General features: G+C 46.3%; 35 protein-coding genes and 1 CRISPR repeat array. Of the genes, 14 read left to right on the forward strand and 21 right to left on the reverse strand.

Going from position 1 to position 40,957, the window contains the following annotated elements; all coding sequences use genetic code 11:
• Window positions 1–1,302, forward strand: a 1,302-nt coding sequence (locus CR164_RS12450; protein ID WP_146204175.1) for a calcium-binding protein, incomplete at its 5' end; no start/stop codon positions are given.
• A gap of 192 nt (window positions 1,303–1,494) precedes the next feature.
• Here the strand turns inward: CR164_RS12450 and CR164_RS12455 are convergent.
• From CR164_RS12455 to CR164_RS12490, 8 genes are all read right to left on the reverse strand, one after another.
• A complete protein-coding gene (locus CR164_RS12455; RefSeq protein ID WP_239994561.1) occupies window positions 1,495–2,619 on the reverse strand; it encodes a YibE/F family protein in 1,125 nt (374 codons plus the stop codon).
• 99 nt (window positions 2,620–2,718) lie between these two features.
• Window positions 2,719–4,224, reverse strand: a complete 1,506-nt coding sequence (locus CR164_RS12460) for an alkaline phosphatase (protein WP_110024327.1) — start codon at window positions 4,222–4,224, stop codon at window positions 2,719–2,721.
• Between the two features lie 649 nt (window positions 4,225–4,873).
• Window positions 4,874–5,716, reverse strand: coding sequence for an outer membrane beta-barrel protein (locus CR164_RS12465; protein WP_110024328.1), 843 nt, complete (start codon window positions 5,714–5,716; stop codon window positions 4,874–4,876).
• 281 nt (window positions 5,717–5,997) lie between these two features.
• Window positions 5,998–6,654, reverse strand: a complete 657-nt coding sequence (locus tag CR164_RS12470; RefSeq protein ID WP_110024329.1) for a hypothetical protein — start codon at window positions 6,652–6,654, stop codon at window positions 5,998–6,000.
• 73 nt (window positions 6,655–6,727) lie between these two features.
• Complete coding sequence (gene hcp / locus CR164_RS12475; RefSeq protein WP_161953535.1) at window positions 6,728–8,356, reverse strand: hydroxylamine reductase; 1,629 nt, start codon at window positions 8,354–8,356, stop codon at window positions 6,728–6,730.
• A gap of 20 nt (window positions 8,357–8,376) precedes the next feature.
• Window positions 8,377–8,787, reverse strand: coding sequence for a tetratricopeptide repeat protein (locus CR164_RS12480; protein WP_110024330.1), 411 nt, complete (start codon window positions 8,785–8,787; stop codon window positions 8,377–8,379).
• A gap of 89 nt (window positions 8,788–8,876) precedes the next feature.
• Complete coding sequence (locus CR164_RS12485) at window positions 8,877–9,731, reverse strand: ATP-binding protein (RefSeq protein ID WP_110024359.1); 855 nt, start codon at window positions 9,729–9,731, stop codon at window positions 8,877–8,879.
• A 50-nt stretch (window positions 9,732–9,781) separates the two neighbouring features.
• Window positions 9,782–10,255 carry an RrF2 family transcriptional regulator gene (locus tag CR164_RS12490; RefSeq protein WP_110024331.1) on the reverse strand — a complete coding sequence of 158 codons (474 nt, stop codon included), beginning with the start codon at window positions 10,253–10,255 and terminating at the stop codon, window positions 9,782–9,784.
• Window positions 10,256–10,387: 132 nt separating this feature from the next.
• Here CR164_RS12490 and CR164_RS12495 point away from each other — a divergent pair, with 132 nt between their 5' ends.
• The 11 genes from CR164_RS12495 (at window position 10,388) to CR164_RS12540 (ending at window position 22,272) form a co-directional block, all read left to right on the forward strand.
• Entirely contained in the window at window positions 10,388–11,290 is a 903-nt protein-coding gene (locus CR164_RS12495) for a methyltransferase domain-containing protein (protein WP_110024332.1), read from the forward strand.
• 62 nt (window positions 11,291–11,352) lie between these two features.
• Window positions 11,353–11,505, forward strand: coding sequence for a hypothetical protein (locus CR164_RS13045; RefSeq protein ID WP_153303697.1), 153 nt, complete (start codon window positions 11,353–11,355; stop codon window positions 11,503–11,505).
• 140 nt (window positions 11,506–11,645) lie between these two features.
• Entirely contained in the window at window positions 11,646–12,617 is a 972-nt protein-coding gene (locus CR164_RS12500; RefSeq protein ID WP_110024333.1) for a thermonuclease family protein, read from the forward strand.
• Window positions 12,618–12,739: 122 nt separating this feature from the next.
• The gene (locus CR164_RS12505) at window positions 12,740–13,768 is read left to right on the forward strand and encodes a site-2 protease family protein (RefSeq protein WP_110024334.1); all 1,029 of its coding nucleotides are present in this window, start codon (window positions 12,740–12,742) and stop codon (window positions 13,766–13,768) included.
• 447 nt (window positions 13,769–14,215) lie between these two features.
• A complete protein-coding gene (folP, locus tag CR164_RS12510; protein ID WP_110024335.1) occupies window positions 14,216–15,109 on the forward strand; it encodes a dihydropteroate synthase in 894 nt (297 codons plus the stop codon).
• A 112-nt stretch (window positions 15,110–15,221) separates the two neighbouring features.
• Complete coding sequence (gene smc, locus CR164_RS12515; protein ID WP_110024336.1) at window positions 15,222–18,830, forward strand: chromosome segregation protein SMC; 3,609 nt, start codon at window positions 15,222–15,224, stop codon at window positions 18,828–18,830.
• Window positions 18,769–19,461, forward strand: coding sequence for an HAD family hydrolase (locus CR164_RS12520; protein ID WP_110024337.1), 693 nt, complete (start codon window positions 18,769–18,771; stop codon window positions 19,459–19,461). Before smc ends, CR164_RS12520 begins: the two co-directional genes overlap by 62 nt.
• An 18-nt stretch (window positions 19,462–19,479) precedes the next feature.
• Window positions 19,480–19,986: a transcription antitermination factor NusB gene (gene nusB, locus CR164_RS12525; protein WP_110024338.1), complete on the forward strand. Its 507-nt coding sequence runs from the start codon at window positions 19,480–19,482 to the stop codon at window positions 19,984–19,986.
• Window positions 19,987–20,003: 17 nt separating this feature from the next.
• Window positions 20,004–20,699, forward strand: coding sequence for a metallophosphoesterase family protein (locus CR164_RS12530; RefSeq protein WP_110024339.1), 696 nt, complete (start codon window positions 20,004–20,006; stop codon window positions 20,697–20,699).
• Window positions 20,700–20,713: 14 nt separating this feature from the next.
• Entirely contained in the window at window positions 20,714–21,349 is a 636-nt protein-coding gene (gene nth / locus CR164_RS12535; protein ID WP_110024340.1) for an endonuclease III, read from the forward strand.
• 476 nt (window positions 21,350–21,825) lie between these two features.
• Complete coding sequence (locus CR164_RS12540) at window positions 21,826–22,272, forward strand: hypothetical protein (RefSeq protein WP_110024341.1); 447 nt, start codon at window positions 21,826–21,828, stop codon at window positions 22,270–22,272.
• An 83-nt stretch (window positions 22,273–22,355) separates the two neighbouring features.
• On the opposite strand, the gene pabB is transcribed toward CR164_RS12540, so the two are convergent.
• The 3 genes from pabB to CR164_RS12555 form a co-directional block, all read right to left on the reverse strand.
• Complete coding sequence (gene pabB / locus CR164_RS12545; RefSeq protein WP_110024342.1) at window positions 22,356–24,182, reverse strand: aminodeoxychorismate synthase component I; 1,827 nt, start codon at window positions 24,180–24,182, stop codon at window positions 22,356–22,358.
• The gene (locus CR164_RS12550; RefSeq protein WP_110024343.1) at window positions 24,166–25,734 is read right to left on the reverse strand and encodes a Ppx/GppA phosphatase family protein; all 1,569 of its coding nucleotides are present in this window, start codon (window positions 25,732–25,734) and stop codon (window positions 24,166–24,168) included. Before CR164_RS12550 ends, pabB begins: the two co-directional genes overlap by 17 nt.
• Window positions 25,735–25,898: 164 nt before the next feature.
• On the reverse strand, window positions 25,899–26,468 hold the full coding sequence (locus CR164_RS12555) for a hypothetical protein (protein WP_110024344.1): 570 nt from the start codon (window positions 26,466–26,468) through the stop codon (window positions 25,899–25,901).
• 325 nt (window positions 26,469–26,793) lie between these two features.
• On the opposite strand from CR164_RS12555, the gene CR164_RS12560 reads away from it, so the two are divergent.
• Entirely contained in the window at window positions 26,794–27,456 is a 663-nt protein-coding gene (locus CR164_RS12560) for a diacylglycerol/polyprenol kinase family protein (RefSeq protein ID WP_110024345.1), read from the forward strand.
• 15 nt (window positions 27,457–27,471) lie between these two features.
• Window positions 27,472–28,419, forward strand: a complete 948-nt coding sequence (locus CR164_RS12565) for an L-threonylcarbamoyladenylate synthase (RefSeq protein WP_110024346.1) — start codon at window positions 27,472–27,474, stop codon at window positions 28,417–28,419.
• A gap of 257 nt (window positions 28,420–28,676) precedes the next feature.
• Here the strand turns inward: CR164_RS12565 and CR164_RS12570 are convergent, their stop codons facing one another.
• The 10 genes from CR164_RS12570 to CR164_RS12615 all read right to left on the reverse strand — a co-directional run bounded on the left by CR164_RS12570 (window position 28,677) and on the right by CR164_RS12615 (window position 40,517).
• Window positions 28,677–29,027 (reverse strand): DUF3127 domain-containing protein, encoded by a 351-nt coding sequence (locus tag CR164_RS12570; protein ID WP_110024347.1) that lies wholly within the window; start codon window positions 29,025–29,027, stop codon window positions 28,677–28,679.
• 447 nt (window positions 29,028–29,474) lie between these two features.
• Window positions 29,475–30,973: a CRISPR direct-repeat array (repeat unit 30 nt; unit sequence GTTTCAATTCCACGTTGGTGCAATTACAAG).
• A gap of 232 nt (window positions 30,974–31,205) precedes the next feature.
• Window positions 31,206–31,706, reverse strand: a complete 501-nt coding sequence (cas4, locus tag CR164_RS12575) for a CRISPR-associated protein Cas4 (RefSeq protein WP_110024348.1) — start codon at window positions 31,704–31,706, stop codon at window positions 31,206–31,208.
• Window positions 31,707–31,712: 6 nt separating this feature from the next.
• Window positions 31,713–31,973, reverse strand: a complete 261-nt coding sequence (gene cas2 / locus CR164_RS12580; RefSeq protein ID WP_110024349.1) for a CRISPR-associated endonuclease Cas2 — start codon at window positions 31,971–31,973, stop codon at window positions 31,713–31,715.
• A 65-nt stretch (window positions 31,974–32,038) separates the two neighbouring features.
• Entirely contained in the window at window positions 32,039–33,193 is a 1,155-nt protein-coding gene (gene cas1b / locus CR164_RS12585) for a type I-B CRISPR-associated endonuclease Cas1b (protein WP_110024350.1), read from the reverse strand.
• A 44-nt stretch (window positions 33,194–33,237) separates the two neighbouring features.
• On the reverse strand, window positions 33,238–34,302 hold the full coding sequence (locus CR164_RS12590) for a CRISPR-associated protein Cas7 (protein ID WP_167392948.1): 1,065 nt from the start codon (window positions 34,300–34,302) through the stop codon (window positions 33,238–33,240).
• A gap of 17 nt (window positions 34,303–34,319) precedes the next feature.
• Window positions 34,320–35,720: a hypothetical protein gene (locus tag CR164_RS12595; protein WP_110024352.1), complete on the reverse strand. Its 1,401-nt coding sequence runs from the start codon at window positions 35,718–35,720 to the stop codon at window positions 34,320–34,322.
• Window positions 35,721–35,726: 6 nt separating this feature from the next.
• Window positions 35,727–37,898, reverse strand: a complete 2,172-nt coding sequence (cas3, locus tag CR164_RS12600) for a CRISPR-associated helicase Cas3' (RefSeq protein WP_110024353.1) — start codon at window positions 37,896–37,898, stop codon at window positions 35,727–35,729.
• Between the two features lies 1 nt (window position 37,899).
• Entirely contained in the window at window positions 37,900–38,496 is a 597-nt protein-coding gene (locus CR164_RS12605; RefSeq protein ID WP_110024354.1) for a hypothetical protein, read from the reverse strand.
• 182 nt (window positions 38,497–38,678) lie between these two features.
• Window positions 38,679–39,482 (reverse strand): CRISPR-associated endoribonuclease Cas6, encoded by an 804-nt coding sequence (gene cas6 / locus CR164_RS12610; RefSeq protein ID WP_110024355.1) that lies wholly within the window; start codon window positions 39,480–39,482, stop codon window positions 38,679–38,681.
• Between the two features lie 63 nt (window positions 39,483–39,545).
• A complete protein-coding gene (locus CR164_RS12615; RefSeq protein ID WP_110024356.1) occupies window positions 39,546–40,517 on the reverse strand; it encodes a helix-turn-helix transcriptional regulator in 972 nt (323 codons plus the stop codon).
• Between the last annotated feature and the right edge of the window lie 440 nt (window positions 40,518–40,957).

A 40,957-nucleotide genomic window follows, 5' to 3' on the forward strand; every position in this document is an offset into this window, starting at 1 on the left:
GAAGGAAACAACAGATTGTACGGTAAGGCTGGGAACGATACCATCACTGCCGGTGATGGTCACGACACCATGAGCGGTGACGACGGCATCGACACCATCACCGGAAATGGCGGTGATGACAAGCTCTACGGCGGAACCGGCAACGACCTTCTCTACGGGGGAACCGGCGACGACTACCTCTATGGGCAGGATGACGACGACACCATTCTCGGCGAAGAAGGGGATGACTACCTCAATGGCGGGAACGGCGATGATCGCCTCGATGCAGGGACCGGAAACAACAGGGTGTATGGCGGTGCCGGGAACGATATACTTGTTGCGTTCGGTGGCGATGACAGGATGAGCGGCGATGACGGCGATGATATCATTTCGTCAAATGCCGGAAATGACCGGCTGTACGGCGGCAAGGGTAACGATACCTTGATTGCAGGAGAAGGCGATGATTACCTGTATGGTAATGACGGAAATGACCAACTGTATGGAGAAAGCGGTAACGATTACCTCAATGCAGGAAACGGCGATGATATCTTAAGCGGAGGAACCGGTAACGACTACCTCTATGGACAGGATGGCGATGATACGGTGGCAGGCGAACATGGTGATGACAGTCTCTACGGCGGGAATAGCAACGATACCCTCTCCGGTGGCGAAGGAGACGATCGTCTTTACGGCCAGGATGGGACTGACCGCCTGTATGGTGATGCCGGAAACGATTACCTCAATGGTGGCAGCGGCAGCGACTATCTTTATGGCGGTGACGGTACCGACAAACTTTACGGCAATGACGGCGATGACCAGCTGTATGGAGAAAACGGTGATGACTACCTCAACGGCGGAAACGACAACGATATCCTGATCGGGGGTGACGGCAATGATTTACTATACGGCGGCAATGGCGACGACACGCTGCTCGGCGGTAACGGTACCGACATGCTTTATGGACAGAGCGGAAACGATCATCTTGTCTCTCTCGACGACGGCGGAAACGATATCATGAAAGGAGGAAGCGGAGCCGACAGGTTCTATTTCAAACCCCTGAACGGCAACGATCTGATTTATGACTTTTCAGCATCAGAAGAAGATTCGATCATGATTTTTGATGACGACAACGATCCTGACTCCTATTCCACCGGTCTCGATTTTCAGCATGTTGACTTGAATAACAACGGCAAAGCCGAATCAACAGTTATAACCATGACTTCTGCTGAAGGGACTGCTCTTGGAACGGTCACCGTCTATGGCGCCTTGATGACCGAAGCCAATATCGTTGAAGAAACCGGCAGTTATGCTCTGATCATGTAATGCATCACAAGAGACTGTCTCAAAAGCACTGCTTCACGGCTATCGGTCACCATGCAGACGTTCCGGTAGAAAGTCATGCCGCACTTGATGCGGCATCCATACTGGCCTTCTTTGGAAGATGGATCCCCGGGTCAAGCCCGAGGATGACTACAGAAAGACTCATTGTAGGACTCATGAGACTGCCTCTTTTTTTTACCTTCTTGCCGTGTAGATAAACCCTCCCAGCACAGCTGTCAAGGGCGCTACGAGCACAAGCCCAAAGCTGCCTACAAGGGTCAAGAGTATTTCTGCAGCCACATAGCTTACATTGAAAATATATTCCATAGGCGTCCCCTGTGCCATAAAAACCATCAGCACAAACGTAAAACTACCCGAATAAGCGAACAGCAGGGTCGTTGTCATGGTACCAATGACCGATTGCCCTACTCTGAAACCTGAAACCACCAGTTCCCTGCGGCTTACCCCTGGATGTTTTTCAACAATTTCAGCTTGTGATGCTGCAATATCCATAGCCATATCCATGACAGCCCCGGCTGCGGAAATAAAAATCCCCGAGAGAAATATCCCGGTAAGGTTCAAAGAATAGAAACCGCTGTAGAGAAGCATCTCTGCAAAATCCTTAACCGTCCCGGGTACCCTGAACCATGCGCCAAAAAGGATTGCAAGGACCGTCGTGACCCCTACCCCGCTTATAGCTCCTGAAAGTGCGACCGCACCTTTGCGCGTAAAACCGGTGATAAGCAACATGACCACACTGGTTGTAACCGAAACAATGAGAAAAGCAATCGGAAGCGGAGGAATACCTTTGAGAAAAAGCGGGATCAGTACTTTCCATATCGCAAGCGCTGTAAATACAAAGGAGAGCAAAGCACGGAATCCTGTCCACCGGGCATAGCCAATCAGAAACAACCCGAATAGTGCAAACAAGATAAGCTCAATATCGAGCCGGTAATGTTCAGCTGCCCTTGCATTGATGATTTCACCGGTTTTTCCATCAATTTTCAGAACTGCAAGTATATCGTCACCTTCCCGGAAAAGCTTGTCGACACTCATCTGCCCCATCAGAATATTGGAAGCAACCAGGCTGCGGCCCTTGAACTCACCTGAAAGGATTTCGATTTCCATTTTCTGTTCACCGGTCAAAACCAACCCGACCCTCTTTAGATCGCTGTCATCAACCGTTACGACCTTTCCCCGTTCGCGCAGAGTATTTTTTTGAAGTTCGGGCTTTTCGAAACCGGTTGGTAAAAACCAGAGAAAAACTGATGCTACAACAACGAATGCCACAAAATAGATATCGGCCTTCTTAAAAAACATTCGATCCATAATCATGAGGAATAAAAAACCTGAAAGAGCCGTTCAGGGCTCTTTCAGGCAAGGTTTGAAAAAGGATGTATCGATTTTTCTTTCAATCGGTTAGTTCAGCTCTCCCGCCTCGATGATTTTCTTGGCTACATCGGTATTGTCATAAGAGCCACTGAAACTGTTCCCACCTGCACCGATAGCATAAACAGGCACCGGAACACCGGTGTGGTAGTAGCTTGTCCAGCTGATACCTGCCTTCTGGTTGAGGATGTGTGTAACGGTAACGGTAAACGGATCGTAGTAAGGCCCGTATTTCAGAAAAACTTCCTCATCATTGCGGTCGAACCCACCGTTCATGCTATCGTCAAAAGCTTCTTCGAGCTGGTCTCTCTCATAGTCGGTCAGCGCAAGTGCCGGATCGAGGGTTTCGTCACCAAGACCGAAATGCTCTTTAACGTCTTCGAGAGCAGCGGCAAAGGTTTTACCGGTGCCTTTCCATGACCCGACTATTTCGGTATACTCCTGGTAGGAAATATCCTGATATTTCAGGAGGCTGAACGCAGTATCGTATCCGGTAGAAGCATAGCCGAGCGAAAGGCCACCGCATTCATGGTCACCGGTCACGACGATAAGCGTTTCGTCAGGATGCTGGTTGTAAAAATCAAGCGCTATACCGATAGCATCATCAAAAGCAACCATGTCATGCGTTGCACTGACAACATCGTTGGCGTGGCAAGCCCAGTCAACCTTACCGCCCTCGATCATCATGAAGAACCCGTTCGGATTGTCAAGCAGCCTGATACCTTGCTCAGTGAATTCAGCAAGAGAGATATGGTCAGTGCCCATGCGGTCGATTTCATAAAACAATGCCCCGGAACCGTCGTATTCGGTATAAGCCCAACATTTCTGCCCAGGCTGAACACCTTTCAAAGCCCCAAGGTTGTCGACAATTTCATACCCTGCATTCTGCATCTGAATCTCGACATCACCAGCCCCTTTGCCTGGAAAATTACCTTTCGCGTAACCACCGCCGAAATAGTCAAAACCGCTTTCATCCATCTGGCTGGCTATATTGTAATACTCGTTTCTGCTATCAGCATGCGCATAGAAACAAGCGGGGGTGGCATGGTCGATACTCACACTGGAAACAATACCGACCTTCATGCCTTTTTCTTTTGCCATCTCAGCCATTGTCTTCAAATCCTGGGTATGAGCGACATTTTTTGAAATGGTGCCGATTGAAGTTTTCTCACCCGTTGCAAGAGCTGTTGCAGCGGCGGCAGAACCGGTGATGTAACGGTCTTCGGCATAGGTTGTTGCCATACCTGCAGTAGGAAAATGCTGAAGATTCATAGCACCGAGAGTGATAGCACCGTTAACAAGCCTGAAATTCGGATCGGCAAGAGCGGCTTCGGTCATGTTCACCTGGGGACTCGCCATACCATCACCGATAAAGAAGAAAATGTACTTGGCGGTTTCGTCGGTGGATGAAGGTGCGTTTACAGACCCATCATCATCATCATCGTCACAACCTGATATCGACACAACAAGCATCGACATCATTAGCCCAAAAACAAGGCTCTGGAAAAAGCTTCTTGGTTTTCTGGTGTTCTGCATGATTGTAATTCCATGTTAGATTAAAAAAGCTGCTGAAAGAAAAAGGGAAACGTGACTATCATGAGATAGCTGAAGAAACATCGTTCTCATTCAAAAACGGCTTAAAATATATCGATTGAATGTTGAGGCGGTATTACAGGAATGCAAACAACACGTTACATCTTGAAAGCAGAAAAAACAGCCACAAAAACCGGTTTCGACTGTGGTTGAAATCATCCCCTCCAGCCTCAATGCTGAACAACAACAACACCAATGGATCCCCGGGTCGAGCCCGAGGATGACAGGGAAAGGAATGTCATGCCGCACTTGATGCGGCATCTATGCGACTTTCAGTAGAAGATGGATCCACGTGTCGAACCCGACGATGACGGGGAAAGGGATGTCATGGCAGACTTGATGCGGCATCCATGAGAGAAACAGGAAAGCCGATGGATCCCCGGATCGCGCTTGGCTTGCCCGAGGATGACTGGAAGAGAGGGACGTCATGCCGCACTTGATGCGGCATCCATGAAAACTTTCAGAAAAAGATGGGTCCCCGGATCAGGCCCGAGGATGACGGAAAAGAGGAAAGCACCTCGATTCCCGGGAGAGAGCCAAAGACAAAAGCCGCCTGGAAATCCTTTGAGCAAATAAAGAAAAGGCCCGCTTTTCAGAAAAAAAGCACGACTTTTACACCGTACTCGGTAGAACTGTTTGCAGGTTCATATCCTGTTCTTTGAACCACTTTGCCAAGGAAAGGGTTATACTCGTCAAAATCACCAAGTTCGGATTGCTCGATATCCCAATACCGCCAGAACGGCTCGACAGCAAGCAGGAATGTTTCATCGAGTTCCCTGGTTACCCTCAGTGATGCTCTCAGACCATATCCCTCATTCTGATCGTTAACCAGATCACTGTTCAAAGGGTGCAGTTCGCTGAAACAGCTTCTCTGTGTACCGTCCCAAAACAGATCATATTCGACCCTTCCCCCTATCGACCAACCTTTTTCAAGATCGGCTTCGAAGGCAATCCCGATAGGGCTGTAGGAATAGTTCGATTCCCTGTCATATCCCAAAGCACCGGTTGTGGAAACCATTCCACCAGCGCGGTCTTCTTTCCAGCGATAACCAAATCCGACATAGGGAGTCACAACACCATTTTGAAAATGTATATCGTGACCGAGGATACCTCGCACTTCAAAAAAAGAAACCTCGATATCATCGATATCTCCTGTCCTGCCGGAGGTATAGTCCTGTTCACCCCAGGCATAGGCACCCTCTACCCTCAACAGGTGAATCGGCCCCGGCATGAAGTCGTGAAATTCAACAGCACCTTGTAAACCGTACATGACCCCTTCCTCCTTCATCACACCAGGCTCCTCATAGGTCTGATGGAAAACTTCCGGACCGATCTCCCAGTTCTTTTGCTGCAACCTCGGACCCGCCTCCAGATTGAAAGAACCCAAGAAAACACAGCAGGTCAACACTGCTTTTTTCCAGTACCTATCGAGCATCTTCTCTCCTTTATTATGGGTAATGAATGTATGAACGCCTTTAGCAATTGCCGCGAAACGCCCTCTTTACATGGCATATACAGGACAAAAGCCATAACCCCGGCAAGCCGGGGCGTGTATTTCAGGTACAGCGCAAGAAAATCTCGCAAAAAGCGTGCAGCACAACCATAGAGATTCTCTTACGCATAGAGAAGAATGTAGTTTATCTGTCCGGCAGGGGAATACCGGTTAACAGGAACGTAACACGAACATTGTTTTGGCAGGAAAAAATGACCGAGTCTTCATGGAGTGGACATTCCCCTGAAAAACCTGTGATAGTAGTTCCCCCCCGGTGCTCCATCACGATCACCGTCGAGTTTGGCCCCCTCTTCGGATAGGAGCGTATCATAGACGGAAACATCGATCTGACAATAGCAATCGGTGCTGTTTGTACATTGAGTGGCCCATTGAGTCTGGTCGGATTTCCACCGGAGAATCGTCGACGGGGTTGTAGGAGGATTATCTGAATTCGCTTTCACGAATTTTCCCTTGAGTAGCTCCTGCCCCGTGAGCTTACCGTTCCTGAAGTATTTGAGATTGACACTGATCGACGCCGGATTGAGTGAAGACGGATCGAATTTCTCTGTCGTATGAAGGTTCAGCATAAAATAGTTACTCCCCGGAAAAGAGTAGGTCAGGAGTGATTCCCGGACTATCTGAAAAACGATCTCCGGTTTGACTTTCGAAACACTTATCGAGGGTCGAAAACGCTCATCGTCAACACCATGTAAAGTGCTGCCTTTACTTGAAGCCGGGCTTGCAACCTCAGAGAGCGAACCTGCTGACTGGCCGGTTGCATCCGATGCCCCGGCAACGCTTCGACCAGCAGCGAATGACGCCGAGAAACTGAACAAGGAAAGGACAGCGAAAACCATTATCACAACAAAAAAAGGCTTCATATAACGATCATTTTTTGAGTTATAAGAAGCCCCTATAATAGTATTTTACGGAATACTTTCCATGCCCGCAGGCTTATTTCCCGGCCATCATGGCGCTCACATCTTCTTCAACCATACCGATTGGTTTGATGTCGAACTTCTCGACCAGGACCGACTGAACAGCAGGGGTAAGAAAATCCGGCAGGGTCGGACCGAGCCGAATACCTTTCACACCGAGCGAGAGCAATGCAAGCAATACAGCTACAGCTTTCTGCTCATACCACGCAATATCATAGGATATCGGAAGATCGTTGATATCTTCAAGACCGAACACCTCCTTGAGTTTGAGCGCGATAACCGCAAGTGAATAGGAATCATTACATTGCCCGGCATCGAGCACTCTCGGTATGCCCCCGATGTCACCAAGCTGCAGTTTGTTGTAACGATACTTGGCACAACCTGCCGTCAGAATAATCGCATCTTCAGGCAACGCATCGGCAACGTCGGTGTAATACTCTCGTGTATTCTGACGACCGTCGCAGCCTGCCATGACAACAAAACGTTGTATAGCACCGGACTTTACCGCTTCGACAACCTTGTCAGCAAGAGCGATAACCTGATTGTGCGCAAATCCGCCGATAATTTCACCGTTCTCGATCTCTGTCGGTGGCTGGCAGGTTTTGGCCAGTTCGATAATTTCGGAGAAATCCTTCGCTTCACCATTTTCCGGTGCCGGTACATGCTTCACGCCTTCATATCCCGCATTGCCGGTTGTAAACATCCTTCTCCTGTAGGACTCCTTCACAGGAACAATACAGTTGGTAGTCATCAGAATCGGCCCGTTGAACGAAGCGAACTCTTTGTCCTGGGACCACCAGGAGCTGCCATAGTTACCCGCAAAGTGAGAGAACTTCTTGAATGCTGGGTAATAATGTGCCGGGAGCATCTCGCAATGAGTATACACATCGACACCGCTCCCCTCGGTTTGTTTCAGGAGTGCTTCCATGTCATGGAGATCATGGCCCGATATCAGGATACCGGGATTGTTTCCCACCCCGGTTTTCACCGTCGTGATCTCAGGATTCCCATAGGTTTCCGTGTTGGCCTTGTCCAAAAGTGCCATTGCCTTTACGGCAGTTTCGCCGGTCTCCATGACCAATGCCGTCAACTGATCGGCATTCATTTCTTTTGTCAGTGAGGCCAGAGCTTTGACATAGAAATCGTAAATCGATTCATCAACGTAACCAAGAACCGCTGCATGATCCGTATACGCAGCCAGCCCTTTGAGCCCGTAAAGCACCAGGCTTTTCAAAGAGCGCAGATCTTCATTCTCACTGAGTGCCGCAACACCTGATGTTTCGGCTTTCCTGATACAATCCTCTTTGCTTTCACCTGTCCATACAGCGCTGTCATGCAACTGAACACCGGAAAATGAACGTTTCACTTCATCACGCAAAGCCAACGCCTCGAAAATCTTGTCAACGATTGCATCATCGTCGAAATTGGTATTGGTAACCGTAACAAACAACGCTTCACTGATAAAGCGGCCAAGCTCTGGTGTCACCCTTCTGCCGGAGGCTTCGACACACACTGCAATACCTTCGAGAACATACACAAGCATGTCCTGGAGTTTTGCCGTGGTTTCACTTTTACCGCATACACCTCGAGCGATACATCCTGTTTTCTGGACGCTTTCCTGACACTGATCACAATACATCCCCATAATTCTCCTCCTTGCCTTGCTTATTGTTTATGTATTTCAACAGATACTGCATACTGATAATCTTGATCGGCACCTCGAAAGTCACCACTTGCCCTTTTAAGCAACGATCTGTTAAACAGGGCGGTTTTCAGAATTCTCTTGCTTTTCGGACAAGCTTTGATAATTGCCGTAAAATCTTCCATCGCCCCCTCTACATCACCCAGATCGGCTCTGGTTATACCTCTGTTTCCATGAGCAAGAAATTTCTCACGGAGTCTCAGCCCAAGCTCGATCGCCATCGTGTAATCATCTACTGCACCCTTGCCATCACCTGTACAGTTTTTTGCATTTGCACGGTTGTAGTATGCCTCGGCATTTTCCGGATACTGCTCTATTATCCTGTCAAGTTCTTCGACCGAGCCTCTATAACTGCCCAAAGCATCTTTTAACATCTCTTCAATGACAATTTTTTAAAGATCAATGACGGCTTTTCGAAATGCACCTATTCAGTCATTTTTCCTTGTGACGATTTCCTTTTTTATCAACGCTCACCAAGAACATCTCCCCTCACACCGATAACAATCTTTTTAACCGGCACGTCTCTGGACGCCTTGTCAAGCGCCTGATTGACAATTGAAACAAGCCCTCCGCAACAGGGAACTTCCATAATCACAACGGTAATGGTGTTGATATTCGCCAGTTCAATCATAGATTTCAGCTTTTCAACATATCGGTCTATTCCCGAATCGAGTTTCGGACATGCAATCGCTATGCTCTTGCCCCTCATGAAAGCCGGATGAAATGCTCCAATTGCAAATGCCGTACAATCTGCAGCAAGTAAAAGATCCGAATCCCGATAGCAAGGAGCGAGCGGTGTTACGAGATGAAGCTGTATCGGCCACTGCGTCAATTCGGATTTCTGCTGTCCGGTTGATTCGCCCTGTTCCACATCATTGCCGGTTTTTCTGAAATCCATAAGCACACTACCGGCACATCCACAGCCTTCATGTTCGGACGACTGGTTGCCCTGCACGTCGTTGTTTATCGGGTTTTCAATCCCTTTTTCTTTCAGGTAAGCCAGCGCTTGCTGCAAATATTCCTCTTCTCCATGCGCTTTGAGATGTTCAAGATGTGCAGCAATGACGTTTGTTCCCCCTTTTATGATAATCTCTTCCATAACCCGCCGCTCATCATAGGGTTCGGCGTCACGTTCCTCGATGCTTATCGCCCCTTTTGAACAAGTTCCGATACACGCTCCGAGCCCGTCACAGAAAAGATCACTGACCAGTCTTGCCCGACCGTCGATAATCTGCAATGCACCTTCCGGACAGCCGGGCACACAGTCACCACAACCGTCACACTTTGTCTGGTCTATGGTTATGATCTCTCTTTTCATTGTTGCTTCCTGCATAAGGTCATGATTGTGCACTGCATACCACTCCCTGTTCACGTTTCTTGTATTTTATTGTCAACCGATACAAACGATTTACCCGATATTTTCCCATCATCAAGTGCCTTGAGATCATCAAGCAGCTTGCCGATTGTTATCCCTTCAAACTCCCGATTGACCATCTGTTCAATCCTCAGGATTTCATGGCGAAGCACACAATTGGCACGATTCGAACAGAGCTGCTTGCGAAACATACACTCCGAAAGTTCGATCTTACCCTGAAAAATTTCTATAACCTCTTTGATCCGTATACTTTCAGGCTCACGATCGAGCATCACTCCTCCATGAGCTCCTTCCTTGGTATGCACAAGACCATGCCGGCAAAGATCCTGAAGTATCCTCCTAAGGAACTGATAAGGAATACCCTGCTCTTCTGAAATTTTCCTGGCAGATACGTATTCACCCTCATGCGCACCAAGCACAAGCAGAGCCCTTACGGCATAATCGGTGTTTTTTGTCAATACTCTCATAATTCCTCTTTAACTGATACTAATTTAGTATCATTTATAAAAATCCCAAAATATTCTTTTTTTTAAACAACGGTAGTGCCATAAAAAATCGGCATCCCTGCACACCGCGCAAATACTTTAAAGCTCAACCTTATGCTACAGCTCAAAACAGCTGGATATATCGCGATCAAAAACCTTCGCAACCACCTTGGGCTCACCCCGGAATGGCAAACCCAGGAAGAACTCGAAACAGTAACAGACCGCTATCATAAGGCTTTCCTTGATGAACGATTCGAGGTTTCAAAAACATTGGGAGGCCTTTTTTTAGCACACGAACTAATCGATCGGTCGATACGCACAGGGGAACAGGAGCGTATGGATGACCCATCCCTGACCGCCGCCGAAAAGCTGAAGTTGATCAAAGCACTTGACAACATGAACAATATGATGTCGCTTTACCCTCAATATATCTCGATCATCGAGCCATCAATACGTAAAATCGCCAGGGAAAAGAAACGGCCGGCAAGAATACTGGAACTGGCAAGTGGCTCAGGTGGATTTGCTCTTGCAATAGCAGCCCAGGCAAAACAATCGTCGCTGCCCGTAGAGATAACCGGTTCGGATATCGTCGAAGAGTACGTAGAATACAGCAATCGGGCCGCAGAGGAGCAAAACCTGCCGGTTCGTTTTAAAACCATCAATGCATTCGAGCTGGATGCTCTCGACACCTGTTCATGCGACATCATCCTCATATCACAGAGCCTCCACCATTTTACTCCCGGTCAGTTGGCGAGAATCATCGTACAAAGCCGTTTGCACGGTGCAGCTGAATTTCTCGGGCTCGACGGACACAGAGGAACCGATCTTCTCGCAGGGGTTCCTTTGGTGGCCATGCTGCAGGGAATTTCTGCGTTGACCCTTGACGGCTATACATCCGCAAGAAAGTTCTACTCCGAACTCGAACTCGATCTTATAGCCTGGATAGCAACCGGCTCAAAACAGCACAGAACAGAATTTTCGTGGCCACTGACCGTTCTCAGTATTCCGTTCAGCTAAAGGACATCGCTCCATGCGTTTGTACACCCCGCAAGCGAACCACCATACAACGGTTCAGCTCAATGGATCCCCGGGTCAAGCCCGAGGATGACAGGGAGAGGAATGTCATGGTGCGCTTGGTGTGGCGTCCAGTTCTTTCGAAGTCATGCCGCACTCGATGCGGCGTCCAACTCCTCCAAAGTCATGCCGCACTTGATGCGGCATCCATAGGGTGAAGCAAGAATGCATGTGGATCCTCGGTTCACGCTTCGGAACTCTACAATAATCCGTAACAAAAACGTAACGCCGTTTATTCGACAATATCTTGACAGAAGAGTATCTTGAATAGTACAATCAAATCCGGTATTCAACCCACATGCCCGAGCAAACCCAGACAACAACAGCCGCAGTCGTAGTAGCGGTTACCGACGGCGATACGATCAAGGTAACACTACCGGTAGCCGATGATCGGGAGGAAACCCTCAGGATACTCGCTCTCGATACCGAAGAGTGTCACAGCGATAACGATCTTTCCCAAAAAGAAACCCATAAAGGGGGAAAACCGATCACCAACCTCGGAAACAAGGCAAAGAAAAGGGCACGCGACCTACTGAGTAAAGATGACTCTGTCACGTTGATCTTTCCGGACAACTCTCCAATCGAAGTCGCTCTTGCGAAACACAGGGGAAACTACGGCAGACTACTGTGCTATATCGAGCTGCAAGACAAACGGGATTTTCAGGAAATCATGATTCGTGAAGGCTGGAGCCCATATATGTCAAAATACGGCTACGCCCAGCCCGAGGAAAGACACTTCTCTTACATCAGGGCAGAAGCTCTTGCCCAGGCAGAAGGAAGGGGAATCTGGAGTTACCGGGTATTCAACGGAAAACGGTTCCGCCGATACGAAAGGCTGCTTCCGTGGTGGCACCTCAGGGCGAGAGTTATCGAAACATTCAGGGCATATCAAACCCAAGACCCGCACGACAAGATCCTCGATTCAAGAATCGATTACGATGAGATCCGCAGCAAGGCACAGCTCGAAGAAAGCGCAACCGTTTTTTCCGAACTCCGGCAGATAACATTGCTCGATTCCGAAAAAGTTATCGTAACCACCGGCTCCGATAACCAACCATTCAAGCTTTTCATACCCGGGATTTACAGTTGGGAAGGACAGAAAATTCTCAGATTGCTCGAGCACCGCTACCTCACGATCGGCTATGACGGCTCGACTGTAGAAAAAGGCGGAACAAACTATGCTTACATCAAAGGACCGCTGAAACTCTACAATGGTGAACCTGAAATAACCATAACAAAAGCAAGCCAGATAACAGACGCACCTCCATAGCGACAATGAAATCTTTTTTCCTTTTTCATTGCCTGACAAATTCCCTCATTCCCGCACCATTTATTTCCTGCAAAAAAACGTATAATTAAAGTCAGTTTTTCCGAACAATAGCACATTCTGACATGGGGCAACAGTTGTCCTCTCGAAGACGCATACTTGCAGAGCAGAATTATATGCTGCATGCAGGTCTGCTCATCACCACCCTTTTTACAACACTCTGGGCAGGAGCCTTCTGGACAGGGCACCCCGCAAGATTCGACAGTGTTTCAGCATTTCTGCAGGATCTCCGCTACGGCATCCCATATGGTGTTTCACTGCTGGTTTTCCTCGGCACGCATGAGTTCGGCCATTTTTTTGCCGCCCTGTACCACCGTATGCGGGCCACGCTGCCATACTTCATCCCGGTTCCACCTCTCCCATTTCTCTTGAGCCTCGGAACTCTTGGCGCCGTCATTCGTATCAAAGACAAGATTCCCAACACGAGAGCATTGTTCGACACCGGCATTTCAGGACCTCTCTGTGGCTTTGCAGTAGCTTTCGGTCTGCTTGTTTACGGTTTTACACACCTCCCTCCGATTGATTATATTTTTACTGTTCATCCAGAATACAAGGTTCTGGGAGGTATTCCTTCTCCACCCCCGGAAAACACTCTTTTTCTTGGGAAAAACCTGCTTTACCTCCTGCTTGAAAAAGCGCTTGCCCCTGCATACAGTCCGCCAATGACAGAGATGTACCATTACCCATATCTTTTCACAGGATGGCTGGGTTGTTTCGTTACCGCCCTGAATCTATTGCCCGTCGGCCAGCTCGATGGGGGGCATATCATTTACGCAATGTTCGGCCGAAAAATCCATAGAGCGAGCGCTTTGACGTTTTTACTCATTATCACGGTACTTGGATTGCCGTCACTCGGCTTGCTGCTGTTCGAACTTGTTTCCCCCGGCACAACGCCATTTATTCCTGAATCCGTCATAACCTGGTCATGGCCGGGCTGGGTTCTGTGGGCGTTTATCCTGGCCAGGGTTCTTGGTACCGGTCATCCCCCCACAATGACAGATCACCAGCTCTCTACCGGAAAAAGGGTAACCGGCTGGCTTGCCATTATCATTTTCTTTTTGTGCTTTACCCCTGTTCCTTTTGGAATAACGTAAAAGCAGAGCATGAAACCCCTCTCTTCGTCATCCTCGGGCTTGACCCGGGGATCCATTTTCTTCTGAATGTTTCCATGGATGCCGCATCACGTGCGGCATGACTTTCCACCAACGGCCACCTCCATTCCCGATTACCCATTCCCGATTACCGATCACCCATTACCTACGACCCATCCCCTTTTCACTATGGATACCGCATCCCTGAGTAATCCGAACAGGTATTACAGGGGGTACTATGACTTTTTTCGAGCAATACGATATAACTTGCTGAACGGTTTATGGGTTTTTCGGTTATTTTAGGTTCAGTCTCCTTTTTGTCATCCCCGGGCCGGCCCCACATAATCCACCGCAAGTAACGAGTGTTTCCACGGGCACCTCACGTGGCAAAGTGACTGCGACGGAAAATCAGGGACACGACGGGAATAACAACATTGAACTATCGAGCGTATGAAACACAGTAATTACCGCCTGCAATGCCGTGATCGGGAACTTGACCTTACAGGACAGGCAAAAATCATGGGTATTCTCAACAGTACACCCGACTCATTTTTCGACGGCGGGTCTCTTTCAACAGGATCGAGAACAACCGATATCGACCGTGCCGTCGAAAAGGCACTGAAAATGGTAGAAGAAGGTGCTGATATCATCGATATCGGTGGAGAATCCACAAAGCCCGGAGCCCCGAAAGTTGACGCTGAAGAAGAGCTTCACAGAACCCTTCCGGTAATTCGAGAACTGAGAAGACAGTCGGACATCCTGATCTCCATAGATACCTATAAAGCGGTTGTCGCTGAGCAAGCGCTCCTTGCCGGAGCTCAGATAATCAACGACATTTCCGGCTTCAGTTTCGACCCGAATATTGCTACAGTATGTAGCCGATACCGCGCTGCAGCAGTCCTGATGCATACAGCCGGTCGCCCAGGAAACATGAAGTGGAGCCATCAAACACAAACTGCTGACACAGATATCCTGGATCGTGTAAAAAACGGCTTGCTTGACTGTACCCAAAATGCAGAACAACACGGAATATGCAACATTATTCTCGATCCAGGTTTTGGGTTCGGCAAAAGCGTATCCGAAAATTACACCCTGCTCCGGCACCTCCATGATCTTCATGTGCTGGGACGTCCATTGCTTGTCGGGCTTTCCAGAAAATCCTTTCTCGGCAAGGCACTACAGAAACACCCCGACCAGGATATCCCATGTCCCGAAAAGAGGCTGACGGCGACCATTGCAGCCAACGCGATAGCCCTGACCAACGGTGCCAATATCCTCAGAGTGCATGACATTGCAGAAGCAACAGAGACTCTGGCGGTCGCTGCATCAGCAAATTTTTCTTAACTTTCTTCTCACATGAAGGCGGAACAGTGCTTTCGGCAACGGACTTCACATAGTTGGGGGTGATGGATTACGCCAATTGTCTCCCTCATTACGGTCAACTCAACACAGGCAAATGTATCTTTCCAAAATTGAGCTGTTTGGCTTCAAAAGTTTTGCGCACAAAGTAAAGATAACTTTTGACAAAGGTCTTACTGCGATTGTCGGCCCCAACGGCTGCGGTAAAACCAATGTGGTCGATGCTATTCGCTGGGTTTTGGGAGAACAGAAATCCTCTCTCCTGCGTTCGACAAAAATGGAGAACATCATCTTCAACGGCTCGAGAAAATTCAAATCTTTGAGCATGTCCGAAGTCTCCATCACCATTGAAAACACACGAAATATCCTCCCGACCGAATATACTGAAATCACCGTTACACGGAGGGTCTACCGCAACGGTGACAGTGACTATCTCCTGAACCAGGTTCCCTGCAGGTTGAAAGACATACTCAACCTTTTTGCCGATACCGGTATGGGAAGTGATGCCTACTCCGTGATCGAGTTGAAGATGATCGAGGAAATCATCAATAACAGAAGCGATGAAAGGTTACGGCTTTTTGAGGAAGCAGCAGGAATAACCCGTTACAAACAGCGTCGCAAGCAGACATTCAAACAACTTGAAAACACTACCCGTGACCTTGAAAGAGTGGACGACGTTCTTGCAGAGGTGTCGAAAAAAGTCAGGAACCTGAAATCTCAGGTCAGAAAAGCCGAACAGCACCACCAGCTGAGCGCTTCACTCAAAGATCTGGACCTGACCCTGAACAAGCTCAATTACGACGATTTTCTCGAAAAACTCCAGCCTCTCAGAACTGAAACAAACGCTCAGGAATCAATCATCCAGGAGTTGACGGCAAAAATAGCCACTCAGGACAGTTTGTTACAGGAATCCGAATTCGAGCAGCTTGAACAGGAAGGCACGCTTTCAGAAGCACAGACAGCACTGAACGAGAAAAACAAAGCGTTTCATACGCTTGAAAAGCACATCCTGCAGTTGCAGGAACAGGAAAAAAACCTGCGTAACAACATTGTTCGTATCACCGAATCAATCGCCGAGAAACAACACCAGTTCATGGCGTTTGAAGAACAGGAAAAAAAGCTTTTCAAGGAACTTGAACCTTACGAAAGCGATTGTCGTATAAAAGAAAACGAACTGCTTGCACTCAAAAAAGAGCAGAATACTCTGCAAAGCACCTTGGCCCTGTCAAAAGAAGATGTTGAAAAAATACGGGAAAGCATCTCGGAACACCAGAAGCAAGGTTCACTTCTCCATGTCGCCCGGCAAAAGCTGGAAACAACAATGGACCATCTGCAAAACTTGACACGCCGTCTTGGAAATCATAGGGAAGAACTCCAAAAAATCATCGAGAGAACATTCCCGGCAAGACAAAAGCTTATCGAGCTCATCAAAACACAAAAAACGGCCATTACCACCGAAAAAAACGAGATTCTTTCACTGAAGCAGCTGCAGAACGATCTCAAAGAAAAGCTGGACACAAAAAAAGAATTCCTTTTACACACACGTTCCCGGCATGATCAACTGAAAAACAGGTTGCTTCTTGCAAACTCCATTCTCGATAACTACGAAGGATTGCCCGAAGGAGTAGCATGGCTCGAAAAGGAAGCAAACAAACCCGGTTACGGATGTCTCTCCGATCTTATAGAGCTTGACGATGTACACCGCAAAGCCGTCAATGCACTATTCGGAGAATCGCTGAGCTACTATGTCTGCTCGTCACTCCAGGAAGCGAAAACCTGCGTCGTCTCACTGTCACAAGCCGGAAAGGGCAAAGTGACCTTTCTCATACTCGACCTGCTCAGAGGCTCAAAACCGATTGATTATCCTGAAATCGAAGGAGCCCAAAAAATCAAAAACATTTTAAGCGTCCCTGCCAATCTGGATCATGCAGTTTCACTGCTCACAAAGGACTGTTATATAGCCCGAAACTTGGAAGTTGCAGAAAAACTGGCTCTTGCAAATCCCGGTTGTACATTCGTTACACCGGAAGGAGAGAAAATTGGAGGCCGAGGCATCCTGTTTGGTGGAAGCAGCACCGAAAACGAAGGCCTTCGGCTCGGCAAAAAAGCCGAACGGGAACGACTCCTGGCAGAAGAACGGGATTTGAGCAAAGAAATCAGGCAGGAGGAAAAGAAACTCGAATCTCTCAAAAGCCGCCTCCATGAAATCCGCATTGAAGAAAAAGAGCGCAATCTGACGTTGCGAGAAAAAGAGCTTGGTGATCAGGAAAAAAAACTCGTCCGCATGGATATGGAACATGCTTCCCGGCAGCAGGAGATCACCCGAACGGAAAACGAAGTTGCCGAAGCCGAGAAACGCATGCAAACAATATCGGCTGAACTCGAGGCTCTGCTGCCGGAAATGGAAAACCACCGGCAAGGGCAGCATCAACTGCACAAAACACTCGAAGAAGCAAGGCTCAGGCAAAGTAAACATGAAGAGATACTTTACCGCCAGAACCAAGAAGTCCAGCGTCGAAACAACCACTATAAAGACAGTTTGCTCGAACTGGAAAAGCTCAGACTTCGCATACACTCCTGTGAACAAAACCGCAAGTCACTGCTTGGGGAAAAAGAAAAAATGGAGACAGAGATATGCAACGTCGAAACCTCTCTTGCATCAACAACCGAGGCAATCGGAAAACGACGAGAGGAACTGGAATCACTGGTAGTCCTATCAGGAACCGAACAGCAGAAGCTGAATGAAATGGAAACGCGCTACAACGAATGTAAGCTGAAAAACCAGGAGAAAAGAAACATCCTCAGAGATTTACGCCGCAAACATGAAGTGGAAATGCAGGTTCACGGAGAACTGCAACGAAAAGCTTCCGAGTTCGAAAAATCCATCGACAACCTTATCACGTCAGTCGAAACACGCTACAACTGCCGAATCGAAGATATCGAACAGCAAGCCCCTGAAAATTTCGACCGAAACAGTGCTCAAGCACAGATCGATGACATGCGATCCCGGCTTGAACGATTCGGAGCGATCAATGAACTCGCTCTGGAAGAATACGGTGCAGAAAAAGAGCGTCTCGACTTCCTCACAGAGCAAAAAGAGGACCTGCTGGGCGCCGAAGCACAATTACGAGCAACAATCGAGGAAATCAATAAAACAGCACTGAAAAAGTTCGAAGAAACTTTTTCAGCGGTAAGGAACAACTTTATCCGAATATTCAGGGAGCTGTTCGAGGAAACAGATGAGGCCGATCTTCTGCTCAGCGAGGAAGATGATCCGCTTGAAGCACATATAGCGATAGTTGCGAAACCACGGGGTAAAAAACCTTTATCGATCGAACAGTTGAGCGGTGGTGAAAAAGCTTTGACCGCACTTTCGTTGCTGTTTGCTATTTATCTGGTCAAGCCAAGCCCATTCTGTATTCTCGATGAGGTCGATGCCCCACTTGACGATGCGAATATCGATCGTTTTATTAAACTTCTCAAAAAATTTGAGAATAACACCCAATTTATTATTGTTACGCACAACAAGAAAACCATGGCCTCTTCTCAGGCTCTTTATGGAGTAACCATGGAAGAAGAAGGGATTTCCAAACTGATCCCGGTCAAACTCGGAAGAGCTCAATCAGAAGAATTTTCCACTACCAATGTTGAAGAAACTGGTCCTGTTCGACATAGACGGAACGTTGCTGCTCACAAACAGCAATAACCGGAGAATACTCATCGATGCCCTGATGGCGGTTTACGGCACAGAAGGAAGTGCGCGCAGTCATAACTTCGCCGGCAAGATGGACAGTGTCATTATCTATGAAGTCCTAAAAAACGCCGGACTGGACGATTCACATATCGCGGAAAAATTCACAATCGTTAAAAATACCTATATTGATCTTGTAAAAAAGCAGCTACTCCCGGAAGACATAGAACTAATGACAGGAATTCCAGAGCTTTTACAAGCACTTTCCGAAAGAAGCGATATCGCTCTTGGCCTTTTGACCGGAAACTTTGAAGGCTCGGGCCGTCATAAACTCGCACTACCGGCCATAAATCATTTCTTTCCATTCGGTGCGTTCGCCGACGATGGTTATCACAGAAACGACCTACCCGTCGTGGCAGTCGAACGGGCATACAGCCTGACAGGAAAAAGGTTCAAGGGCGAAGAGGTTGTCATTATCGGCGATACTGAACATGATATCACATGCGCCAGGACCATCCAGGCCAAATGTATCGCTGTGGCAACAGGCACCTATTCAGCCGAAAGGCTCCGTGCACATTCCCCGGCAGCTCTTTTTGACGATTTAAGTGACACCGAAAAGGTTGTCAGTCGTATCCTAACTCTTTAATTCATTCAACCCTCTCTTATGAAAACCTACCGCCGAAGGATTCGCGAAAAAATCATACAAGCATTACACACGCTTGAGTTGAGAGAAACAGATCTGGAAACGGCTGCCGACTGGCTGATTACAGCGGAAATAGCTGAAGACCCCAACGCTGTAAGATTCTTCAAGGATCTACTGCAATGCTGCACAGAGAACAAGGAAGAAATCGACAACTATATAGCAAAACACACTTTTAACTGGGATATGAGCAGGATAGCGATTATCGACAAAAACATCCTGCGCATGGCACTCGCCGAACTGCTTTACTTTGAGGATATCCCCCCCAAGGTTTCCATCAACGAAGCCATCGAAATCGCAAAAAAATTCAACAGCACGGATAAAAGCAGCAAGTTTGTCAACGGCATACTCGATGCCATTTTCAATGATCTCAAAAGCTCAGGTAAAATCAATAAATGCGGCCGGGGACTCATCAATAATTCGAAAAACACCAAGCTGAAGCAAGGAGAAAAGTCAGCAACAAAACAGTAAACCACGGCTTATCTTTCATGGTCGACACTCTTACAGAAAAAAAAAGAATCATCGCTATCGGAGATATTCACGGCTGCCTCTATTCCCTGCAACGTCTCATAGAAAAGCTTGAGCTGCAAGAAACCGATCAGTTGGTGTTCCTCGGCGATTACATCGATCGAGGAACCCACTCAAAAGAAGTCATCGACTATCTTCTGGAGCTTCGTGAACAGTATCACTGTTCCTTCCTTATGGGCAACCACGAGCAGATGTTTCTTGATTATCTCGAAACGCATGAGTCATCGCTCTGGCTGCGAAACGGCGGTCTTGCCGTGCTGGAATCCTACAACAGCAAGGACGGCCTCGATCTTCCCGAACAGCACATAGCATTCATGAAATCCTGCAAGTACCACATCGAAACGGAGCATTATTTCTTCGCTCATGGCGGTATCGATCCGGAAATGACCATAAAAGATAATCTGCGGTACATGAAGCCTGAGGATTACTGCTGGATGAGAACTCACTTGCGCTCAAACTACCTTGAAAACAACCGGTATAACTGGGAAAAAACTCTCGTCTGCGGTCATACCCCCCTCTCCAGACCGGTCGTACTTGAAAAACTCATTGCAATAGACACGGGGTGCGTTTACAAAGATAATTCTTCATTCGGATGGCTAAGCGCCGTTATACTACCGGAAAGAAGGATTGTGCAAACTGAAAACATCGACTCCTGAACCGATATCATAATATGACCATACAGGAAAAAATAGCGTTCATCAACAACGCGCTGGGAGCAAAGTATCCCTCACCCAAAAGCGAACTCAAGCATTCAACGCCGTTTCAGCTTCTGGTCGCCACGATTCTGAGCGCACAGTCTACGGACAAACAGGTCAATATCATCACATCCGAACTTTTCAAAATCTGTCCGGATGCCGAAAGTATGAGCCGGATGGAGCTCGACCAACTCAAAACAATCATACGGTCGATCAATTATTTCAACAACAAGGCTAAAAACATTCTTGAAGCCAGCAAGATGATCGTTGACGCTCACAACGGTGAAACGCCTTCCACTCGTGAAGAACTCGAGAACCTTCCGGGCGTCGGCAGAAAAACAGCCAACGTTGTACTCAGCAACGCATTCCATCAGCCCGTAATGCCTGTCGATACGCATGTACACAGGGTTTCGAACCGGATCGGGCTGGTAACGACGGATAAACCACGCGATACCGAAGATGCACTGGTTGCAGTCATTCCACCTGAACTGGTCATAGCGTTCCACCACTATCTTGTACTGCACGGCCGGTATGTATGCAAAGCAAGAAAACCCTTGTGCGCCGAGTGCCCGATCACAGCAGCCTGCAGTTATCCCGACAAAACGGTTTGAGCGTTCACGACCCCATTCCTTCCAAGAAAACGAAACACGATCCAGGAATTCCATTGACATTCCTGCTTCTTCCCATGGATGCTGTATCATGCAAGGAGTGACATCTCTTCTCTTGTCATCCTCGGGCTTGACCCGGGGATCCATCTTCTTCTGAAAGTCATCATGGATGCCGCATCACGTGCGGCATGACGCCCCTCCCGCTGTCATCCTCGGGCAAGCGAAGCGCGACCCGGGGATCCATCCTCTTCTGAAAGTCACCATGGATGCCGCATCACGTGCGGCATGACACCCCTCCCGCAGTCATCCTCGGGCAAGCGAAGCGCGACCCGGGGATCCATAGGCAGCATGGATGCGAAATCCAGCCCGGCATGTCTTGGGAAGGCAAATAAGCTGGAAGGACGGTTGATGGTAAAAGGGAATAACAGTATATTTTCAAATAAACCATTGATTAAAAATACTTTAAAATCGCTCATGCCATGCGAGATCATACGCCCGACTTCAAGCTGCAGGAACTCTCCACCCCGAATAAACAACTTATAAGTGATACTGTTCGCCGGATTCTTGCCCGTCTGGCGGAAGACCGGCAGTTAACGGCCGATTCATTACTGGAATTATGGGTTGAAGTCCCCGGCGTCAAGAGACCGAGAGGTACATACCGGGGAGGGTTTCTGATGCCTGACAGCTTTATTGCCATTACAGACTATTTTCAGGCAAACGATGGGTCTCTCGTTCCTGCAGGGTCGTTCAGTGACAGCGAAAACGCCTGGGAAGAGTTGTTCGATGAACTGTACTATCAGGTTGAAATTTTCACCTCACAGGTAGATTCATCAAAAGGAATAACGCTCGAGCTATGGACGGGCCATCGCAGTCGGCCTGAAGGAGAATGGGTATACGCAGTCGATACCAAGATAGAGCTGACATAAGGACTGCATGCAGTATGGATGTCGCCCTGCCAAAGAGCCGCTCATATTTCACGAAGCGGCATCCATACCACGCCCCGGTTTACTCACAACACATCGTCACATAGCACCGCCTGTCTCAAACCCCTGACGGAATTGCAGATAAAAAAGAGATCGGCAGCCTCTATATCTTCCATAAAGAGAACCGTTTCCTTCACATTGTGCCGGGTAGCAAGAAAATATTGCCGGTAAATACCGTTGAGAAGGCCCGAAGAAAGTCGAGGAGTGTAATACAGTCCGTCTTTGACAATGATGATGTTACTGATCGCTCCCTCTGTAACCTCTCCTCTGTCATTGCAGAAAACAACCTCGTCAAATCCTTTGGCTACCGCTTTTCGAAACAGCTCATCGTAGAGCATGCGCTCTGTGGTTTTATGGCCTCTGAGAGGATTGTCCGAACGAATAACGGCCGACGACCTGCAAACCCTTACCGGATCACGCGCATGCCGAAGAGTGATTTCATCGAAAGAAATCTCGATTTTTCCATCTTTCAAAAGTTCGAGCCGGACCTTGTACCGCCCTTTTCCGACAAGCTCTTTTTCAGCAAGGCGCTCGAGTTCCTGCCGGCTCCTGTTTTTATCGAAGGAAAAACCGAGCCAAAGAGCTGACTGCTCGAGACGAGAAAGATGTTCCTCCAACCAGACATAGGAACCGTTGAAAAGAATACTCTCGAAAATCCCGAAATTCCTTTCATGTTCCGGATCGAGAATCCTTGCTTTCAAGCGGCATTCCGCAAATTCATCGTCCGGCTTCGAGTCCCATACGATGCCGCCCCCTGCCCCATACTCCCCCTTTTTCCCATGGAGCGTCAGCGTGCGGATCGCAACATTGAAACACATCGACCTGTCGGGCAGAATGTAGCCTACAGCACCGGTATACACTCCTCTGGCAGAACGTTCAAGCTCCTGTATCAGCTGCATCGCCCTGATCTTCGGCGCTCCTGTTACCGAGCCACAGGGAAAAACAGCACGGAAAAGATCATAAAGTGAGCAGTCATCGAGCAACTCACCTCGAACCGAAGAAACCATCTGGTGAAGTGTAGGATACGTTTCGGTTACAAACAGTTCCGGTGCTACAACCGAGCCGGATTTGCAGATTCTTCCCAGGTCGTTGCGTAAAAGGTCTACGATCATGAGGTTTTCAGCCCGGTTTTTCTCGTCCGACTGCAGCCAGTCACATCTCAACCGATCCTCTTCTTCATTTTTTCCTCTCGTCGAGGTTCCTTTCATCGGCCTGGCTTCGATACTGCTTCCCTCAAGCCTGAAAAAAAGTTCAGGTGACAATGAAAGAATCTGACGGTTTCCAAGATTCAAAAAAGCAGAATAGACATCAGGCTGTCTTCCAGAAAGGTACCCCAAAAGGCCAGGAGTGCTTCCTGAAAATTCAAAACGATATTTCCCGGTAAAATTTATCTGATAAACATCCCCGGCACCAATATGCTCTTTGATGAGCTTGATCTTTTCAGCATACGCTTCCTTCGCCAGATCGAAAACAGGCTCACTATGACGACAATCTCCTGAAAGCATGTGCTCAGTCTGCTCTTTATTCACTAATCGCGGAGCATCATAAACCCCGAACCAGGCTAAGGGCAAATCGTCATTGCGGATATGGAACGAGTTGAAAGAGTCAGGCTCGAAGCCGTAACCGGCTTCATAACCGATATATCCCGCAAGACAAAACCCTCTTGCAAGACGTTCCTCGAGCTCCCCGAAAAAGGAGTAGATATCCCTGAAAGACCTGAGTTCAATCCATTCGACCGGATCAGAAAACAAAAGGGAACTTCCGGAACTGTTTTTCAGGAAAGAACCACCCAATAAAACCGTATAAGGTTTTTCGGAAAGTGCTGTGCCGTGCAAGCTATCTTTTTCGAGCATCCCGTGCTTCAAAACGAATAGATCTTTCAAGAACGGTTTCCAGCCAGGCTTTCATTCTTCCTGCAGCCCAGATTTCTATATCGGGATTGTGCATTGCATGCAAACCGATAGTAACACTGCTGGCCGTCATATCGGCTTCGATGGAGACAATATTCTGGCGATGGCCACGGTCGAGTCCGTTTGCTATACGTAAAATACCGGAGAGGACATCCACAACCCGCCGCTGCTTGGACTTGAGCTGGCTGTATGCCTCGTGCTTTGTCGAGGGAGGAGATTTCCTGTGATACCTGGCGATATTAGCCATAATATTGATTTCCACCGGTGAAAACCCGCGAAGCTCACCGTTAAGAATGAGATACTGACTGTGTTTGTGGTGGGATGCAATGGAAATAAAGGTACCGATATTATGTAACAGCGCGGCATATTCGAGCAGTTCACGCTCATGGCTGCTCAAACCATGTAACGGTTGCAACCGGTCGAACAATTGCAGACACAACGCAGCGATATGTTCAGAGTGGATTTTGTTCCAGTCACAGCGATATCCGAGTTCGATGACACTTTGACGACGGATGTTGAGTTGGAGCCGCCGCTCACCACAATCCGACCAGTTGTTCTTAAGGTAATGAACCACCATGCCCTCACGAAGAGCCGAGTCGGAAATCATAACCTCTTTGAGCTTGAAAAGAGAAAATATAACATTCATCAGTACCAGGCCGGGCACAATCAGATCAACTCTTTTTTCATCCAGACCAGTAAGTTTTTTTCGTTGCGATGCATTCATCGCTATGACTGACTTATAGAATTTCTGAAACTCTTTTCGTGTAAACGAACTCTGGTTGAGTGTCACCTCATCGTCACGCCCCGTCGCAGACCGGATCATCCTGGCAATGTTCTGCGCGGTTCCCGAAGAGGCGATAGCCCTTTTAATATTCAGCTCTCTTGATTTTTCAGTGGAAGAGAACAGTTCTGCTGCAAAAAACTGCTCGAGCAGACTGAGCTCTTTGTCCGCTATAGGGTCAGTTGTGATGAAACGTTCGAGCATACGGGCAACCCCCACTTTACGGCTCTCGAGCAAAAAAATCTTTTGATGATCGGCAATGATAAACTCAACCGAACCACCACCGATATCGAAAATCAGTTCCGGTTCGGTTGAAAGCCTTACAGCACGGCGGACTCCGTAATAAATGAACTGAGCTTCTTCGAGACCTGAAACCACTTTTATCTTGATACCGGTCTCATCTCTGACCCTCTGCAAAAAAACATCCCTGTTTTTGGCTTCACGGATCGCACTTGTGGCAAACGCAATGATGCTCTCCTGCTTGACCCCATGCTGTGACGCAAGTACCAGAAAATGCTTTAGCGTTGTAATACCCGCCTCCATTGCTTTCTCGTCAAGCATTTTGGTTGAAATACTACCGCGGCCAATGCAAATCATTTCCTTGACCCGATCGATTTCAACGATACCTTTTCCTTCACTTTCCTCGACAATCACCATATGGAAAGAGTTGGTACCCAGATCGATTGCCGCAACTTTTCTTGTTTGTGTATGCATCGAAAAACAAACACGCTAACAGGTTGGAAAAATACGTAAGCGCTCCTTGCACATACCCGAAAAGGGGTTTTCATGGCGCCCTCAAGATACGCCATTTATAGGAGGACAAAAAAAGGCCCGAAAAAATTCCGGGCCTTGAAAAAAAATGCTGTTCACTTCATCGACTAAAAGTAGTAGTGTGCACCAAGAGCAACACTGATACCATTCAGATCGAGCTCGAGATCATCATCATCACCACCGTCAAAATCCGCATTGATCATGTGAAACTTGTAACCTACTTCCCAGTTGAAACCAAGCTCGGAAAACTCACTGAAGTAATGCTCAGCACCAATCAGAGGATTAATCACATAAACATCGACGTCATCTACAATGTCGTCACCATCGGACTCGAGATCTACGCCGCCAAAACCACCTTCAAGACCAACATAAAAACGACTGTTGCTTTTTACCACCGGTGCATACATAAATTTACCAGTGAAAAGATACAGTGAACCGTCAAACTCATCAACATCATCAACTTCAAGCGAGGCATCTCCATAAAAGAAGTTACCTTCGATAGCAATCTCATCACCAACCCAATAGCGTGCGCTTAGTCCCTGAAGGACATCACCGCCAAAAATGCCCTGGTAACCCAAACCGATTTTATCCGCATTCGGGGTTTCACTTGCAAAAACATTACCAGCTGAAAAAGCCAGCGCAACAAAAGCAACCAACAGCGTTTTAAACTGTTTCATTTTTACTTCTCCGTTAATAATTGTGTTACCGTTTAATAATATAATGCAGCTGAGGTGCCACATTACCCCATGATTATAGAGATTTCTTGACATTCAAACAAGCACTATAACAACACTTTTTTTTTTCGTCATATCCCTTAAAGAAACAAAAATGTACTTTTTACTGAAGAATTTTCACACCTGATCGGATCCGCTGTTCAGAGAGGAACGTTACACGGTTTTTTCAGAGAAACGTATATTGGTTTCATGGAGTTACGTATCTTTACACCCGTATTCGAAAAGCCGGGACAACCCTTTTCCGAGAACCGCTGAAAAGAACAACAGCATGCAGCAACCTGAGAGCATTGATTGTAATTTCAAATTCGAAGTTGCGCGTAAGCTCATACACCTTTCTTCAGTTTCCATTGCCATCATATACTGCACCATTACAAAGGAACTGGCACTCGTACTTCTTACCCCTCTTTTTTTCGGTTTTTTTCTGGTCGATCTTCTGAAGAACTTTGTCCCTTCGCTATCCCGCTGGTATCATTGTACCTTTGATCCGATGCTCAGGGAGCATGAGCTTGAAAAAGAACCCTTACAGCTCAATGGAGCGACGTACATCACGCTTTCCGCATTGCTAATGGTGCTTTTTTTTCCGAAAATCATTGCCATCACCTGCTTTTCAATGGTTGCCATTTCGGATACGATGGCCGCTCTGGTCGGCAGAAAATTCGGAAAGCACAGAATAGGGGAAAAAAGTCTCGAGGGAAGCTTGGCCTTTTTCGTATCGTCAATCCTGATCGTACTCATTGTTCCGAAACTCGATCTGATCGCCGGCATTGTCACAGCCTTGGCAGCAACAGTGGTGGAGGCGCTCTCATTGCGAATAAAGAACTATAAGGTTGACGACAACCTTACCATACCTCTGGCAGGCGCTCTTATCTGTTACCTTTACTACATTCTTGTTTTACCCGATAAGCTGCCGTTGCTCGAAACCTGCCCCTGAACAGTTTCCTTTCCTATGCAGACAATAGTGACCGAATCAGTTGACGTTGCAGCAAGATGGCTCAACCGAGGAGAAGTGGTTGCCTTTCCAACAGAAACCGTCTATGGCCTCGGTGGAGACATAACCAATGAAAAAGCTCTCGAAAACATTTTTGCCGCCAAGGGCAGACCGGGGGACAACCCGCTGATCGTGCATATCCACGCCCCCGAACAAATACAGGACATTGCATCTGAAATCCCTCCAACAGCCGAGATATTCATTCAACATTTTTTTCCGGGCCCCCTGACACTGATACTCAAAAAGAACACCACCGTCCCGAATCTTGTTACAGGAGGGTTGCCAACCGTCGGGATACGCTGTCCGGCACACCCTGTCGCGAATGAGTTTCTGAAACGATGCAATCATCCGGTAGCCGCCCCTTCGGCAAACATTTCAGGCCGTCCGAGCTCGACCGATTGGCAGGCGGTCTACGATGACCTGAAAGGCAAAGTCCGCTGCGTCCTCAAAGGTCCGCAAAGCACTATAGGACTTGAATCAACGATTGTCGATTGCTCCGACAACCCTCCCCGGCTGCTGAGATCCGGTGCCGTCAGCCTGGAATCCCTCAGAAAATATGTTCCCGAAACGCTTCCAGCAGCCCCGGCAGAAACACACCAGCAACCCAAAAGCCCCGGGCTCAAGTATCCGCACTACTCACCTTCGGCACAGATCGAACTTTGCGGTGGCGGCTACTCCGACTGCACAGGAAGCGCAAACAGTGCCTGGATAGGCCTGTCTTCACCACCGGAAAAAGTCTCAAAAATCGCCCTCTGCAAGACTCCTGAAGAATACGCCCACAAACTTTTCAGCTTCTTCCGCGAATGCGACCGCGAACACATAGCAATCATCTACTGCGAAATGCCGCCAGAAAAAGGCATCGGCAGAGCAATCCGCGACCGCCTGCAACGCGCCGCGGAAAAGTGACATTCGCTGCATGCAAATGCCGCCCCCTGCAATCGAAGTCCACACGATAGCCGATACAGACCAAATAGCGTGCCGGTGACGGCTACGGAAATAGTGCGCTGCGTAACGAAAGGAAGTAAAACGCAGATCTATAACCGACAATCACGACAAGAGGACCTGAGTCGGTTGAAACCATCGGAGGCTTTGAGTGCAGATGGAGCTATTACCTCCGAGATACTATGATCAGGAGAACCTGTCCACAATGTAAAGTGCGCTATTTAAAATGGTAGATCATCACTACCTTCGGGAGAATTTGTTTGATCGTAGTACACCGATTCCTCATCGGATGGCTGGGGGGCAGCCCCTCCTGACGGCTCTACTCTCCAGCCTTTCGCATCCGTGTACCACCGTCCATTGAACTCTCTGCTTTCAAGATCGAAGGAGATTTTGACAGCGGTACCGTTGCGGAAAAGCGGATTTTCAGCCTTCTCCCCCCAGAAAGAAAAGCAGATTTTTTTCGGATACTGTTCATCAGTTTCCAGGATCACTTCCTGCTTTTTCCACTTTCCGTTTTTGCCTTCCCCTGTTTTCGGAAGGAGTACCTCTATTATAGTTCCTGTGATATCCATGTGTTTATCCCGGTTTTGTTCTTGCTGTTAAACCATGAATAAATGACAGTGACGGGAATTTCACAAGAAGTTATTGTCTATCGGTTGTATCAGGAAAAATGCAGCGATACAATATTCACACTTGTGCTGTAAAATAATTGTACCTCCATCCCCTTTCTTTACATAGTATTGATCCAAATAAACAGGCAGGCATTCCACGTTATTGGCATTGTGGTCACCGCATTCTCCTCTTCCGGCTGTTGCACAGGATCCCGAGGATATTTTCCCTGGATGGAGATGGAAGAGACTGTAGTTACGGCAACGAAAAACGAGCGGGGGTTTATGGGACCCTTACTCTGGTTGATCGGGGGCTCGTCCTACAAAATAAATTCCTCAATGATACCGTATGTCCATATTGGTGCAATTATAAGAAGAGGTCATCGACCGCCCCCCTTTTACTGATATTCTGTTTCAATTCCACGTTGGTGCAATTACAAGGTAGTAAACGCCATCATCGACCACCTTGCCGAGCTCTTGTTTCAATTCCACGTTGGTGCAATTACAAGTTAAAGTGATCCACGCAGGTGTGACCATCGTCGAGGGTTTCAATTCCACGTTGGTGCAATTACAAGTACATGACCTCGAAGGTTCAGCGCGATTTCGAGGAGGTTTCAATTCCACGTTGGTGCAATTACAAGCTCGGCCTGCGCTTCGCCTTTTCTTCAGACACATCTCGTTTCAATTCCACGTTGGTGCAATTACAAGTATCGAGGCTCAGTTGATGGCGTATGTAACTGAGCTTGTTTCAATTCCACGTTGGTGCAATTACAAGGCGTGCAACGGCAAAGTACAGGAGCTTCATGTATGTCGTTTCAATTCCACGTTGGTGCAATTACAAGCAAAAAAAGCAGCAGAGAAGCAAGAAAAGTTGCTTGGTTTCAATTCCACGTTGGTGCAATTACAAGGGGATCGAGCAGTTCAGAAGATCTCACCGACTACTATGTTTCAATTCCACGTTGGTGCAATTACAAGGTACGGTATCGAGAAAACACATTTTTAATTGACATAGTTTCAATTCCACGTTGGTGCAATTACAAGTTGACATACTGCCATCTTTACCGGACAAAAGTGTTGATAGTTTCAATTCCACGTTGGTGCAATTACAAGATGCCGGGTCACACGTGGTTCGATGTGCTTTAATGCGTTTCAATTCAACGTTGGTGCAATTACAAGGCCAGTGTATTGGGTGTAGACTTGAATATTCTCGACGAGTTTCAATTCCACGTTGGTGCAATTACAAGACCGACGGGTGTCGATGCCTTGGAGCATTCGTCATTAGTTTCAATTCCACGTTGGTGCAATTACAAGTGGTCTCATGAGGAAATCGAAGAAAGTGATTCCAAGTTTCAATTCCACGTTGGTGCAATTACAAGAATACGACAGAGAAGATCTATCACAGCACGCAGAAGCGTTTCAATTCCACGTTGGTGCAATTACAAGGATGAACTACGGGCGACTTCGATAGTGCAACAAATAGGTTTCAATTCCACGTTGGTGCAATTACAAGCCTCATTGTTTTTCAGGGAGCGGTCGGGTTTGACAAAGTTTCAATTCCACGTTGGTGCAATTACAAGAAGTCTGCGTTGATGACGAGCAATCTTGTCAAATTCGTTTCAATTCCACGTTGGTGCAATTACAAGCCTTGAGTATCGATACATAACCGTTTTCAACATAAGGTTTCAATTCCACGTTGGTGCAATTACAAGTACGGATTCGCCGAACATCCGATCGTCGAGGGGCGGCGTTTCAATTCCACGTTGGTGCAATTACAAGCGAACACACTCCTGAAGCCCTGGGGCCGACGGCTGCGTTTCAATTCCACGTTGGTGCAATTACAAGATACCCGTATTTATCAGGCTTTTGTGAAGATCCTGTGTGTTTCAATTCCACGTTGGTGCAATTACAAGCCGGCATATATTCGGCTGAAGAATGGCGATTTTATTGAGTCTCATCTCGATAAATCGCCTAATTTTGTCGTCAGGGTGTAATAGCCGGAAAAACCCGGAACCCCGACGACATTTTTAATTTATTATTTTCAGGGAAGATAGAAAACCAAGGCTGGCTTTTTCAGGAGCACTTCTGATTTCAAACAGGCATATCGAGACTGCCTGACGACATACTGATCAACACATATATATGCTAAGCCCAACAAAATTCATAATATGCGCACATTTTGCAGAATTTCTTGTTAATCCTCTCAGGGACGTTTACCCGATTAATAATAGCCGTCATATCGTCGAAAATTTCTTGAATTTTGTGTTCGTCATTTTTCGACAACTCGATTTCAAGGGTTTTCTTGAGTTTTGGATAATCAAGCCTACCGGTAACTGAAGTAACTCCAGAACTCTTCAGGTAAAATAAATAATATTTCAGTTGCCAGATATGGGCTTCCTCCATCTTGTCGGATTTTTTCACCTCATGCACCACTTTGTGCCGCTTGTCATAGAAATCAAGTACAGCTCCATCGCTTAACTGAATTTCATGCCGTTCCTCAGGATACGTTGTCTCACTGATGAACTTGCCTTCTTCCACGGCACTGAAATCGCTCTCAAACTGTAGTTGCCGATCAAAAAGCCACAGCTTTCGATGACAAATAAAATAGTAACTGATTTTTGTCCCGTTGACCTTTGGATAGAGCATAACGTATCAAAGAAAATTGGAAGCCGGCCTTTTTTCCGTACCTATAATTTCTTTGTTCATATACTTGCCGTTCAACTCAAAAAAGATGATAGAGTCTGCTTCTTCATTGCAGAACCTGCCCGCCTCATATTTAAGTTTCTGATATGACGCAGGAGTCATCTCACCTTCAAAAACGGAGTTCTGGATATGATGCATATATTTGCGAAAGATCTTCAGCATTTTACCAACCCTTTTTTCCCCGACATCATAAACCGCTATGTAGTACATCTTTGCTAAGAATTATGATTTTTGATTATGGATTATCATCTCTCCTGAAAGAATCGGCATTTGTCCTACCACCAGCTTCGGAATGCGCGGTAGGGTTCCTCACCGATAAGGTGTTTAATAAGTTTGTAGCACTCCAAACGAATGAGCCTACGGTACGAAACATTCCTGCCAAGGCCCCTATGCTTTATGGTTGTGCGCATCCTCTCCTCAAATTCCTTGACCACAATTTTTCGTCCTGCATCGTTCAAGTGACAGAAATTCAAGGCACTGGTAAAATGTTTGGCCTGAATCTCCCTGGTGTTGACCAGCTTGAAAATCATTCGGTCAATAAACATTGGTTTGAAAATTTCAGCCAAATCAAGGGCAAGCGAAAATCGGCGCTCCGAAGGTTCGTGAAGAAAAGATACTGTGGGATTAAGTTGTGTTCGGTAAATTTCCGTGAGGCAAGCTGAATACATCAAGCTATTGCCGAACGATACGAGCGCGTTGACTGCATTATCCGGCGGACGCTTGACTCGTTCCGAAAATGAAAACGCTGGATCAGCCGAGCGAAGCAGATGCTGCCATACCTGATAGTACACCTTACGAATATTCCCCTCGATACCCATCAGTTCAGGAATATCCGGAGCATTCACGATACCCGCCAAAAGTGATTCGATTTGTGTTATGGTATGAAAAAGTAATTCAAGGCTCTCAGGCCCCAGAGCACCCTGCCGTGAATCTGCTGTGTAGTATTTCAGGTTCCGCACTATGTTCCCTGCCGCTGCTCCTATAAACTCACGGGCAAGCTCCATCCGTTTTTTCTTTGCACTGTAGTACTTGACCTGATGCACGACCACATATCCTGACAACAAATGCTCACGCGGATAGTACGAACCGGAATAAAACCCGTAATAATTGAACAGATGCATAGGGATGCGGTTCCTGGTCAGGAAGTTCAGGAACTTCGAATTGAAATTCACCTCCCCGAAAACGAAAAACGAGTCGATGTTGTTTATCGGAATCACTCTCCTCCCGCCAGTATTGAGCAGGGTATCATCAAACGGATTGAGCCCATAGGTCTCCTGTTCATCTGGCTCAAGGTAGAGCGAAGGATCTGATTCAACCGTCACTTCTTCCTGCGTTGCATACGGCACAAAACAGATGGTGTTCTCCTTCCGCTGGAGAACACCGTTCGAAAAGATATAAAACGGTTGTTTTGTCGGGATCGTGAAAGGCATAAGGCAAAATGTATCGGAGATGATTTATGTTATCCCGCGTTATTTTATGACGCTGTGGCAATTTGATACTCATAATCGAACTCACTCATTTTTTTAATCAAAGATTTCTCCGCTTCATCGAGTGCATAAACAGATTCTTTTTTCGTTCTGATATAACCACCTGCAGCTAAAGTGACATACGTTTCAACACCCACCATATCCTCTTCTATTATTGGCTCTGCTTTATTTTCTTCATCTTCCTTCAGTTTTGCCCTAATGCTTCCGGCAATTTTATTCGCATTGTCTGAAATAGAAATAGCCAAAGTTTCCATCAAACTGAACGTACGCGCCTGGTTTGAAGTAATTGACCAGTTAATAATCGCGTTAGCAAGCCCTTTAATCAAGCGTTCACGCTCTTCCCTCGGGGCAAGCAAACACGCACCGAAAACAGTTTCAGCTTCCGTCCATCCGGCTTGGCGCAAATGCGCTTCCGTTTCTTCCGTAATTTCTGGTTCCAATTTGCTCAGAGAAACGCAAAACAACCGGCGCAAATCAATCGCGATGTCCTGAACAAAAAGCCCCGTCGCTCTTCTGTTATCAGGAATCCACTTTCTGTTCAGGCTTCTGTCTTTTCCAAGCAAAAGCTCTGTAATTTCTTCTACGCTTAACGTCTCTCCTTTATCATTCCTTACAATAACTTCATTGTTTGGCCTGTCACTTCGGTCAAAGGAAATATTTTCCGAATCAACGCCTGAAAGCAACGGATGCAGCCCTCTCATTGCCGAGATGGAAAGCGGGCTTCTTCTTTTTAAGGTTCTATCTTTTCCGCCTTTTGCAGCTTTCATCCAGCCCCCGAATAGCTGGTCTGAATATGTCGGATCGCAAGATGCATAGACTTCACCTTCTTTCATCACACCCTTATTATCCACATCAAATAAAAATGTGGTCGGAGAAGGAACTTGATTCAACTCTTTTGAGAGTGCCTCAAGAATTGAGCGTTTGACCTGTTGCCCGCTGGAATAGGGGATACGGCGGTTGAATTGAGGGTCGTAATATGATTTTTGCCCGTCTGCAACACAAAACACGGTATGCTCCGCTCTTTTGAGCGTTCTAACATAAATGGTGCTCATATTCATTTTTTTAGGGTTTATAAATTTCTTTCTCGCTCTGCATAGGCGTAGTCAAATTTGAGTAGCACGACAAAGTAGCCGAAATCCTCAGCTGACATCAGATGTACTTTATCACGCAGGTTTTTGAACATCTCAAGATTGCTTTCATGAACATCTTTAATCAACGTTGTTAGGGCGTCTAAAAATGGCTTCTTATTTTTAGCAGCTAAAAGTTCGGACTGAATAAGATTTTTTCTATCAGTCTTTGTTGAGCCTTCTCTATACTCATGAAGCGCTTTAGCAACTTCGGCAGTATAGTTAAGGGATTCTTCCTTGTTTTTTGTTATCATCGCTAATAACCATGTTTTATAGGTTCTGAAAGTAATAAGGTTTTCATAATCTTTTTGCTCAACGCTGCTTTTCCTAACTTCATAATCCTCTTCCGACTCTCCTTTTTTTTGAGCCACTCGAGGCTTAGTCATTTTCAGGTTAGAATCTTTGCCATAATATTTTCTCAAGTATTTCGGCTCTAAAGCCTGCAAGCCGATTGACCCTAATTCGCAAGCACGCTTTATATGAAGCCCAAAAAGCGACTCATACGCTTGCCTATCATTTAATGCAACTTGTTCTCCGAACAATACTTTATAGTAATCGGTTATTTTCCTCGCTTGAGAAAAATAAAAAGGATAAAACCCAAGCGTTTTATTTGTTTGACCCAAGCTATAAACATATCCGCTAAAAGTGTGTGCGGGAAATTTATTTGAAATATTAAAAAAGAGTTCACTCCAGTTTATTGTATTGACTTCAATCACTTTATCATTAACGGAAAACACATTTTGTGCATGAAGTCGTGCAAAATCAAAATCTTCACGAAATCGTTTTCTGTAAGCAAAATTCAACCATTGCCCATTCCATGTATTGATTTGATTGCCTTTAAGGTTTTGTAACGTTGGATCGTTCAGGTATTTCCTGTAAATTTTCCAGCCTTCGTAAAGTTTTATCAAAATTTCCGGCTCGTTAAAAAAAACAGAATAACCTCCTGCAACCCCGATACCCAAGCCACCGCCAATCCAGGACAAATAGAGATCTTCTTCTTCAATCTGGAACTCAATATCGGTAACCAACCCGGAGGTTGTAGCGAATTCCTTTTCCTCAGCCGCAGGAAATCCAATAGCAATGCTTGCGTCCTTTTCACCACCGGAAATTTTTTGATGTAAATTTGCTAATTTTTCGATTCGTTCCTCAGGTTGTAGTAAATGGGGTTTTTGACCAGATTTCATTTGTACAAACGGTGAGTTTGTAATCCACTGCATGTATTTAGGATGATTGAAAAAGTATTCGAAATAAACTTTATCAAAAAATTCTTTTGCTGAAAGATTTTCCTCAAATCTCTCATTATATGCATTCAAAAATGTTCGACCGACTGTTATCGCTATCATAACACCTTATAAAAATGAGTATTCAACATTATAATTTTCCGGTTTAGCTAAGTCTTCAATAAGGCCTAAATCTCTGCTATATGCTTTATCTGGAATAATAAAAGGAGACGAGCTGTATTCATCCTTGAATTGCTGAAGATCTTTAACGACATAATATCTTGTATGAATCTCCATTTTATAACGATCCTCATAATTTGCCTGCACATAAACCTCCCTATCGGCCTCAAGAATACAGCTCACACTATCAATATCCAATAACTCAAGAAGAATTGCTTTGCTATTATGCGTGAGCTTATCAATGCTCCATTTGCCCGTCTCTTTGAAAACGGAATGTTCTTCGATTGTTAAAAAATCGATCTCGGTAAAAACGTCATCTATTTTCCCCTGCAATGATTTTTCTTCCAACACCTCACCGTTTGGCAAAACATCATAACTACGATTGATAAGTTCAATGTCATAGGGTTTTGCTTCTTTATCGTTTTCGGGTGGCGGCAAAACATAAACGGGTTTATATGTGCCGATAGTCTCTTTCGTTCTCCTGCGATTTACCCGGCCAAACCGTTGAATAAGCGCATCCAAGGGCGCTCCTTCCGTAACCATAACGTCAAAACTGAGATCCAGGCTAACCTCGACGACTTGTGTTGCAACCACAATGCATGCCTCAGTAGAAGAGTTAAAATGGCCGTTGGGCTTGCCGTCTTCGGCAAGCCCGAGCAACAGGCGTTCCTTTTCATCTCTATCGCCTTTGGTAAATCGGCTGTGAATCAGGAGAATCGGTGTTTCGGGGAATAGTCTCTTAAGCCTGGTATACTTTTCTTGCGCTGCTTTGACCCGATTGCAAACAACCAGAACTTTTTTCTGTTCATTTACCGATTGTGCGACGACCTCAGCAGCGATCTCCCAACTGTCGATTTTATGAATGATGTGCCGATTGAATTGTTCCTGCTCATTCTCCTCCAGCTGCACTTCCAGTACATTTTCTTTTCCGAGCAAATCAATAATGCGGTTGTAAAGCAGCTTCGGCATGGTCGCCGTCCCGATATGAATATTGCAGCCGAGATGTTTAAGCACCTGAATGATCTTCAGCACAATTGCTCGCGTCACCTCGGTGTAGGTGTGAATTTCATCCAAAATGACATCGCAGCCTTTGATGTCCATAATCATGGCTTCGTAACCGTTTGTGCCGAATGCAATTGCTGCGATTTGGTGAGGCGTGAGAACTTTTACGGCAGCACCGACATGGCCTTGAATAATTTTTTCTTCTCTGGATTTGCCTTCCAATACAATTTTTGAAGCCGCATGGAGTAAGCGAATATCCATATCGGGGTTATCCGTTGAAAGATCATTTTTCACACGCTTATACATGGCATTGATGGAGGCTTGAAATGGCAAGGTATAAAATATCCGCCCTTTACATCTTCTGAACAAAAAGTCCGTCTTCCCTGCGCCGGTGGAGGCCACAACCATCGTATGCTTTTCTCCAGAAGAAGCGCTTTTTAATGAGAGCGGATAAAGCTGGTGTCTGCGATTATAGAAATCAAGCTTTGGGTGTTTAAAAATTCTTTCAAGATAGTCATCCGTCTTATCGGAAAGTGCGGAAGCAAAGTGGTCAGCAGCCATTAAAAGGCCGCGCCATTCAGAATAACCTCGCTCAAGAACGACGTCTTCGCAGTACGCAGCCACCTCATCGTAAGACGCTTGTGCGTCTTCTAAGCTGATGTTGCAAACAGCGATTCCAAAAGCAGAAAGAAGTTTAAGCGCATCATTTTTCCATAATTCCCAATCTTTACAATGCAGTTCGAAAGTGTTATCACGATCCTCAATCAAATCAAGAATACCTTTTCTTCTGGCATCTTCTGCAATAGATTTATGATGTGCAATAACCATCTCAATCAATACAGGATGGAATTCTTTATCAAATAAAGAAATGAAAAAACAAGAGGCAATTTCATGACGAAACGGGGTATCAGGTTTTTTCTTTTCGGTTAAACGTTGCTGAAACACCGTGCTTGCCTTCCCAATATCGTGCAGAATTGCGCCAAGTCTTGCGATTTGTGGACTCATGTTTGAATAGATCGCAATCTTTTCTGCAACATTGCCAACCAAAAGCAAATGTTCGTGTAACGTGGTTTCTTCAGGATATCCTTTAGCTTTTATGTGAGAACAAACCCATTCCATATCAATAATTGTTTTTCACAGGCGTTCCTACAATCTTTATATACCCGAACATTTTTTCATTTTGCTTATATCTGTTATATCCTACGAGAAATGATTGTTCATTCTTTTCAAAGATCAGCTCAAATCCAGAAAACAAACTTTCATCAGAATCAAAGTCTTCTTTACTCACCTCTAATATTTCATCACTCGGATAAAGAAGATCTTCATTTCTCGAAAGACAAATATGCTGTTTTGTTGCTATCTTGGCATCATTCGAATTTTGAAAAGCAAGAAACAAAACAGGCTCCAGCATAACGCCTCGAACCAATATTGCATAAGGGCGTTCATAAGATTTGTTGTTTCTTGTGCCTTTCTCGTTCCAACCTCGCGGTTGAATTTGTTCTTGTTGTTGAGATATCTGCTTATAGCTCAGACGATGACCGACAATCTTTTTTATTTCACCATCATCATCTTCGAGCAATTCAGGAAAAAGCTTTCGCTCAATCCCTGTAACTATTGAGGGAGTTAAAAACTGTTGACTAAACGTCTCGCTATCTCTAACAGCAGTCCACGGCTTTATAAATCCAAAAGGACCGGAATATCTAACGATGTAGTACATAGAATTAATTTTATAACAATCATCAAAACTGTTTCACTTGAAATAGCACACAAAGTATTTCAAACGCTTTAGTTGTTCTTCCTTGTTTGAAAGTCCAACCATACCCACTTGATTTTGTTCATAGGAAAACCCTATGTTTATTTTTTATCGAACAAGATGTTTTTTCGAACAAATCGTATTGTTCATGAGCTAACCTTCACCATTCCGAACCCCATTGAATTGTTCTCCCCGAATCCGCATTCATAGCCGACCTTGACCAATTCGGGATGACCGGTAACCGTAAAGGGACATTGGATCGCCTTGACCCTGGTCTCTCTGCCGTTAGAGTCTTTGATGGTAATCAGCTTTTCCACGCTCCTGCCTTTCTCCCGGACCCGGTTCAGATACTCTTCTTCAAACCTAACAGAAAAGGGAGCACCATTCTCAGGAGGTTCACAACCAAATAGACCGAGATACTTAGCCTGAAGGTTGTGCAAAAGAACGTTCGACAGACGTTCATCGTCATAACGTAGATATTCCTTTGTGTTCATGCCCGTTGATGGATCACGATACGCTGAAACTGCAAGAGGCGAAAGCATGGAAAAAGTCATACTTTCCGACCACTCCGGTTCGGAAAGCTTCTCGATACACTCTTTGCCGAACAATGCATTGTGAATCCGCAATGACCCTTCGGCAAACAGGCCGAGAATCAGATGCTGGAGAAACTCTTCCTTCGGCGACGAGAGATAGAACGTTACTTGCCGTGAACGGGAAACAATCTCACCGTTCTCAATTTTGCGAACTGGAATCTGAAGGTTTGAAAAGGTGAAATATTTGAATTTTTGCCGGCTACCTTCCGGAGCATACCCACGATCATGCAATTTAGTTGCATACTCATCTGATGACCGGGTAAGGGTACTGTATATCGTAGCGGCCATGTGGTAGCTGTAATTAAGGGGGATTCGCTCTACCGGCCTTTGCTGTCGTAGTGTTAACTTAAGTCTCATTGCTGTATTATTGATGATTATATTTTGCAATAACACATTGATATTATATCGGACAGGTGATTCCTAACCATACACCACCCCCATCTCCTGAACTTCACTCCTAACCATATCCCGCAGTTCCTGCGGTTCGAGCACTTCGGCTTCTTTGCCGTAGCGCATGACCCAGCGCTTGATTGCATCGAGGCCGCTGACTCGGAAATGAACGGCGATGCATCCATCGTCATGTTCTGTTATCTGCTGAGAAGGGTGCCACTGCCTTTCTTTGATCCAGGGGGCCTGATAGGCTGAAAAGCGAACGGATACCGTCTGTTCCGTTTCGCCGACAACCTGATCGAATGTTTTCGACAGGAATTCGTCAACAGAAAAGTCAGCCGGTATGTTGAAATGTGTTTTCTGCAACTGCAACTTTTTGATTCTGCTGACCACGAATGTGCGGATGTCTTTGCGAAGCTCACAGTGAGCCACGAGATACCATGTCTGGGCTCCATGTGAGTAGTGCAATCGAAATGGGTGTATCGTCCGCTCCGTCACCGCTCCGCTTGAATGAGCATCATAGGCGACATGGACCTTCAATCTCTGGCGGATTGCATCTTCGAGGGTAATGAAATGATGCGAAACATCATGAGTGCCTGCAGGTTGTTCGAAGGAGTAAATGCTGAAGAGTTCACTCTCGCCAAGCGTCCCGGGAAGATACTGCATTACCTTGTCGAGAGCCCGGCTGACCTCATTGTAGTAGGGTGTCCCCCTGTATTGAGAGAGAACCTTTTTCGTTGCTTTGAGCGCCTCGGCTTCATCCTGTTCGAGAAACGCGGATGGAAGAAAGAGCCAGTTTTCGCGATAAAAGTACCCTTTCTTCTTTTTATCGTATTCAATGGGCGCCCGGAGCATATCGCGCAAATACTCGACATCCCGCTGGATTGTTTTCCGGTGAACCTCGAAATACGATGCCACCGACGTACAGTTCGGATATTTATTGTTTCTCAACTGCTCGTCGAGAAAATACATGCGCACAAGTGGAGGTCGAGACTGTTTCATCCCTTTACTGTTTTGGTTACAGCACCAGTATACGAGGGAGTATGGGACATCCGCCGCCCCATGAACGTTTTTTCTGCACTAACCGCCCAAATATCTTTCCATCTCAACCTTTACAACCCCACCAAGAACTCACAAAAGTTCGCTCCCACACTTCATAACCATCAATATTCCTGACAATTACACATTAGCAATACTATTCGTATTTTTCAATAAAAATACATCAACCCTTTTCAAAAACATATTAGGGGACGTTGTAAATAATTTGCATTTTTTTAGCAAAAAAAACATCGGCCTCAGTCAAACCTCCTGGTCGATGGAGAAAGCTGTTCTGCATCTTTTAATGGAATGCTTTGGGACTATTAAGAAAATGCTTGCGATCGGTGAAGACAACATCCGCAAAGGAAACTTAAGGTCACAAGAGACGGTCTTCCAACGATCTT

Source organism: Prosthecochloris marina (assembly GCF_003182595.1).
Classification (GTDB): domain Bacteria; phylum Bacteroidota; class Chlorobiia; order Chlorobiales; family Chlorobiaceae; genus Prosthecochloris; species Prosthecochloris marina.

Bases quoted from the DNA above. Each gene is read 5' to 3' on its own strand.
- CR164_RS12455 (WP_239994561.1), bottom strand. From the start codon at position 2,619: ATGTTTTTTAAGAAGGCCGATATCTATTTTGTGGCATTCGTTGTTGTA.
- CR164_RS12460 (WP_110024327.1), bottom strand. From the start codon at position 4,224: ATGCAGAACACCAGAAAACCAAGAAGCTTTTTCCAGAGCCTTGTTTTT.
- CR164_RS12465 (WP_110024328.1), bottom strand. From the start codon at position 5,716: ATGCTCGATAGGTACTGGAAAAAAGCAGTGTTGACCTGCTGTGTTTTC.
- CR164_RS12470 (WP_110024329.1), bottom strand. From the start codon at position 6,654: ATGAAGCCTTTTTTTGTTGTGATAATGGTTTTCGCTGTCCTTTCCTTG.
- hcp (WP_161953535.1), bottom strand. From the start codon at position 8,356: ATGGGGATGTATTGTGATCAGTGTCAGGAAAGCGTCCAGAAAACAGGA.
- CR164_RS12480 (WP_110024330.1), bottom strand. From the start codon at position 8,787: ATGTTAAAAGATGCTTTGGGCAGTTATAGAGGCTCGGTCGAAGAACTT.
- CR164_RS12485 (WP_110024359.1), bottom strand. From the start codon at position 9,731: ATGAAAAGAGAGATCATAACCATAGACCAGACAAAGTGTGACGGTTGT.
- CR164_RS12490 (WP_110024331.1), bottom strand. From the start codon at position 10,255: ATGAGAGTATTGACAAAAAACACCGATTATGCCGTAAGGGCTCTGCTT.
- CR164_RS12495 (WP_110024332.1), top strand. From the start codon at position 10,388: ATGCTACAGCTCAAAACAGCTGGATATATCGCGATCAAAAACCTTCGC.
- CR164_RS13045 (WP_153303697.1), top strand. From the start codon at position 11,353: ATGGATCCCCGGGTCAAGCCCGAGGATGACAGGGAGAGGAATGTCATG.
- CR164_RS12500 (WP_110024333.1), top strand. From the start codon at position 11,646: ATGCCCGAGCAAACCCAGACAACAACAGCCGCAGTCGTAGTAGCGGTT.
- CR164_RS12505 (WP_110024334.1), top strand. From the start codon at position 12,740: ATGGGGCAACAGTTGTCCTCTCGAAGACGCATACTTGCAGAGCAGAAT.
- folP (WP_110024335.1), top strand. From the start codon at position 14,216: ATGAAACACAGTAATTACCGCCTGCAATGCCGTGATCGGGAACTTGAC.
- smc (WP_110024336.1), top strand. From the start codon at position 15,222: ATGTATCTTTCCAAAATTGAGCTGTTTGGCTTCAAAAGTTTTGCGCAC.
- CR164_RS12520 (WP_110024337.1), top strand. From the start codon at position 18,769: ATGTTGAAGAAACTGGTCCTGTTCGACATAGACGGAACGTTGCTGCTC.
- nusB (WP_110024338.1), top strand. From the start codon at position 19,480: ATGAAAACCTACCGCCGAAGGATTCGCGAAAAAATCATACAAGCATTA.
- CR164_RS12530 (WP_110024339.1), top strand. From the start codon at position 20,004: ATGGTCGACACTCTTACAGAAAAAAAAAGAATCATCGCTATCGGAGAT.
- nth (WP_110024340.1), top strand. From the start codon at position 20,714: ATGACCATACAGGAAAAAATAGCGTTCATCAACAACGCGCTGGGAGCA.
- CR164_RS12540 (WP_110024341.1), top strand. From the start codon at position 21,826: ATGCGAGATCATACGCCCGACTTCAAGCTGCAGGAACTCTCCACCCCG.
- pabB (WP_110024342.1), bottom strand. From the start codon at position 24,182: ATGCTCGAAAAAGATAGCTTGCACGGCACAGCACTTTCCGAAAAACCT.
- CR164_RS12550 (WP_110024343.1), bottom strand. From the start codon at position 25,734: ATGCATACACAAACAAGAAAAGTTGCGGCAATCGATCTGGGTACCAAC.
- CR164_RS12555 (WP_110024344.1), bottom strand. From the start codon at position 26,468: ATGAAACAGTTTAAAACGCTGTTGGTTGCTTTTGTTGCGCTGGCTTTT.
- CR164_RS12560 (WP_110024345.1), top strand. From the start codon at position 26,794: ATGCAGCAACCTGAGAGCATTGATTGTAATTTCAAATTCGAAGTTGCG.
- CR164_RS12565 (WP_110024346.1), top strand. From the start codon at position 27,472: ATGCAGACAATAGTGACCGAATCAGTTGACGTTGCAGCAAGATGGCTC.
- CR164_RS12570 (WP_110024347.1), bottom strand. From the start codon at position 29,027: ATGGATATCACAGGAACTATAATAGAGGTACTCCTTCCGAAAACAGGG.
- cas4 (WP_110024348.1), bottom strand. From the start codon at position 31,706: ATGCTCTATCCAAAGGTCAACGGGACAAAAATCAGTTACTATTTTATT.
- cas2 (WP_110024349.1), bottom strand. From the start codon at position 31,973: ATGTACTACATAGCGGTTTATGATGTCGGGGAAAAAAGGGTTGGTAAA.
- cas1b (WP_110024350.1), bottom strand. From the start codon at position 33,193: ATGCCTTTCACGATCCCGACAAAACAACCGTTTTATATCTTTTCGAAC.
- CR164_RS12590 (WP_167392948.1), bottom strand. From the start codon at position 34,302: ATGAGCACCATTTATGTTAGAACGCTCAAAAGAGCGGAGCATACCGTG.
- CR164_RS12595 (WP_110024352.1), bottom strand. From the start codon at position 35,720: ATGATAGCGATAACAGTCGGTCGAACATTTTTGAATGCATATAATGAG.
- cas3 (WP_110024353.1), bottom strand. From the start codon at position 37,898: ATGGAATGGGTTTGTTCTCACATAAAAGCTAAAGGATATCCTGAAGAA.
- CR164_RS12605 (WP_110024354.1), bottom strand. From the start codon at position 38,496: ATGTACTACATCGTTAGATATTCCGGTCCTTTTGGATTTATAAAGCCG.
- cas6 (WP_110024355.1), bottom strand. From the start codon at position 39,482: ATGAGACTTAAGTTAACACTACGACAGCAAAGGCCGGTAGAGCGAATC.
- CR164_RS12615 (WP_110024356.1), bottom strand. From the start codon at position 40,517: ATGAAACAGTCTCGACCTCCACTTGTGCGCATGTATTTTCTCGACGAG.